The sequence below is a fragment of the Microbacterium sp. AC145 genome (assembly GCF_979258505.1).
Map to the genome: position 1 here is coordinate 2,942,110 of NZ_OZ409859.1, position 57,671 is coordinate 2,999,780.

Here is a 57,671-nt window from a genome sequence, read left to right on the forward strand (position 1 = left end):
GCATCCTCCCCGATGGCCGGAAGGTGATCGGGGCAGTACGGGCGGAATCCCGAGTACGTGCGCTGCACGCCCACGTCGCGCAGCGCCGGGAACAGGCCGAGCCCGCTCGCGGCGATGCGGGCGACCGCCTCGGCCGAGAACGCTCTGTCGAAGCCGACGCGTTCGCGGCTGGCGCCGAGCAGGATCGTGCCACTCGGGGTGCCCTCGACCACCGGTGAGACCTGCAGCCCGGCATCCGAGCTCGCGACGTCGCCGACGTATTCGGCGGCGTATACCTTGTGGTGCACCGTGATCGGCACCGGCTCGGTGACCAGCACGAACCCGCGCCGCGGCAGCACGGGCAGGTGCACGCCGGCGAGCGCTGCGACCTCGCCGCTCCAGGGTCCTGCGCAGTTCACCACGGCGCCAGCCGAGATCCGCCCCAGAGAGGTGTCGACGCCGACGGCACGACCGTGGTCGGTGAGGATGCCGTGCACCGAGGTTCTGGTGTGCAGCTCGGCGCCGTGCTCGATGGCGAGACGCAGCAGATGGTGGGTGGCCAGCAGCGGCTGCACCTGTGCATCGTCGGGGTAGAACGCGCCGCCGACGAGGGCGGGGTTGATGTAGGGCTCGGCCTCGCGGAGTCCGGCGTTGTCGTCGATGATCTCGGCGCGGATGCCCAGCTCACGCTGATGCGCGACGAGTTCTGCCAGGCCCGCCATGCTGCCCGCGCTGCCGGCGACGACGAGACCGCCCTTGGATTCGAACTCCCACAGGGCCGCGTGCTCGGCGAGGTCCTCGCGCCACACGCGCTGCGAGTACAGCGACAGCTCGAGTTCGGGGCCGACCTCCTTGTCGGAGACGAGGATGTTGCCCTCGCACCGGCTGCTCGTGCCCGAGGCGATCGATCCGCGCTCGATCACGACGGTTCGAAGGCCGGATGCCGCGGCGAAATACGCCGTCGCGGCACCGACGACCCCCGCCCCGACGATCACGACGTCGGCGCGTGCTGTCGATGAAGCCACTAGCCGTTCGCCTCCGCGGGGTGGGGTTCGCCCACCGTGTGACCCGACCAGTCGCCCTTCACGTGCTCGATGTGCGAGAAGACGAGGTCGCGAGCCTTCACCGCGTCGCGCGCCTCGATGGCATCCATGATCGTGTGGTGCTCCTTGGCGGAGGCGGTCAGGTGGCCGCGCTCGAACAGCTCGGCGAGACCGAACAGGCGAGTCTGCGACCGCAGCGACTGGATGAGCTGGGTGAGCCGGGCGTTGCCCGCGTACTGCAGGATCGCCAGGTGGAAGTCGCTGTCGGCGCTCAGGTACTCGACGAGATCGCCGCGCTGCGCCGCCGCGACGATGTCGTCGGCCTTGCTGCGCAGGTCCGCGAACGCGCTCTCGGGGATCAGCGGGGTGGCCTTCTCGACCGCGGGCGGCTCGAGGAAGAGTCGTAGCTCGGTGACCTCGGCCAGGTCGTGCGACGACACCTCGGTCACGCGGAAGCCACGGTTGGGCATCGCGACGACGAGGCCTTCGCGCACCAGATCGAGCATCGCCTCGCGGATGGGCGTCGCCGACGTGCCGAACTCCTCGCCGAGACTCGGCGCCGAATAGACGCGGCCGGGCTGCATCTCGCCGCTGATGATGGCCGAGCGCAGGGCACGAGTGACCGTGTCGCGGACGCTGGGCTGCTTGCTGAGCCGCACGAGGCTGCGCGTGTCAGTTCCGGACATCTGTGTTCCCCCTCTGAGGCGATGCATCAGCGCGCTGCGCCGATCTCAGGATCCGCGCCACCACGGCGAGATCCTCCCAGCTCATCCCGACGCCCGTATAGACGGCCGGCCGAGCCTCACGGCGCACGAACGCACCCGCGACCAACTCTCGCAGATTCGTCACCGACTGCGCACCCGCCTGCCAGTCGGCGAGGTCGCGGGCCTGCAGCAGGTTGCCGTTCTCGCGCAAGGCCGAGGCCCTCGCCTCGACGACCAGATCGGCATCCGTCACCAGATCGCCGGCGAGCTCGCGATGCTCGGTGCCGTGCGAGCCGACGGCCGCGACGACGGCGTGATCCCCGACGTCTGCCCGGCTCAGCACCGGCGTGCTCGACGACGTCGCCGTGATGACGACGTCGGCGGCACCGACCTCGGCGACCGTCGCGGATGCCGCGCGGATGCCGCTCTTCCGAAGCCGCTCGACGAGTTCGGCCGTGCGGTCGGGGTGGCGACCGACGATGCTCACGGCGCCCACGGGCATGAGGTCGGAGAGCGTGCGCACGTGCGCCTCTGCCTGCGGACCCGACCCGATCACGGCGAGCGAGTCGATGCTCTCCCGTGCTCCACGAGGGGCGGCCTGCAGCATCCCTCGGATCGCGACGGCGGTGACCGCGGGCGTGCGCAGGATCGTGAGGTGGGCTCCCTCGAGGATCGCGAGCGGGCTCAGCGTCGCCGCATCGAAGACGAGGTACCAGGCCTGGATCTTGGGCAGCCCGAGTTCGGTGTTGTGCGGGGCGATCGTGACGACCTTGATGCCCGCGTGTTCGGGTGACTGGGTCGGCATGAGCAAGAACTCGCCGCTGTCGAGCGGGCTGAACAGGCGCGGCGCGTCGGATTCGATGTCGACGCCCTCGCGCAGCGCGGCCTCGATGGCCTCGACCGCACCACGGCGGTCGATCGCCGCATCGATCTCGTCGACGCCGATGACAGGAACAGACGTCACAGCACGAACCCCTGCGGGAACGGATCGCTCGGGTCGAGCATGTACTGCGCGGTGCCGGTCACCCATGCCCGGCCGGTGATGGTCGGGATGACCGCGGGGATGCCGGCGACCTCGGTCGTCTCGACGAGGCGGCCGGTGAAGCTGGTGCCGATGAACGACTCGTTGACGAAGTCCTGGTCGAGCGGCAGCTCGCCCCGCGCGTGCAGCTGCGCCATGCGGGCGCTCGTGCCGGTGCCGCATGGCGACCGGTCGAACCAGCCGGGGTAGATCGCCATGGCGTGCCGCGAGTGCTGTGCGGTCGATCCCGGCGCCTTCAGGTAGACGTGGTGGCAGCCGCGGATGGTCGGGTCGATCGGATGCACCGGCTCGCCCTTCGCCTCGATGGCCTCCATGATGCGGAGGCCGGCCGCGAGCAACTCGTCTTTGTGCGCGCGGTCGAACGGCAGCCCGATCTGCTCGAGCGAGACGATCGCATAGAAGTTGCCGCCGAACGCCAGGTCGTACTCGACGGCGCCGAGCCCCGGCACGTCGACGACCTGGTCGAGGGCGACGACGAACGAGGGCACGTTGCGCAGGGTGACGCTGTCGACGTGCCCGTCGGAGACCTGCACCTCGGCGATCACGAGACCTGCGGGGGTGTCGAGGCGGATCGTGGTGACCGGCTCGACGACCGGGACCATGCCCGTCTCGACGAGCACGGTCGCCACACCGATCGTGCCGTGCCCGCACATGGGCAGGCATCCGGAGACCTCGATGTAGAGCACGCCGAAGTCGGCATCCGGTCGCGTCGGCGGCTGCAGGATCGCACCGCTCATGGCGCTGTGGCCACGGGGTTCGTTCATCAGCAGCAGACGCAGGTCATCGCTGTTCGCCATGAACCAATGCCGGCGCTCTTCCATCGTCGACCCCGGCATCACGCCGACGCCGCCGACGATCACACGCGTCGGCATCCCCTCGGTGTGGGAGTCGACGGCGTGGAAGACGCGTTGTGCTCGCATGAGATGTGTCTCCGGATCAGCGGTAGCCCTTGGCCAGAACGGCCTCGGTGTCGGCGATGATACGCGTGCGCACCTCGTCGGGAAGCGGCAGGCGCGGCGGGCGGGTCGTGATGCCGGCGGGCGCGACTCCCGCGACCTCCTGCGACAGCTTGATCGCCTGCACGAACCAGGTCTTCGAGTCCCAGCGCAGCAGCGGGTGCAGGTCGCGGTACATCTCGTGCGCCTTGGCCCAGCTGGCGGGGTCGCCCGAGGTCGACAGGTTGTAGAGCTCGACGGTGGATGCCGGGATGGCGTTGGGGTAGCCGGCCACCCAGCCGACGGCGCCGTTGATGCCGAGCTCGAGCACGACGTCGTCGGAGCCGATCGAGATGTCGAGACCCGGTGCGAGCTCGCGGATCGCGTAGGCGTTGCGCACGTCGCCCGAGAACTCCTTGACCGAGACGATGAGGTTCTCGTCGAACAGGCGCGCGAGCAGCTCGGGGCGCAGGTCGATCTTCGTGTCGATGGGGTTGTTGTACGCGAGGATCGGGAGCCCCACAGCGGCGACGCGGCGGTAGTGGTCGACGACCTCGTCATCGCTCGCCCGGTAGGCGTTCGGGGGCAGCAGCATGACGGCGGGTGCGCCGTGCTCGGCGGCATGCTCGGTGAAGCGCACGCTCTCCATCGCGCCGTAGGCACCGACACCGGGGATCACGGCCACACCCTCGGGCGACGCCTCGACGGCGGTGAGGTAGACCTGCTTGCGCTCCTCTTCGGTGAGCGTCTGGTACTCACCGAGCGAGCCGTTGGGGATGATGCCCGTCACGCCGTTGTCGGTCGTGAAGCGGATGTGCTCGGCGTAGGCGTCGTAGTTGACGGAGAAGTCCGGATTGATCGGCAGGGTCGTGGCGAGATTGACGCCGTGCCAGGGCTTCTTTTCGGTCATGAGTCAGAACTCCAGTGCTTACGGCGCCCCTCGGCACCAGGGTGAGTGGTGAGTACAATTGCAATGTTAGTGGTCGGGGCGAGTCCTGTCCACGACCCGCGTCGATTCATCATGAGGCGTCTCCCCGAGCCGGCAGAATCAGCCGCTGACGAGCCTCTTCGTTGCCCGCTCGATCGGTCGCCGCGAACTCGACGATCTGCTCCTCGTCGCTGAGCGCGCGCACGAATGCCTCCTGGAACGTCGCCCAGAACGTGCCGGGCCCCTCCCACTGGATGCGCTCGACCCCCGACACCTCGTCGGTCGCCGTCAGCGTGATCTCGACGCTCGATCCGAGTCGGCGCACGGTCGCCTGCGACACCGGCGCACCCGTGTCGACGGCCACCTCGCGCGATGCATGGCCCATCGCCCCCGAGTCATCCGTCGCTCGCGCGCGCACCCGGTGCTCGCCGTCGCCGGGCAGCGGGAACGGCGCCGTGTACGGCATCCAGTCCCCCTCGCCCAGCGACACCTCGACGTGCAGACCGGAGGCACCGGCGGCCCCGGCGAGATCGTCGGCGGCCACGGTGATCATCGGGATCTCGGTGAACCAGCCCGAGGGTGCGGGCAGCACTCCGGTCGTGATCGCGACGGCCGGCGCGATCGCCGCCGCGGCGAGCGCGCGCGGCACGAGCCAGTCGACGACGCGGATGCCGTCGGCGCCTGTGCTCTCACGCCAGGTCACGGTGTCGGTCGAGGTCGCGGTGTCGGTCGAGGTCGCCGCGCCTGCCTCCGCGCCACTCTCGCGCACGGCGCCACCGGGACGCACCCCGAGGCCGTCGACGTCGGCCGTGACGGCGGCGCGGAGCACTTCGACGAGCTCGCCCTGCGAGAGCAGCCCATCGCGGCGAGCCGTGGTGGCGGTCGCGGCGACCCGGTCGAGGAACTCGGCGCGCGTCTGGGGCAGGGGCTCGCGCCACACGTCGTCGAGCAGCGAGGTTCCGTCGTGCCGCACGCGCACCGGCACGTCGGTCTCGGCGCCGACGAACCCGATGCGGGCTCCTGCCGCGCGCACGTACATGTGGTACCGCTCGTCACTGCCCGTCCAGATCGGCTCGAACCGCACGCCGTCGATGTGCACGGCGCCGTCGGCGCGCAGCGCGGCCTCGACCGCATCCGCCGACTCGATGCCGGACGGTACGAGAGCGACATCGGCGCGCACCGAGCCGTCGAGTCGGCGCCGCTGGGCGAGGGGAAGGTCGAGAGCGGTCGTCGCCGCCGATCGCGCGACCAGCACCGAGGGTCCGAACTCGATCGACTGCAGGGTCGGGTCGTCGGGCGTCGACACGGCCCGCAGTGCGGCGCGCGTCTCGATGCGCAGCACGTCGCCTGACGACCACGGCCGGCGCACCACCAGGTAGCCGTCGTCGAGCGCGGCGGAGATCGTCTCGTCGCCGACCCTCAGGCTCGGCGTGCCGACGGTCCACTCGGGAACACGGATGCGGAGCGTCAGCGGGGAGCCGTCGACGAAGTCGCCGTCGCCGTCGATGCGCAGCTCGGTCACCCCGCCGAGGGGCTGCGTGGTCTGCATCCGCACCGTCGCGTGCTGCTCGCGCCAGTCGAGCGTCGCGGGCACGAAGAACGAGACCCACAGCTCGGCATCCGCATCGGCATCCGCAGACGTGAAGAAGATCGTGTCCTGGTACTTGACGTGGTTCTCGAGTCCGGTGCCGCCGCAGCAGGTGCCGATGTTGTCGAATTCGGCGACCGTGCCCGGGTTCACCGGGAACATGTAGGCGACCTCGGGACTCGTGTCGGAGTCGACGTCGCGCCGCGAGGCGAGGATGTGATTCAGCACCCCGCGCTCGTAGTAGGCCATGAACCGCGCCTCGCGGGTGAGGGCGAAGAGGTGCCGCGCGATCTTGAGCAGGTTGTAGGTGGCGCAGGTCTCGGCGTTGCGGTGACCGATGTCGCCCGCGACCGTGTTCGGCGGCCCCCACAGCTCGCTCTCGCCGGTGCCGCCGTGCGCGAAGGTGCGACCGGGCACGATCTGATCCCAGAGGCCCAGCACCGCATCGAGGTAGCGGCGGTCGCCGGTGAGGTCGTATTCGTGCAGGTATCCGATCAGCTGCGGCAGGTGCTGGTTCGCGTGCATGTCGGTGAGCACGTCACGACGCTCGGCGCCGGCTGTGAGCAGGTCGTCCTGGTCGAAGAGCCGCGCGACCTCGAGGAAGAGCGGCTCGTCGGCCACGACGCTCAGACGCGCCATCGTCTCGTTCATGCCGCCGTACTCGCCGGCGATGTACAGCGACCACATGCGCTGGATGCGTTCGTGATCGAGCCGCGTCAGTCGGTGCGCCACCCAGTGGCCCATCGATACGGCGATCTCGCGCGCCTCGATGTTGCCGGTCAGCTCGTAGGCGTCGAGCAGCCCGGCCATGATCTTGTGCGTCGTGTAATACGGCGCCCAGATCTCGCCGTAGGGGGCGTAGTCCTCGAGACGCGAGAACTGCCATTCACCGTAGGCGGCGAGAAAACCGGGGTGCGAGTAGCGCCCGGTCGCGGCGAGCGCACGCTGCACCTCGCCGAGTCCTGCGACGAACTCGTCGACCTTGGCGCGCAGCGTCTCATCGCGTTCCCCCGCGTAGGCGAGCGACAGCATCGACAGGAAGTGGCCGGCGTAGTGCCCGCGCAGCAGGTTCGCCGTCTGCGCACTCTCACGCCCGGGATAGTCGTGCTCGCCCCAGGCCTGCTCGCGCGGGTGCCCGAAATCCTCCCAGTTGCCGGGCGCCAGCGCGCCACGGGTGTCGAGCCCGGCGTTGGCGCGGAAGACGGCCAGCAGCCGATCGACCGGATACACGCGCGCCAGGTGCAGCATCTGGTTCTTCGCCCGCGCGAAGACGCTGTCGTCATCGATGCGCACGCGATCGAGTGGGAAGGGGCGCAGCACTGCAGACGAGAGGATGCCGGATGCCGTCGCCGCCCCCTCGACGCGGTCGGCCGCCGCACCCCAGGCCATCGCGTTGCCCCGGTTCATCGCGCCTCGCCCGGGGTCGTCGCCCACTGCCGCTTGGTCCACTCCTCGATGCCGGTGGCGTCGATGGGTAGGCCGTCGGAGAGCACGTCGGATCCGGTCGGCGTGACGAGGATGTCGTCTTCGAGCCGCACGCCGATGCCACGCAGCTCGGGCGGCAGCGTGAGGTCGTGGGCGTGGAAGTAGAGTCCGGGCTCGACCGTCATCACGACGCCCGGCTCGAGATCGGCACCCATGTAGTCCTCGTAGTGCGCCTGACTGCAGTCGTGCACGTCGAGGCCGAGGTGGTGGCCGATGCCGCACGCCAGGTAGCGGCGATGCTGCTGCCCCTCGGGCGACAGCGCCTCGTCGACCGAAACGGGCAGCAGACCCCAGTCGTGCAGGCCCTGGGCGACGACCTGCATCGAGGCGAAGTGGAAGTCGAGGTAGGGCGTGCCGGGGCGGATCTGCGCGAGACCCGCGCGGTGCGCCTTCTCGACCAGGTCGTGCACCTCGCGCTGCGCGGCGCTGAACGTGCCCTCGGCGGGCACCGTGCGCGTGACGTCGGCGGTGTAGAGCGAGCGGGCCTCGACACCCATGTCGAGCAGCAGCGCCTGGTCGGGGTGGATCGGACCGTCGCAGCGCACCCAGTGCAGGATCGGCGCGTGCGAGCCCGAGCCGACGATCGTCGAGTATCCGGGGCCGTTGCCGTGCGTGCGCGCGTGCCGGTCGAACGTGCCCTGCAGCCAGCGCTCACCCAGGCCGTCAGAGATCGCGCGCGGGATCTCGGCGGCCACGGCGGCGAAGCCCGCGACGGTCGCGTCGATCGCCAGGCGCAGCTGGCCGATCTCCCACTCGTCCTTGATCATGCGCAGGCGCGAGAGGGTGCGCTCGAGATCGGCCGAGACCTCGAGGCCGTGTTCGGCCGCCAGCGTCGCGGCCGAGCGGGCGGCGAGCGCACCGCGCAGGTCGGCGGCGCGGGCGGGCAATGCCTCGAGGGGCTCGACCGTCACCTGCAGCTCGTCGGCCCATTCGGCAAGTCCGGCCGAGGGGCCGACCCAGAGCTCGCCGTGCAGCGCGTTGCTGAAGAAGCCGTCGTCGCCGGGGCGGAACGGCGCGGGCATGTAGAGCACGGCGTCGTGGCCGCCGGGGCGCGCCCACATCACGAGGGTCGCGTCTTCGGTCTGGCATCCGGTCGCCCAGACGAAGCTGCTGTCGGCGCGGAAGCCGTACGACGAGTCGTCGTTGCGCACCGGGGCGATGCCCGAGCTCAGCACCAGGGTCGTACCCGGCATCGCCGCGCTCAGTCGCTCTCGATGCGCGGCCGCGGCCTGCGCGGTGCCGGCCGGCAGGTCGGGACGCGTCGGCACGTCATCCCACCCCTGTGCGATGAACTCACGGAAGGCGGGGATCTGCGCCAGCCTCGGGTAGCGGGTGCCCGCATACGGCGGGCGTGTTCCGGTGGTCGTGTCGCTCATGCGCGCTCTCCTCCGCGGTCTCTGACGAGTTCTCGCAGGCGCGTCAGCGTGCGGCCCGATCCGATCCCGTCGTGTTCGTATTCGTTGGTCACCCAGTACTGCGAGTTGCCGACGCCCTTGAGCGTCTGCAATTGCAGACCGGAGTCGACGTACATGTCGTCGAAGTAGACGACCGCAGCCACCGGCACCTCGTTGCTCTGCAGAGCCGCGGCGTCGTAGAGCGGCGACCAGTCGGTCTTGGCGGCGAGCTGATCGACGGCAGTGCGGAAGCCGCGCAGCAGTCGCACCTCGTCGAACATCCACGGGAAGGCCATCTCGCCGGTGAACAGCAGCGGTCGGCGGGCCTCGTCGAACTGCGGGCGCCGCTCGCGCTCGGCCTGCGCCGCCCACGCGGTCGCGCCGCTCTGCTCGTCGCCGTAGATGGATTCCTGCAGGGTCCAGAACAGGGGGTTGCCGGCGCTCGACGACAGCGTCATGACGTCCTGAAGAAAGCCCGTCGACAGCTCGCCGGGTCGCACGAACGCCTTCTCGACGAGCCAGTGCAGACGCTCGAAGCCCGGCTTCATGCCGAAGTCGATGCCCAGCGACTGCCAGCGCTTGACCGTCAGCAGGTCGCCGTCGGGCAGGAGCACATCGCCCGCAGCCAGCCGGTCGGCGATGCGCGCGACCGCGGCCTCGTCGTCGGGGAAGCGCCGGTAGAACTCGGCCGTCTTGGCCTCGACGCGGTCGAACGTGCGGCGATAGACCTCGCTCGCGCGCGGCGGCATGCCGGGCACTCCGCCGCAGATGTAGCTCGCCGTCAGCCCCTCGGGGGCGAACGACAGGTAGGTCATCGTGATCCAGCCGCCGAAGCTCTGCGCCAGGGTCGCCCAGCGACGCCCGTCGTAGAGAGAGGTGCGCACGTGCTCGAGGTCGCGCACGATCGAGTCGGCGCGGAAGCACGCGAGGTACTCGCCGCCCGCATCGCCGCGCTCGGCGACGATCGCGGCATCCACCGGCGTGCTCCGCCCCGTGCCGCGCTGGTCGACGAGCACGACGCGGTAGTCGCGCAGCGCCTCGTCGATCCAGCCGTCACGTCCGAGCGGACGCGGGTTCGCACCGCCGGGTCCGCCCTGCAGGTAGGTCAGCAGCGGACGTTCGGCGGTGTCGGATGCCGGGTCTACCAGCTCGCGCACGAAGAGCTCGATGGTCTCGCCGTCGGGGGCGTTCCAGTCGAGCGGTGCCGTCGTGCGGTACTCACGCACGCGGATGCCGGGCAGCATGTACTGCGCGGTCGGGGTCGCGGTCGTCGTGCGGGTCATCGGGTCTCCTCCGTGCTCGACGCGGCGGGCGTCGTCTCGGGCGCAGCGGCCGCAGCGGCATCCTGCACGGCATCCGCACTGCCCGCACGCGCGGCCTCGGCCTTGCGGCGCCGAGCATCCCACTCGGGGTTGATGCGCGGCACGGCCTGCAGCAGCGTCTTCGTGTACTCGTGCTCCGGTCGCTCGAAGATCTCGTCGCGCATGCCCGTCTCGACGATCGCACCCTGCGACATCACGGCCACGCGGGTCGCGATCTGTCGCACCACGGCGAGGTCGTGGGCGATGAAGAGGTAGCCGAAGCCCTCGTCGGACTGCAGATCGCGCAGCAGGTTGATGACCTGCGCCTGCACCGACACGTCGAGGGCCGACACGGCCTCGTCGCAGATGACGAGCTTGGGCCCCACCGCCAGCGCACGGGCGATGCCGATGCGCTGCGCCTGTCCACCCGAGAACTGCGAGGCGTAGCGCTCGGAGTGCATCGGGTTGAGGCCCACGCGCTCCATGAGCTCGCGGGTGAAGGCGCGGGCCCCGCCGGGAATCTTGCGCCCCTGATACACGAGCGGTGCCGTCACCAGGCGCTCGACGGTGTGCTTGGGGTTCAGCGACGAATACGGATCTTGGAAGATCACCTGCACCGCCCCACGGAACTCCCGCAGCTCCGAGCCCTTCGCGCGGGTCACGTCGGCGCCCTCGAACTCGAGCGTGCCGCTCGTGGCATCCATCAACCGGGCGACGAGTCGCGCGGTGGTCGACTTGCCCGAGCCCGACTCGCCGACCACGGCGAGCGTCTCGCCGCGGTGCACCTCGAGAGAGACGTTGTCGACAGCGCGGAAGGTCTTCGACTTTCCGAGCGGCCCGGCAGAGCCGGTGGCGAACTCCTTCACCAGGTCGGTGCCGCGGAACAGGGGTGTCGTGGTGTTCGTCATGCGCTTCTCCCGTCCTGCACGGTGATCTCGGTGGTGCGCAGCACCCCGATCTCGTCGTCGATGCGCGGCACCGCGTCGAGCAGACGCCGGGTGTAGTCGGCCTGCGGATCGCTGAAGACCTGCTCGACCGCGCCGCGTTCGATGGTCTCACCCGCGCGCATCACGACGATCTGGTCGGTGACCTCGCTCACGACGGCGAGGTCGTGGGTGATGAGGATGAGTCCCGCGCCGGTCTCGCCGCGGATCTCGTCGAGCAGGTCGAGGATCTGCGCCTGCACCGTCACGTCGAGCGCGGTGGTCGGCTCGTCGGCGATGATCAGGTCGGGCTCCATGCTCAGCGCCATGGCGATCATGATGCGCTGGCGCATGCCGCCCGAGAACTGGTGCGGGTAGTGGTCGACGCGGCGGGCGGCGTCGCGGATGTGCACCCGCTCCATCGCCTCGATCGCGACTGCGCGCGCCTGCTTGCGCGAGACTCCGCTGCGGTGCGACAGATACGCCTCGGCGATCTGCGTGCCGACCTTGTAATAGGGGTTCAGCGACGACAGCGGGTCTTGGAAGATCATCGCGATGCGGTCGCCGCGGATGCGCCGCTTCTCGCGCTCCGGCATGCCGATCAGTTCCGAGCCGTCGAACCGCACCGACCCGGTGGCCGTGCCGCCCTTGGGCAGCAGGCCCATGATCGCGAGGCTCGTCATCGACTTGCCCGATCCCGATTCGCCGACGATGCCGAGCGCGCCGCCCCGCGGCACGTCGAACTCGAGGTTCTTCACGACGTTGACGGGGCCCTGCGCGGTGCGGAACGAGACGGTGAGGTCTCGCACCGACAGCAGCGGGCTCGCGTCGGGCATCCCGTTCCGGATGCTGTTCTCGGTGCCGGTGTTCTCGGTGCCGCTCATGCGGTGGCCCCCGTTCTGACTCGCGGATCGATCGCGGTGTACAGCAGGTCGACGACCATGTTGCCGATGATCACGAAGAACGCCGACAGCAGGGTGACGGCCATGATGACGGGCTGGTCGTTGGCGGTGATCGAGTCGGCGGTGAGCTTGCCGACGCCGTTGAGGCCGAACACGGTCTCGGTGATCACGGCGCCGCCGAGCAGTCCCGCGACATCCATTCCGAAGATCGTGACGATCGGGGTCAGTGCCGGGCGCAGCGCGTGCCGACGCCAGACGAGACCCTGCTGCAGACCCTTCGCCCGCGCGGTGCGCACGAAGTTCTCCTGCAGGGTGTCGATCACGTTCGCGCGGGTGAGGCGCGTGTAGACCGCCGCGTAGCCGACCGCCAAGACGATCCACGGGAGGATGAAGTTGAGGAACCACTGCACCGGGTCATCCGAGAACTTCACGGCCTGCGGGAACGGCAGCCAGCCGAGCGCCACCACGAAGATGAACTGCAGCGCGAGCGCGAGCACGTAGTTCGGGATCGACATCGAGCCGAGCGTCAGACCGGCGAAGAACCGATCGAGGAACTTGCCCTCCTTGACAGCGCTGAGCACACCGGCCACGACACCGCCGAGCAGCCACAGGATGGCCGCGCCGATCGCGATGGTCGCGGTGATGGGCAGGCGCTGCACGATCATGTCGCCCACCAGCTGGCTGGTCTGGAACGAGTAGCCCAGGCACGGAGCCGCGCACTCGACGGCGGCACCGGCGACCATGAAGGTGCGGCCGGTGAACAGTCCGCCGACGTAGCCCCAGAACTGGGTCCAGAAGGGCTGGTCGAGGCCGAGGTTCAGGCGGATCTGCTCGATGCGCTCTGGCGTGCAGTTCTTGCCGCAGATCTGCACGGCAGGATCCGCCGACAGCAGGAAGAAGATCGCGTAGGTGAACAGCGTGACCAGGAACAGCACGACGAGCATGCCGAGCAGGCGTGAGCCGACGATGCGGATCATGAGCGGGCCTCCCCACTGGTGGCGATGGTGCGGATGCGGTCGCCGAGGGTCGTGAACGACAGCACCAGGAGGAAGAGGAACGCGCCGGGGATCACGAAGTACATCGGGTCGACGGCGTACCAGGGAGTCGCGGCGGCGATCATCTGGCCCCAGCTCGGAGTGGGCGGAACCACTCCGACGCCGAGGAACGAGAGCCCCGCTTCGGTGCCGATGTAGCCGGGCACCGCGAGGGTCGCCATGACGATGATCGTCGACTGCAGGTTGGGCAGGATCTCGCGGAAGATGATGCGCACGCTGGTCGCTCCGGATGCCTTCGCGGCCTCGACGAACTCGCGCTCCTTGAGCGAGAGGGTCTGCGAGCGCACGATGCGGGCGAGGTACGGCCAGCCGAAGAGCGAGATGACGACCACGAGCAGGAAGACGCGGTTGTCGGCGGGGAGTGCCGAGAGGATCGCGATCATGAAGATGAGGGCGGGGAACGCCATCAGGAACTCCATGACGCGGGAGATCACGAGGTCGATGAGTCCGCCGAAGTAGCCGGCGAGCAGGCCCATCACGGTGCCGATCACCGTGGTGAGGAGCGTCGCCGAGAGGGCGACCGTCATCGAGACGCGGGCACCGTAGGCGATGCGGGCGAAGATGTCGCGACCGCTGCCGGGCTCGACGCCGAACCAGTGCTCGGCGCTGATGCCGCCGAAGGGTCCGATCGGGATGGCACCGAGGTTCGGGTCGATGGCCGACTGGTCGAACTGGTACGGACCCCATCCGCTCAGCATCGTCAGCAGCGGCGCGAAGATCGCCATCAGGATGATGAGCAGGATGTAGGCGCTGGAGAGCATGGCTCCCCAGTCGGTCAGGAACGCGCGAAGCAGCCGCCGGCCAGAGGCCGGGGGTGACTCCAGTGTCGTTTCGAGACTGGAGTCACCCGCCGGCGTGGCTTCGGACTCGAGCGATGTCGAGCTGAAGGTCATGCTCAGCCCTTCGAGGGGTCCTTGAGACCGATGATCGTCAGGTCCGTCAGGCTGGTGCTCGGGTAGTAGCCGGCGATGTTCTCACCCGGCAGGAAGATGGCCTTGCTGAACACGAGCGGAGCGATGGGCGAGAGACCCATGATCTGCTCGTCGAGGTCGCCCCACGCGGTCTTCGCCTCGTCGACGTCGGTCATCGCGGTGATCTCGTCGATGCGGTCGTTGATGGCCGGGTCGTTGATCTGGGCGAGGTTGGAGTTGCCCTTCTCGTAGATGTTCCGGCCGTCGAACAGCGGCGGGATGATCGTGCTGGCGCTCGAGGCCCAGTCGGGGCACCATCCGGTGATCGCGGCATCGTTCTGCTGCGCCGGGGTGCCGATCGTCTCGTAGTAGATCGAGGTGTCGATCACGTTGAGGTTGACCGTGATGCCGAGCGGCTCGAGAGCCTGCTGAATCGCCTCGGCCTGCCCCTGCATGAGCGGCTGCGAACGGATGTCGAGGGTGAACTCGAATCCGTCGGAGAGGCCGGCTGCGTCGAGCAGCTCCTGCGCCTTCTCGGTGTCGCCCTTGTCGCCCTCGGACTCCCACAGGTTGAAGTCCTTGAAGCTCGAGACCACCGGGGGGATGATCGTGTACGCCGGGTCGGCGAGCTGCGTGCCGCCACTCGCGTTCACGAGAGCAGAGCGGTCGATGGCCCAGTTGACGGCGTCGCGCACGTTCACGTCGTCGAACGGCGCCTTGGTGGTGTTCATCGACATGTACGTCGTGCAGAAGGCATCCGCGGTGATCGCACGGTCCTTCAGCTGCGGGGTCTGCAGGCGAGGAAGAGTGGCCGCACTGACGGTGCCCGAGATCGCGTTCTGGTCGTCGCTCTGGCCGGCGATCATGCGCTCGTCGATCGTGGCGGGGTCGATGCCGATCTCGAACTCCCAGTTGTCGGGATAGGCCTTGCGCACGTCATCGGTCGAGTCGTCCCAGTACTCGTTGCGCTCGAGCACGATCGAGCTGCCGGGGGTGTATTCGGCGAGCGTGTACGGCCCCGAGGCGATCACATCTTTGATGAACTCGTCGCCGGCGCCGGTGCCCTCGGGGAACGGCACGGCGTTGGGCTGCGCGAGCACGTTGTCGAACTCGGGGAACGGCTTCTTCAGGTGGAAGACGATGGTCTTGTCGTCGGGCGTCTCGATCGTGGGCAGGTCACCCGAGACGTAGGGGCCCTGGTAGTCCTCGGGGGCGTCGATGACCTGACGCAGGTAGGGCGAGCCGATGCCGACCTGGGGGTCCCACGAGCGCGAGATGCCGAACTTCATGGCCTCGGAGGTGATGGGCGTGCCGTCGTCAAAGAAGATGTCGTCCTTGAGCGTGTAGGTCCACGTCAGGCCGTCTTCCGACGCCTCGCCGAGCTTCTCGGCCAGGTCGGGGACGATCTTGTTCGGGTCGTCGGCGTCACCGGCGGCCTGCATGGTGAGACCGCGGTAGATCAGGCGGTAGAACGCGTTGACTCCACCGTCGAACCCGCGGGACGGGTCGAGGTACGAGAAGTCGGCGTTCTGCAGCATGTGCACCGTGCCACCGGTCTGGGGCGTGCCGTCGGTGCCTGGCTGGGAGGCGTCGGGTGCGCCCCCGCCGGCCGAACAACCGGTAATGAGCAGAGCGGATGCGGCAGCCGCGGCGATGAATGCGGGGAGCCTCTGAGATGCGGTCACGAGACCAGACCTTTCTGTCGATTGCGCCATTGCGAATGGTTTCCATAGAACCCCATGACAGTGCAATGTACAACTGTACTGGTGAGACTTTTCTAGTCGAGGATCGTGCGGAGAGGCGGTTTTGTAACAGGATCGTCATGCGGGATGCCTCGGCGATCCACTGCGGATTTAACCTCTGATCAGCGACACTCTGATCCCCGGTCGTTGAGCGAAGCGAACCGCGCCACCCCGACCCCGCGGTCGTTGAGCGAGCACGGCGCAGCCGAGCGAGACGAAACGCGCCACCCTCCCAAGATCGACCCACCACGTTTCGTCTCAGTCGACTTCGTCGCCTTCGCTCAACGACCGACACCTCTACCGGTCGTTGAGCGAGCACGGCGAAGCCGAGCGAGACGAAACGCCCCTCCCGGTGTTCACCCCGCGCTCCCCCACAGTTCATCTCCGCCGCCTATCTTGGGTGCGGTCGCGCGAACGCGGCTAAGAATTAGACAGATCATTGTACGGAAACCACAACACCGAGGTAAAGTCAGTCTCAGACTCACCTCGATGACGAGAAAGGCGACCATGGTCGACATCCGAAAGAAGCGCTGGTCTCTCCTGGGTATCGCGGCCGTGGCGGCCGTGACCCTCACCGGATGCGCGGGCGGAAGCACCGAATCCGACGGCGGCGGCAGCAGCGAGGGCGGGTCGGATGCGACCCTCATCGTCTACACGAACTCGAACAGCGACGGCCGTGGCGAGTGGATCACCGAGCAGGCCTCCGAGGCCGGCATCGACATCGAGATCGTGGGCCTCGGCGGGGCCGACCTCACCAACCGCATCATCGCGGAGAAGAACAACCCGGTCGGCGATGTGGTCTTCGGTCTGAACAACATGTTCTTCGAGCAGCTCAAGGCCGAAGAGGCGATCACCGCCTACGAGCCCGAGTGGAGCGGCGAGGTTCCCGCCGACGCGGGCGACCCGGCCGACGGTGCATTCTGGCCGCTCGTCGAGCAGGCGATCGTCACGGTGTACGACGAGAACACCATCACGGACGCTCCCTCCGACGAGGAAGACCTCTGGACCGAGGAGTACGCGGGCCGCTACGAGGTCAACCCCGCACTCGGCCAGGCCACGCCGCAGCTGGTGCTCGCCAGCATCCTGTCGCGTCACCTCGATGAAGACGGCGACCTGGGTGTCAGCGACGAGGGCTGGGACGTGGTGAAGTCGTACTACGAGAACGGCTCGCCCGCGGTCGAGGGCACCGACCTCTACGCCCGCATCACGCGTGACGAGGTCGACTACGGCGTGCTGCCCTCGAGCGGCATCGCGGCTCGCGACGAGGAGTACGGCACGAAGACCGGCATGATCGTTCCGGACTACGGAGTGCCGTACGTCACCGAGCAGATCGCGCAGATCAACGGCACCGGCAATGAAGACAAGGCACAGGAGTTCATCGACTGGTTCGGCAGCGCCGAGGTGCAGGGCGAGTTCGCGGCCGAGTTCAACGCGATGCCCGTCAACGAGGGCGCAGTCGAGCAGGCCAACCCCGAGGTCGTCGAGCTCATGGGCACCCTCGACCGTCAGGACATCGACTTCGGCTTCGTGAGCGAGAACCTCGGCGCCTGGGTCGAGAAGGTCACGCTCGAGTACATCGGCTGATCGAACCGAACCCCGCTCCACCAACCAGCCGGAAAGACAGCATGATCCGTTTCGAAGATGTCGAGGTCGCGTTCGGCGATCACCGCGCGGTCTCGCACCTCGATCTGGAGATCCAGGAGGGTGAGTTCTTCACCCTCCTGGGTCCGTCCGGATGCGGCAAGACCACGGCCCTCCGTGCCCTGGCCGGGTTCGTCGAGCCGACCGGCGGGCGCATCCACATCAACGGCCGCGACGTGACGCGCGTGCCGAGCGAGAAGCGCGGCGTGGGCATGGTGTTCCAGAACTACGCGCTCTTCCCGAGCATGAACGTGCGCGAGAACATCGCTTTCGGCCTCTCTGTTCAGAAGACGTCGAAAGCCGAGCAGCGTCGCCGCGTCGACGAGATCGCCGACCGCACCGGGCTCGCGCTCTCGCAGCTCGAGAAGAACGTGTCGGAGCTCTCGGGCGGGCAGCAGCAGCGCGTGGCGATCGCGCGCGCACTCGCCCTGACCCCCAGCATCCTGCTGCTCGACGAGCCCCTGTCGAACCTCGACGCCAAGCTGCGCGTGCAGCTGCGCGAGCAGCTGAAAGACCTGCAACACGAGGTCGGCGTGACCACGGTCTACGTCACGCACGATCAAGAAGAGGCACTCACTCTCAGCGACCGCATCGCCGTGCTCGACGCCGGCACCCTGCAGCAGGTCGGCACTCCCGAGGAGATCTACGACCGCAGCGCGACGCCGTTCGTCTGCCGGTTCATCGGCGAGAACAACCGCCTCAGCCCCTCGCAGATCACGAGCCTGGGCGCAGGGCTCGATGCCACGGCCGAGAGCTACGTGCGCCCCGAGAAGCTGCACCTCGCCGAAGCGGGAGGCAGCTCCACGGCATCCGCTTCGCTCGATGGCACCATCGTCGATCGCACGTACCACGGCAGCCACAGCGTCTACACGGTGAAGGCCGAGGATGCTGCGCTGCGCGTCAGCGTGCCTGCCGCGGCGAGCGCCCGCCAGTGGAATCCGGGCGATGCGGTGCGCGTCGACGTCGACCCACGCTGGATTCTGCAGTACCCGGCGGCGTGACATGTCGGATGCGCAGAAGCCCCAGAAACCCTCAAGCCCCGCGGTCCCGCCGTCAGCGGCCGTGACCGGAGAAGCCGGCTCCTTGACGACCGAAGCTGTCGTCGAGGGTCAGACGGCGGGACCGCGGATCCGCAAGAGAGGGCGCCCCGGCAGCGTGAAGGCGATGCTGCGCTCGCCGCTCGCCTGGATCACGGGCATCATCGTGATCTGGTTCGCCGCCGCCTTCCTCGTGCTGCCGAACGCCGCCCTGCTCGGCGTCACCTTCTTCCCCGACGGGCAGTTCAGCATCCGCGCCGTCGAGAAGCTGTTCGGCAGCGAGCGCGCGCTGAAGACGCTCGGCAACAGCTTCCTGCTGGCGGTCACGCTGTCGATCACGGTCAACGTGGTCGGTGTGTTCATCGTGCTGGTGACGAAGTACTTCCAGGTGCGCGGCGCGAAGATCCTCTGGCTCGGCTATGCCACCACCCTGATCTACGGCGGCATCGTGCTGGCCGCCGGTTACAACTTCATCTACGGCCGGTTCGGGTTCTTCACGAACATGATGGTCAACGTGTGGCCCGACATGGACCGCGATTGGTTCTCGGGCTACTTCGCCGTCGTCTTCGTGATGACCTTCGCGACCACGACGAACCACATGCTGTTCCTCTCGTCCTCCCTCGGCAAAGTCGACTACGCGTCGATCGAGGCGGCGAAGCTGATGGGCGCCTCGACCTGGACGATCCTGCGCCGCATCGTGCTGCCGGTGATGAAGCCGATGCTGTTCGCCGTGACGGTACTGACGTTCCTCATCGGGCTCGGCGCGCTGACTGCTCCGCTCGTGCTCGGCGGGCCTGACTTCCAGACCGTCGCGCCGCTGATCATCGATCTCTCGCGCAGCCCGATCACGCGTGACATCGCGGCCCTGCTGGCGATCGTGCTCGGCATCGCGACGATCATCCTGCTCGCGATCATGAACCGCTTCGAGAAGTCGGGCGTGTACTTCTCGGTCGCGAAGGTGGCGACGCCGATCCAGAAGCAGAAGATCCGCAACCCGTTCGCGAACGTCGTCGTGCACGTCATCGCCTACCTGCTGTGGGTGATCTATCTGATCCCTGTCGTGCTGATCGTGATCTTCTCGTTCGTCGATGCGCGCAGCATCCTCGCCGGTTCCATCACCCTCGACAGCTTCACGCTCGACAACTACATCACCGTGTTCTCGAGCGCCGAGGCGATCCGTCCGTTCATCGTCAGCGTCGTCTACAGCGCCGTGGCGTCGCTCGTCGTGGTCGGCGGCCTGCTGTTCGTGGCGCGGATGCTGCAGAAGCACCGCAACCTGCTCACCACTGCGATCGAGTACGTGCTGCACATCCCGTGGATCCTGCCGATCGTGCTGATCGCGCTGGCCCTCGTGACCGCCTTCGACGAGCCGCGGGCGATCGTGGGCGGGTTCGTGCTCACCGGCACGCCGATCCTGCTGCTCATCGCCTACATCTGCGTGAAGATCCCGTTCACGCTGCGCCTGCTCAAGGCTGGGTTCGCGTCGGTGCCCGATTCGCTCGAAGACGCCTCACGCATCCTCGGGGCGAAGTCGCTCACGACGTTTCGCAAGGTGCTGGTGCCGCTCGTGCTGCCGACGGCCGCGGCGATCACCGCGCTGAACTTCAACAGCCTGCTCGACGACTACGACGCGGCGATCTTCCTCTACCACCCGCTGTTCAAGCCGCTGGGTGTGGCGATTCAAGAGAGCACGCGCGGCGAGAACAATCTCGACGCGATGCCGATCACGTTCGTCTACACAGTGCTGCTGATGATCATCATGGGTGTCACCATGTATCTCGTGTATGGACGAGGTTCGCGCGCAGGAGCGCCCCGCAAGGCCAAGAAGGCGCGCGCGTGAGTTCGTCGGAGCCCGGCGGGCCGGGGCTGCGCGTCACGGTCAGCGATGTGGCCGCGGCTGCAGGAGTCTCGCGGGCGACCGCGACCAGGGCGCTGAAGGGAGAGGGGCGCTTCGCTCCTGAGACCCAGGAGCGGATCCTCGCCGAGGCCGAGCGCCTCGGATACGTGCGCAACACGATGGCCGCCGAGCTTGCCGCCGGCCGCACCGGCACCGTCGGGCTGATGCTGCGCGATGCGAGCAACCCGGCCTACGGTCTGCTGTTCTCGCGGCTGCAGGATGAAGCGCACAGGCGTGGCCTCGACCTGGTGACCGTGACGATCGGCGCCGACGTGCAGGGAGCCGAGCAGGTCAACGCGCTGCACCGGCTGCTCGGCATGCGCGTCGCCGGACTGATCGTCGCGACGGGTGGCATCACGGCCGCACAGCTCGAGCCGTTCGCCGACCAGGTGCCGATCGTGCGCGCGGGGCGGGTCGAGACGGCCGAGCGGATTCACACCGCGCACTATGACGATCCGGAGCACGGGCGTCTCTTGGCCTCGCACGTTCTGTCGCTGGGGCACCGGCGGGTGGTGGTGCTCTCTGGCGCGGAGGATGTCTCCTTCGCTGAGCATCTGCGGGCGTCGGCGATGGAGTCGACGTTGATCGCCGGTGGGGCTTCGGTGACTCGGGTGTCTGCGGGGGCTGCGCCGACCGATGGAGTGGATGAGGCGCTGGATGCCGTGCGCAATGGGGCCACGGCAGTGATGTGCGCGTCGGACTATCGGCAGCTCGCGGTCATGCGCGGGTTGCGTGCTGCGAGGCTGTCTGTGCCCGGGGATGTGAGCGTGACGGGGTGCGACGGCATCCTCCCCGGTGCCGACCTGCTGGGGCTGACGACGCTGCGGATTCCGGTCGAGGCCGTTGCGGCCGCGGCTGTCGAGACGATGCAGCGGCTGCTGAGTTCTGATGCTGACCCGGATTCCTCCGAGACCGTGCGGCAGCCGTTCGTCGGAACCCTCGTGCCCGGGTCGACTGCCGCGGCCATCTGACTTCTGTCCTGTACTTGTTCGTCGTCTCACTGGAAGAGAAATGATCCTCACCGAACACTCTCGCCCATCGCACACCTTCGTGCACATCTCCGATACGCACCTTCCCGGTGAACGCTCGCCGCTGTATGGCAGCGGGGCGGATGCCGATGCGAACCTGGCTTCTGTGTTGTCGCGGTTGGTGTCTTCGGGGCTTCGCCCTGATGCTCTGCTGTTCACGGGGGATCTGGCTGACCGGGGGGATGCTTCGTCGTATCGGCGGTTGCGGAAGTTGGTGTCGCCGGCGGTGGATGCGCTGGGGTGTGAAGTCGTGTGGGCCATGGGCAACCACGACGAGCGGGGGGCGATGCGGGCGGAGTTGGGGCTTGCCGGCGGCTCTTCGGATGCTGTGGTCGAGGTGCGGTGGTTCGGGGGGATACGGGTGATCGTGCTGGATTCGACGGTTCCCGGGCACCACTGGGGGCGGGTCGATGAGGCGCAGCTCTCGTGGTTGGCAGCCGAGCTGTCTGTGCCAGCGCCGGAGGGTTCGCTGCTGCTGATCCATCACCCGCCGCTACCGACGGTGCTCGACCTCGCGGTCACGGTCGAGCTGCGTGAGCAGGCTTCGCTGGCGGCGGTGCTGGCTGGCTCGGATGTGCGGGGAATCCTGTCGGGGCATGTGCATCACCCATCGTTCGGCACGTTCGCGGGCATCCCCGTGTCGGCCGCGTCATCGAGCGCGTACGGTCAGGATCTGGCTCAGCCGGTCGGAGCCACCCGCGGGCATGATGCGTCGCAGGGGTACAACCTCGTGCACGTGTACGACGGGACGATCGTCCACTCGGTCGTCGGGCTCGAGGTCGGTGCGGATGTCGGCGAGCCGGTGGCGGCGGACGAGGCCGGGCGGCGGATCGTGGGGCGCGGGATCTCTTGGCGGGAGCGCTCCACCGTCCCCTGAGCGGGTCAGATGCGTCGCGGGACGCGACGCGGTCTGAGTGGTTGAGCTGAAAGTCAAGTTCGCGTATGACGCACGCGAGCTTTGCTATGATCGCGCTGTGCATGAGACCAGCGTCTACGTCTGGACGCCTTCGGACGTGTTCGGCGGCCTTCAGCTGGCCGTGGCGATTCTCGGTTTCGGGATTGCTATTTGGCAGCTCGTGAGGACCGCCAATGCCACGTCTCAGTCCGCTCGCGCCCTTGGGCGGCGTTTAATCTCTAACGATCTCCTGGTCCTTCTCCCGGATCTAGAGCGCCTCGAAGACGCTCTCGACGCGGCAGTAAAGACGACCAAGCCGGACAAGGTCGGGATCGCCCTCGCGGACTACTCGCGCAAGGCACAAAGGATTCACGGACACCTCAAAGCATCGCCGACCCTCAGCGGAGCCGCACTGGTGGACTTGATCGAGGCGAGCGTGGGCGAGGCGAGAACCGCAAAGGAGGCGCTCTACGAGGGAGGCGCTGTGGACGTTGTCAGCGTTTCACGCGCAGCAAGGCAGAGCATCGGTAAGGTCATTTTGGAGGCAGCCAGTTTTTCTGCCTCACTTCAGAAGGGGTCCGAAAGTGGCACTCAGCAAAAGCGAACTTGGTTCCGTCCTCGACAAGCTCCTGGCCAGAACTGACGCGGGTGATCTTCAGTGGACTGAGTCGAGCGAGCCCACGGAGTACAAGGCCGAGACAGAGAAGTTTCGGTACTACATCAAGACTCGCGATGAAGACGGCATTCCGCCGTTCAGGTTCCAGGTCTATAGAAAAAGGCCCGCGGGCTCGCTCAAACTAGCCGAGGAGTTCTCGGTCGAAGAAAATCACGCGCTCTTGGAAAAATTCGAAGCGCTCCACGCGCGAGCCTTCCGATCCATTGCTGGACTTACTCGCGAGTTGAGCGAGGAGATCTTGGCGGACCTTGACGACATCGAACCGTTCTGAGGGTTCATCGCGTAGACCGTGTGAAGGAGATCGCAGGATCCTTCGCAGGCCTCGCGGGGCGCACGTTCAGGCGTCGCGGTTCGAAGGACGAGCCCCACGAGTGAGCGACACCCCTGCAGCCACCAACGGTGACGCTATCGCCATCACGTATTTCGGCCAGTTCGCCATGCCGAAGCCAGTGCGCATCACCGGACGCAGTTCGAGCATCACGAACTCGTTCGTGAACGGCGTCATTCCCGTCGTGGTTCCGACGGAGGCCGAAGTGCGGGAAGCCCTGAAGATTCTCGGGATGCTCGAACGCGTGACCTGCTCCTACTGCGGCGACACGAGTACGGAGTGGGATCACCTCCGCCCACTCGTGGAGCGCCAGCGGCCCACGGGGTACATCTCTGAGATCCACAATCTTGTGCCCGCGTGCGGAAAGTGTAACCAGAGCAAGGGCAACAAGCATTGGCTCACCTGGATGCGCAGCACCGCTCGGCTATCGCCTACGGCTCGGGGCGTCGCTGACATCGAGGAGCGGATAGCGCGACTGCAGGAGTACGAGGACCGCGGCGTTCCGACAAAGATCGACTTCGAAGCGGCCGCTGGCGCCGAGCTGTGGGAGAAGCATTGGGCCCACCACAAGAAGCTCTTGGAACTCATGCGCGTAGCCGACGAGGAAAGCTCAGGAGATCCGAGTGCGGGTCCGAGCGGCCTACGCCGAGCAGCGTGCTGCGCTCGACTGACACAGCTGGTCGCGGCGTGGCCCCGGATACGCGAACACTGCCGGCCGGGGCCAATGTGGCGATCGAAGTGCCGATCGTTACGGGACGACGATGACCTTGCCCGCGATCGGCCCTTCAGCTGCTTCCGCATGCAGCGCCGGAAGCTCGGTCAGCGGGATGCGCCGCGTGACCTCCAGGGCGAGCAGCCCGCTGTCGACCAGCGACACGAGCTCAGCAAGCTTCTCCGCATCACTCCGAACGAACACAACCACGGACTTCGCACCACGGCCAGCGTCATCCGGCGCCGGCATCCAAGCAGTGGTGCTCACCACGACTCCACCGTCGCGCACAAGTCGCACCAGAGCGGTGAACTCGTCCGGCTCGATGGGCGCAAGGTTGAGCAGGAGGTCTACCTGCTCGGTGACGGCATCCAGGATCTCGGTCTCGGTGTGGTCGATGATCTCGTCGGCACCCGCTGCACGCACGGCATCCGCACTCCGCGGGCTGGCCGTCGCGATGACGTAGGCGCCCGCACGCTTCGCCCGGGCGATCGCGTACTTGCCGACGACTCCGCCGGCACCCACGATGAGCACTCGCTGCCCCGCCTCGAGGCCGCCGTCGTCGAACAGCGCCTGACGTGCGGTCAGCGCGACCGAGGGGAACCCTGCGGCATCCGCGAGCGGCACGCTGCTCGGCGCGGCGACGAGCGCATCCGCCGGGGCGACGACGTACTCAGCCGCTCCGCCGTCGGTCGCCATCGGCAGGAACGCGATCACCGCGTCACCCACGGCGAAGCCGTCAACTCCGTCGCCCACGGCGTCGATCGTTCCTGACACGTCGTAGCCAGGGATGTGCGGGAGCACTACCGGGATCGGCAGGAATCCCGCACGCATGCCGTTGTCGGCGGGACTGAAAGCGGATGCTGCGACGCGCAGCCGCACCTGGCCGGCGCCCGGGACGGGCTGGGCGACCTCCTCGTACTGCAGAACCTCGGGGCCGCCCACTTCGTGGAACCGTACTGCCTTCATGATCTTTCCTCTCGTCAAGTGCTTCGAATTCGAAGTAACAAGTTGAAGGTAGCACTGCTTCGAATTCGAAGCAACACATATACTGGATCCATGAGCACACGACCCCCTCAGCTGTCCCCGACAGAGCTCGCGGCCTACTTCGCCTTCACCGAGGTGAGCAGCCTGCTGCGGCATGCGGTCGAGAAGCAGCTGCGCGACGTCGGCAAGCTCAGCTACGTGCAGTTCCAGCTGCTCGCGCGGCTCGGCGATGCGCCGGATGGTTCACAGCGGATGACGGACCTTGCGGATGGCGTCGTGTACAGCCGAAGTGGGCTGACCTATCAGGCGCAGTCTTTAGAGGAGCGCGGGCTCGTCACGCGCGGGCCGTCACCGGAAGATGAGCGCAGCACCATCGTCGCGATCACGGACGAAGGGCGGGATCTGTTGGCGAAGGTGTTCCCGGGGCACATCGAGGCCGTGAAAGTGCATCTGTTCGAGTCCCTTAGTGCGGGGGATGTGGAGATGCTCGCGCGGGTGATGACGCAGGTCAGCGGGCATCTGCGGGCGGAACCGCCAAGGAGCGCTACCCCGCGGCGGCAGAGAAGAGCCTAGGCAAATAGTCTCGTCCAGCGCACAACACGCGCATCGAGACGCGCCCGCGCCTCGCTCGTAACCGCCTCACGGAGGAAAGATATGGTGAACGACGAACGAGCATGTGACGGGCAACTGCGGGGGACCGATGGTGAACGAACTCAGAACTGCGGAACGAATCCGAGTCGCGATGGAGGTGCTCGCGGAGCGCGCACCCGACGGTGACTATGTGTCGATCAACGATCTTTGGGATACCTCGCTCGCACGGGTGCCTCTTACGCCGCACGAAGCTGAGCTCAACACGAAGGGGCTAGCACGCGGTGACACGAACTGGCGGTTCGCGAGCTCGGAGTTCATCGCACCAGGCTGGCTGAGGAAGAATCCGTCGCTCGCTGGCGAGTGGGCGATCACCAAGTCGGGCATCGCGGCGCTCGATGAGTATCCCGGCGACGACCTCTTCGTTGAGGCTCAGCGGATCAGCGGTACCGAGCGCGTGCGTGTGCGAGACGAGACAACCAGGTCTTTGCGAGAGAACTGGCTCCCTACCGACAAGTCGCAGCGGCGGCTACTTGCCGCCGCGGACGTCATCGTCCAAGAGGGTCTCCGACAAGGGCTCTCTGCGTTCGCGCCGGGGCGGGAGGTTTGGTCAGCGCAGAATATCCACGACGTCCACGCACTTTGGGCCTCAGCCGAGCGAACCGATGGGCAGAACTTCATCGGCAACCTTCAGCTGCAGTTTGCCGAAGCAACGGATGATCAGCGCCTGCTTATGGCAGAGGTGATCGCTCTCCAGGTTCTGCCCATCGGTTGGATCATCGGACACGCGAAGAAGCGTGAGCGTGTGCAGACGATACTTGACCTCATGGATCACCCGGTACAGATCCCGCGTGTGTTCGACGAAGCCTTTAGCGGTGGCGCCTTCAATCCAGGGCAGGGGATGCAGACGCATATCAACCGTGCCATTACTGTCATCCTCGACGTTTTACTCGCCTGGACCAGGCTCGATGATGACGCACAAGCGGACGCGCTCAGCAACCCCAACGCGTGGCGAGATGTCGTCATGACCACAGGCGACGCCTTCCCGACGCAGCGATATGCCCTCCTCTATTTGGTGCATCCGGGATTCTTCGGGCCCATCGTCGCTCCTGACCACCGCTCGCGTATTCGCTCGGCCTTCATCGGCGAGATCGGCGGAGCATTCTCCGACGACCCTGACGCCGATCTGCAGCAGATCCTCATCGCGCTGCAGACGAAGGAGGGCAAGCCTGTAAATCTGTACGACGAGCCTTTGCGCAGTTCTTGGCAATCGGAGGATGCAGCGGTCATCGAGCCGCTGCATGAAGAACCGACGGCATCCAGCGGCACCGACGCGCGATCACACCCCCGCGGCTTCTTTCCGAGCGAAGTCGACACGACCGCGCTCGCCGCCGCGACTCATCTGCATGAGGAGTGGCTTGTTAAGGCCACGAAAGCGCTGCACCGTCGGGGACAGGTAATTCTTTATGGCCCGCCCGGAACCGGCAAGACTTACGTCGCCCGGGCCCTCGCGGACCGCCTCGGTAAACCGGGGAGCGTCGTGAAGCGCATCCAGTTCCACCCCTCGTACACGTACGAGGACTTCTTCGCCGGATATCGGCCAGTGACCGATACTGCGGGCCAGTTGTCGTTCTCGCTGACGCGGGGTCCGCTGCGCGAGATCGCTGACGAGGCGCGCAAGAACCCCGATGTGCCGCACGTGCTGATGATCGACGAGATCAACCGTGCGAACATTAGCAAGGTCTTCGGTGAGCTGTACTACCTGCTCGAATACCGCGATGACGCCATCGACGTGCTGTATGCGGGCTCGGGTGATGACGGGGGCAAGTCGTTCACGCTCCCGGCAAACGTGCTGATCATCGGCACGATGAACACCGCGGATCGCTCGATCGCCCTTCTCGACTCGGCCATGCGCCGCCGCTTCTCGTTCTTCGAGCTGCACCCCGATGTCGCGCCGGTGAAGGACATCCTCGTTCGCTGGGCCACACACCACCCGCAGAGTCTTCCTGTGGCTGAGCTGTTCGAGCGCCTCAACTCAAGCATCCGCGATCGCGAAGACCGCGTGGGCCCAAGCCATCTGTTGCGACCGGACGATCTGAGCGTGGACGACCTGCACGCGGTGTGGGAAGAGAGCATCCTGCCGTTGCTCGAAGAGCGGCACATCGGAACCGGCGTCGATGTGCACGCGAAGTACGGGCTGAAGGCGCTGCTTGACGGTCTGGGACCTTCTGATGCCGCGGTGGCAGCGTCTGGGACATGAGATCGACGACGTTCGGCGTTCGCGTCGAGGAGATCGCTGAGAAGGGCGAGTCATTCGTCGCGCTGAGCACGTCGCAGGCAGTCCGTCTACAGGAGCTGAAGTTCTGCCGAGTGTCTCCGACCAGAGATGCGGGAATCTGGCGCATCACCGACGTCACGCGAGTGGGCGTCGTTGGTCTAGACGAAGTTCGGCTGGTCGTGCGGCCGAAGACGCCGCTGCGGAGCCTGATCTTCATGGCGTCGTACTCGGGCGTGCAGGCCGACCTGAGCCACGCGACGTTCGCATTCGAGGCCGATCAGGACCTACCCTCGGCCCTGGCATCGGCGTTGATCCAGGGGGTCAACGCGGCGACAGGGCGAGGACTGTTGAAGGGATACGTGTCGGTCGAGGAGACGGGCACGGTGATCCGCGGGCGATGGGATGTCGCGCGGCAACTCAAGGCGCGGCCGGGCATCCCGGTGCCGGTAGAGCTGACGTACGACGACTACACCGAGGACGTCGCAGAGAATCGAATCGTCAAGGCCGCGCTGCGCGCGCTGGTGCGGCTTGAGCAGCTGGCCCCTCACGTCGTCGATGAACTCGGCCCTCTGCTGGGGATGTTCTCCGAGATCTCTGATCTGCGGGCTGGCGGTCGGGTGACCTTGCCGGCGGAGACCCGGCTGAACGGGCATTACCAGCCGGCGCTTCGCCTCGCGCAATGGATCCTCGAAGCGACATCGTGGGCGCACACAGAGGGCGCGAGTTCCGGCTCGGCGTTCTTGCTCAACGTCGCGAAGGTGTACGAGGACTTCGTCGGGTCGGTGCTCCGGGCGACGCTGAAGCCCGAAGGGTTCGAGGTCGATCTGCAGGTGTCGGAGTGGCGGTTAGACACCGGCGGGAAAGTGCGAATGCGGCCGGACATCGTTATCTCGCGCGGCGGCCGGGTTGTCACTGTGGCGGACACGAAGTACAAGGTGTGGGGCGAGAGCGACGGCTCTCCGCCGAACGCCGACGTCTACCAAGGACTGGCGTACGCGGTCACGGCACACGTGTCTGAGGTGCATCTGCTTTACGTGTCAGGAGATGTGGAGCCGCGGCGGTACGAGATCGCGGCCACCGGGACTGTGGTGGTGGCCCACGCTGTCGACGTGAGCGGGGGGCCGGAGGAGGTCGTGGGGCGGGTCGCAGATCTGGGACGCGTGCTCGTTCGCCCGGCTGGCGTCGGCGCAACTTGAGGCGTCAGCTGCGTGCCGCTTCAAGAACAGTCAATCAACAACTGGCACCGCTGAGTCGTGACTGAGCGCCGGCTCGATGCGACGTCCGCGGCGAGGTCCAGAGCCCAACCTCCCGGACGAATGATCGGTGGGGTAATCCGACCACCCGCCGACCGCCTTCTTCAGCGCGAGGACCGCTGAGCAACCCATGCCAACGGGTACTACCGCCGATACACTGGAATTATGAAGGACGATGTCACCGCAGCGATCCGATCCGGCATAACCGCTAGGCGAGAGATTCTGCGGCCGCTCAAGATCGACCAGCGCGTGAAGCTATTGGAGCAACTGTTCATCGATCTGTTTGGTCGCGCGCATGTAACTCTTCAGAAGTGGGCAGCTCTGACAGGGCAATCCGCACAGGTCGATTCAGGTTATATCGCACAATTCGTCGCTTCAATTGTGCTGGGCGAGCCCGGTCAAGGGTTCCGCGGCAAGGGAGACGACCTTGCTGACGGTAGCGAAGTGAAGAGCGCCGCAAATATTTCGGGCGTCGACCGACCCCGATGGAACCACAATATGGGGAAGCTTGCTGACGACGTGAAGCGTCGCGCACGGGGCATGGCGACCAACTCGGAGGTCTATCTCAGCTCGCCCCACCTGTTCTATCTTCTTGTCGACAGACCCCTCGGCGAGGCAACCGGGGATACGGTGCCATTCCGGATACGCGCCTGGTGCCTGGACGCACAACAAGACTCTGCATGGCGAGATCTCATCCAGCGCTACGTCGCTCAACGTTCTGGAGACCAGTACAATCTTCAGCTTCACCCGCCCGTGGGATACGACGACGACATTGTCGTCAATACCCTTGGCAATTTGGACTTCGCTGACGTGCTATTGTTCGATGCTCGACTGAGCCTAGACGACCGCGAGCACCCTCGGGTGACGTGGCACAAGCCGCTTGTGGAGGGCTATTTGCCTGTGGCGGGGAGAACAAAGGCAAAAAAGTGGGGCGATCCTAAGCGCCCGAGCAACCTAACTGATGCGGGGGACCTTGTAGCCGACGCAAGAGTCATCCATCAGTTGTTCCCTGAGCTAGGCGCTTCGAACGTCAGCGACATCGTCAGCGCCACCGAGCAGGAGATCGAACACGCGACCGATAGCGAAAATTCAGATCGCTAGATCGAATCATATAGCCCAGTTAGGCTGGTGCGACCCGCCTCTATCGCCCTTACATGCGATCCTACGCGGTCACCCAAGATGACCAACTCATTGGGCGAGAGGGCCGGAACAATCAGGTCCAATACGTCTTGAGCCACAATTCGTCGGCGAGAACTTGAAGTCCCACTGCCGAGCGGACGTAATTGTGCGCGGACACGTGGGTTGTATAGCAAGCCAAGGATTGCGTAAGGATTGTGTACGGTATGGAAGACACCGAACTCAGCCGAACATTCCACCAGTTCGGCCTCAGGGCTTACCACCCCAGCTCGAAGCTTGCTCGGGTTGAGTAGCGATACGAGGATATCCCCAGCCCATGCAGATTGGCCGGACGTCACGGGACGGTAGTTGTTTGCCTCGTCCCAGTCGATCGCCCCATGAGCGTCGACATGGAGGACAGAAACGAAAGGGACGCGCTCGCTTCTCTTGACTCGGCGCTTACTCACCGTGGTCAAGTACCTCCCGAGGGGAACACCGCCTGCCGCCAAGAGTTCGTGACGAGATCGAACGGACTCTGGATCCAGGCGGTTTGGGTCAACACTCATTAGCCCATTCGATGGCACAGATGCAACAAGCGGATGACTCGAGAGGTTCTCAATACCGTCTCCGACGAAGGCTGATCGGAGCCCCTTCAACAGGCCAGCGGTCATCGCCTGGATCTCGCTGCCCTGCGGGTCGGAAACAGCCTTGCCCCCCTGTTTCAGGAATCCCACGTGATCAACGCGCGCGAGCAGCGTTCGGGCTCCGCGGGGAACTTTTCGAATAAAGACAGCGCTGGTTTTCGCGACCGTGCCGCTCAGCGCGAAGGTAACCGTGGGCAGGCTGACCGCGGCGACAACGTGGAACTCGGGGTTCGCGAGGATGTCCTTGAACTGCCGTCCGTTTACAACACCCTCAGGTAGAACGATGCCAAGGACGCCTCCCGGTCCAAGGAGATCAAGCGAGAGTGCCAGACCGGCGATCGCGGGGTCAATCGACGTTCCGAGGCGCACGCTTGGAAAGAGCGTTTGGGTTTGTCGGATGCCAGCTGGGTCGTCATATTTGCCCCCCCCAAACGGAGGATTAGTCAGCACCGCCGCAAGGGTTCCGCGTAGTGCTGCGAGACCCGGATCGGTCATCGAGTCTCCCACAACGTAGATGGCTGGCCGAAGCGCCCCGTACAGGAAAAGATTCAGCCCCGATTTTGCGACGGCGGTGGTTGACTGGTCAGCCCCAATAATTCCCCCGTTGAGGAGCCCGCCCAGGTCAGCGCCTCGGGCGGATTCCTCAGCGGCGTCGAACGCAGCGACGAGGAATCGGCCCGTTCCACAAAACGGGTCCGCAATCATCGGAGATGTCACTTCTTGCAAAGCCTCACTGGGCAGCAGTTCGAGCACGACCTCGGCCATCATGCGAGCCACCGAGCTCGGAGTAAGGAACGTCCCCAGACCACCCGAATGGTCGTATCGACCACTCAGGAACGCGTCAAAAGCAGTACCCAGAGGATCCGCAACTCGCGTCCCGCTCGCCAGGATGTCGTCAACCAGCGTTAGCGCCGTTTGCAGCACCACGGGCTCGGAGAGCCGGAAGGGTTCGTCATAGGGCCAGAGAGGGCGCTTCGACCCGTCCGCTGCACGAAGAGACATTTGGTCCTCATGAAGCACGCGCGTGAACGCCTCTTTCGTAGATTTGACCACATCCGCGTTCGGGACCAGTCCATTAAACAAGGAACGAAGACGCACACCTCCAACGGAGGCTTCCTCATCTCTGCTGAGCCAGAGCCGGAGCAGGAGCAGCTTGCCAACCTCTTCGATTGCAGCGTTTGTGGGTCGAACACCGCCGCGCACATATAGCAGTTGGTGCAGTTCGTCGAAGCGCGCCGCGAGTGCGAGTTCGCTGTCCGTAGCGTTGCCCGCAGATCCCAGCAACGGAGGTGAGACGTCTTCGGGAAGCGAGGCTGAGGCAGTTTCGATCGTCACAGTGTTCGATTCTACTTCGGGGCCCCGACACCATAGTCACCAGGAAACGATCTTGAGGCATCAGCGCAGCCGGGCCGTCTCCACGATCGCGACCGTCCTCAGTATTGACGCTGCTCGAGCTCGGCCATACCACGTCGACGGTAGCATCTGTCCCCCAGTTCCCCTGGGCAGGTGAGGAAGCGGGCGAGATGGATGCCTTTGTTTGCGACGGTTGCTCGCCCTCGATGCAGCTTGAGGCAAGGCTTGCGTGTTCGGGAGTTGTGCCAGCCCGGTTCGGCCTCAGGGCCACAACTCGGGTTCTCGAGTCACCAAGCGTGCGATGCATCGTTGTGTTTCACGCGGAGCACAAATGTCTCGTTCCCGATGGAGGCGTATACTGTCCGATAAGTAGACGCACCGTTGCGAAACCCAGCCTCAAGGAGCTCGACCATGGCCCTCACCGCACACTCCACCATCGGCGACTGGCTGAACGACCCGACCGGCGGGCCACTCATCCGCGCACTCTTCGAGCAGACGGGCGCCGACCCCGAGCTCCTCACCCCCGTTCTCGGGCTGCCGCTACAGCAGCTCGTCGCGATGAGCCAGGGCGCACTCCCGCAGTCGGTCGTCGATGACCTCGTGCGCGCAGCCAACGGTGGCGAGATCCCCGAGGCCGACGAGCCCGAGGGCTGGACAGAGAAGCCCACCGCCGGGCGTTTCGCCGGCAAGACCGTGATCGTCACGGGCGCAGCATCCGGAATCGGCAAGGCCACCGCATCGCGCATCGCCCGCGAAGGCGGACGCGTCATCGCCTCTGACATCGCCGCCGACAAGCTTGACGCCCTGAAGGCCGAGCTGCCGGATGCCGACATCACCACCGTCGCCGGTGACCTCACCAAGCAGGACGCGATCGACGCCGTCATCGCCGCCGCGGGCGACCGCATCGACGCTCTCGCGAACGTCGCCGGCATCAACGACGACTTCTCCCCCGCGGGCGAGACCACGGATGCCGTCTGGGATCGCGTCATCGCCATCAACCTCACCGCCCCGTTCAAGCTCATGCGCGCGGTGCTGCCGATCATGGAGAAGGCCGGCCGCGGCTCGATCCTCAACGTCTCCAGCGAAGCGGGCCTGCGCGGCAACTCGTCGGGCAACGCCTACACGGCCAGCAAGCACGGCATCATCGGCGTCACGAAGTCTGCTGCGTTCATGTACGGACCGAAGGGCATCCGCGTGAACTCCGTCGCACCGGGCGGCGTCGCCACCGGCATCCCCATGCCTCCGAACATGTCGGAGTACGGCTCCGGTCGCCTGGCCCCGTTCCAGCAGTCGATCCCAACGGTCGCGACCGCCGAGCACCTCGCCGCGTCGATCACGTTCCTGCTGTCGGACGACGCCGTGAACATCAACGGTGCTGTGCTGGCATCGGACGGTGGATGGTCGGTGCAGTAAGCACCCCGATGACCACGCCCCTGCCGACCCGAACGGCAGGGGCGTTCTTCCTTTGATTTGTGTGCTGAACACGCCGTAGGCGACCATCCGCCGCGTTTGATGAGCTCGTCGATAAGTTCGATGCGTGCACATAGACCGAGTAGACGTCGAGCGATTCCTGGGCTTCGAGAAGCTCAGCCTGGAGATCGACCCCAACCTTCAGCTGATCGCCGGCCCGAACAACGCTGGAAAGTCCTCACTGCTCCGTTTGCTCGAAACATTCTTCAGCGATCCGGCGAAGAAAGATCTGCAGCGGCTCAAGCCATTGCACGACTATTACACCCATGGTGGACCTCGAATGATGTCTAGCATCCAGGTGCAGTTCTCCGGCCTCACTGACGACGAGGCTGACTTCTTCGATGACGCGATCACCCGGGGAGCTTCTGGATCAAGATCTCCTGCTCACGTACCGGCAGCATCAGCTACCACGCAAGTCGACGTTCGACGCGGGCGCGCGAACTCTATGATCGCGTCCTTGAATCGTTCAGCTTCGTCAAGATCCCATCGGTGCGTGTTAGCGAGACTGGCGAGGGCGAGAGCGACCAGTCGATGCTGCGCCTGTACGAAACTCTCGAGGGCGTCCTCGTGCGAACGGGAAGTTCTCGCAAGACCCAACTTCAGAGAGACTTTGAAGAGGCGATCCAGCCCGTCGAGGAGCTCGTACACAAGGTTCTCACAGAGTCGGTGGACGCGGTGGCAGCGGAACTGCCATTCCGCGAACGCGACCTTGGCATCAAGCTCCCCGACTCGAGGCATGCTCTGCGCGGCATGCTCCAGCAGGCGGTCATCACGAGCAAGGACGAGATCGAGGTGTCCATCGCCGAGCGCGGTACCGGATTTCAGTCGGCGATGGTGCTCGGGATCCTTCGCTACGTCGCCTCTCGCAGCAAGCAGACAGCAGGCAATGTCGTGTTTGTTATCGAGGAGCCTGAGGCTTTCCTTCATCCGCAGACGCAGCGCGCGATGGCGAAGATCCTGCGCGAGATATCTGCCGATGCGCAACTTCTCGTCACGACCCACAGCCCAGTCCTCGTGGACTCGTTCTCGGTGAGCCGCATTGTCAGACTCCCGCTCAGCCCTGGCGGGGTGACCTACACGGCGAAGCGGCAGGACTTCACCGAAGCCGACGAGGGTCGCCTCACGAGGTACTGCGACGCCGCAAACAGCGAGCTGGTCTTCGCGAACGCCGTCATCATCGTCGAGGGGTATGGCGACAAACTGGTCGTGGACTACATGCTCGAGCGGATCACCGGAGGAGCCGGCGGACACTACGCGATGGGCATCGCCGTCATCGAAGCCTCAAGTATCGACACTATCCCCCACCTTCTGAACCTCGCTCAGGTCTTCGATGTCCGCGCTTACGTGATCACGGATAAGGACGGTGTGCACAAGGCCGGCGGTACCGGTAGGCGCAAGCTGTTCGAGATCCTCAAGGTAAAGGATCGACGGTTCACGCAGGACGAACAGCGAGTTCTGCACGAGATCGCGGACAGGGAGATCACCAACCTTAAAGCGGCGCTTGAGCAGCAGGCCGAGCTAAACGAGAAGCTCGCGGAGTGGGACGCCTTCGTCCTCGCCTCCGATCTAGAGGGACTTTTACTCGACGCCGTTGGCCAATCGGGGCTGGCAAGGTTGCTCGGCCCCGATGTTAGCAATCAGGTCGATCGCGCAACGGCGGAACGCTACGCGCAGGGCGCCGCCGGCTACGAGGAGATGGCTTCCTGGCTCGGGTCCAAGGGGTGGAACTCAACACGGAGGTCCTCATCTAAAGCGAAGCCACACCTGCCGTCCGCACTCCTGCGAGAGCACCTCGGTGCAACTAAGAACCTCCCTCGTGCTGTGAAGCCGCTCGATCTCGGACTCCGCAAGATTGTCGACGACCATGAACGTTCGCCGCTCTGAGTGCAGCCTCACCGAGACAACGATCCCGGTCGCATTGGTCCGATTTCTGTCCTAGCCCCATCCGCGGCGCATCAGCCGAATCCGGACTACTTGAATGTGGGCCTGGAAGTTCCTTTACCCGAAACCCTGAATGCCATCGCGCCCTCGTGTACCGCAGAACCATAGCTAGGCCAGCAATAGCCCTCACATCTCCTCTCGCTACCCTGACTCCCATGAAGAAGCTCCCCGCGCTCGCGTCGCTCGCCGTCGGCATCCTCCTCCTCTCCGGATGCTCGCAGGCGTCGACCCTCGCAGCCTGCGGTCAGGTAGCAGGTCAGGCCGTGCAGGTTGCCGGCGTGCTCGAGAGCTTCAGCTCACCCACTCCCAAAGCCGCGCAGGCGGCGCTCGGTGAGGTCAGAGCGGTAGCCGAGAAGATCCGCGGTATCGACGGTCCCGCGGAGTTCGTCATGCTCCGCGACGAGTGGACGACGAGCATCGACGCGTACGCCACCGAGGCCGAGAAGGCCGTCACGGGCGACGTCAGCGGCATGGATGCGGCAGCCGCCCAGCTGCGCACGGCGACCGACGCGATGGTCGCCCACTGCACCCCGAGCTGAGCCCCGTCAGTCGTTCGGCTGAACCTTCATCGCGACCTCGAAGCAGTCAGCGATCACGCGCCCGCCGTCGAACACAGGCTCTTCATCGAGCGTCTCGGTCACGCGTGGATCTCGCGTCGCGGCAGCGGCGCCTCGGTCACGCACCTCGCGTGACGGCCAGGTCGTCACTGTAACCACGATGGACTCCTCAGCGCTCGCCCCCGCGAGGTCGGTGATGCTCTTCAACTGGCCCGATTCGAATGACGCTCCGTCTGCGTGAAAGTCGGACTGGTCGGCTGACTCGCTCGACTGCCAGTAGTCGACGACGCTGGTCGCCCCATGATCGCGATACACCTGGGCCATGCGCTTCGAGAAGTCCAGGTAGGCGGCCTTGCGCTCCGTCGGCACCGGAACGACCGTGATGTCAGCGAATGTCATGCTCAGCTCCCGTCCTCGGTGTCGAGTACAGGGCAAGGGTATCCAGCGCCGGCCTCACCCGACCAGACGTTCCTTACCGCGCGATCCCCCGCAGCAGCCGCGTGACCGTCTCTTCGACCCGCTCCGCGCTCAACGGCTGACCGATCAGTGCCGCGTACGACGCCATGGCGATGACCTGGTCGGCGATCGCGTCGGCATCCACGTCCGCCCGCACGTGCCCGCGGGCGGTCCGACCAGTGCCCAAGGAACGGATAAGAACCGCGAGCAGCTCGGTCAACGAAGGTCCGATTTCGTCTTCGGCGGCGGTCACGTCGAGGGCAGACGGGCGGCGAAGGCCTCTACCGAGCAGCACCTCTACGAGGTCCATCACCTTCGAGGGCCGCCAGTGGCACGACGTCTACTTCGCGACGGCAGCAGATTCTACGGCTCGTTCTAACATCAACGCATTGGAGGTTCGGGCGTCGATGGCTGCGCGAACGCTCTCGAGTACGCACTGCCACGCGGCTTCATTCCAGCATTCCGATGCGGCTTCACCGGTGTCACGCCGGTACGACGTTCGATTGCCGGTGACGCGAACTTCGTTGCACGCAAAGATGCTGTCTTTCGATTGGCGCGCAGGAGTGGAGTCCCCCCAACGGGCGAACCATCGATCGGGAACGGATAATAAAAGGCCAGCCGCTGAGGATTGGACCCCCAGCGGCTGGCATTTCGTTCCTGCGGGGCGAGCCCGTTAGTTCGCATCAATGTGCACGGGCTTGATCGCCTGGCTTCCCTTTGTGGTTCACTCAGCTTTGGACGCTAAGCAAGAATCCGAAGAACTAAAGATCATGATCTCTGTCGCAGACGTTACCACAGAATCGGCTCATTCACAACAGTCGCACCGGATGTACGGTCCTGTTGACGGGATACTCCGCGAGTTTTGCCTCAGCCCTAAGGCATCCCCGACGGCTCCGCGACCGGCACATCAAGTCGTCGCATACGTAGCGTCGCTCTCTCACAAATCTTTGCCGTCTTTGCTTAAATTCTCTCGGAACGAAGCGATCAAAAGCCTTAGCAATTCTCCGTCGGGCAATGAAGTGGTACCACCTTGAGTAATCGCAGCATCTCCCCGCGCGCCTTCCTCGATTTCGAGAGCTGCGACATCGTTCGAGCTCGGCCCAGCCCATGCTTCAGGCTGTCGGTACCTTTTCGCGAGGCGATAGACATTGCGCCTGAGTCGTCGATGAGTGTTGAAGTCTAGGGATTCTTCGACGCGAACAGTCAGTACACCCCGCTCCATCAGTTCAGTGAGACCTCGCTTGCGGCTTGAACGAGAAATCCCGTAACGCTCGTCGAAGTGGGCTCCAGCGATGAAGAACTCAGGGTCATCAGTCCGCGTCAACGCCAAAGAGCACAAGTACATAGCGACCCCAGCACCTGAGAGCTCGCCCGCAAGACCACTTACCCAAAAGGATCGGGGAACTGGGATGTACTGCTCAAGACCGTAAGGTGCAAGGTAAGGAATAGGTTCTCCACTTTCACCCTCTGGCCGAGATTCGTTGCAGAGCGCGATCTCTAACCTGGACCCCGCACTACGCAGCTGGATCAACCCTCGATCAGCGAGGTCGTGGAGCGCATCGCGGATTGCGCGCGCCCCTGTGCCGCCAGGATCCTCTCGGCCGAGCAACTCCGCCCAATAGGGAGCCACCCGATTGGTAACATACGGTGGTCGCGCTGTCACCCAAATCAAGGACATTAGAAGCGTAATCCGCAAACCGCCACCTTTTCCGCCGGTCTGCCCTGCGGTGCGAAGCAGAGTTGCTAGTGGCGTGAGGTCGGTACTCCCTTCCGGGCGCTCAACGAATGAACGCCGGAGAGGACACGAGTCTCGCTTCACTGCCTGCGCTAGCGGGTTTACCATGGCCCACTTCCTTAATCTTTGCCTTCGAGGAACGGGAGGGTATAAGCTTTCGTCAGGAACTGATGCGATCTGATGGAAGGTACCTCTATAGGGGTCCCGTTAAGGCTATATTACATCTTCCGTAGAGGTACAGACAAGGGCCCCGTTCCCAGATCCTCCGACTATCCGTCCTACCGCGCGATCCCCCGCAGCAGCCGCGTCACCGTCTCCTCCACCCGCTCCGCACTCAACGGCTGACCGATCAGTGCGGCATACGACGCCATGGCGATGAGCTGGTCGGCGATCGCGTCGGCATCCACGTCGGCCCGCACCTGCCCGTCGACCTGACCACGCGCGATCCGTTCAGCGACCCACGCCCGGATCGGCGCCGCGAGCCGCTCATTGAGTGCGAGCCCGAGTTCATGGTCTGTGGCGGTCACCGCGATCAGAGCCCGCGCGAGTGCCACACCCTCGGGTCTCGCGATCCCGGCAGACATCGCGGAGAACCAGGAGTGCAGGTCGGCCCGGAGGTCGTCGCTCGTCGCGACGGATGCCTCCGCGAGAGGTATCTCTCCCTCGAGCAGCGCCTCTCCGAGGATCGCCGCCTTCGACGGCCACCAGCGGTAGATCGTCTGCTTCGAGACTGCCGCGGATTCCGCGAGTCCCTCGATCGTCACGGCCTCGTAGGAACCACCCACGACGGCGGCGCGCATCGCCTCGAGCACGGACTGGCGCGCGGCTTCACTTCGGGGGCGGGGCACCTGACAAGGCTACTCAGGTGCGGGGCCGCTGCTCTCCGCGATGGTGCCGTCGCCGCGGAGGATAGAGTCGCCGCATGGGGGAATCCGTGGCAGCCGAGACATCCGCACAGCGCGTTCCGACGCTCGCACTCACCGTCTTCGGGTTCGTGCTCTTTCCAGTTGTGATGGCGGCCGTGCAGGCGGCGATGATGATCCCTCACCTGCCCGACTCGCAAGCCGGTCTCGGATGGATCCTCTTTCTCATGATGATTCCGTCGGTCATCACGGGGATCGTCTCGGGTCTGACCGCTGCGCTCGGCGCATACATCGGCAGGCGCATGTCGACGAACGCGGCGGGCGGATCCGTCGGGTGGAAGGTCAACGCCGGAGCGGGCCTCGGAGGAGCGCTGGGCAGCGTGCCATTCCTGCTCTATGTGGCCTGGTGGTACCAGAACGGGCCCGGGCCATGGATCCTCGTGCTGGGGTACATCGCGATCTTCGGTGCATACGCGGGGTTCACCGCGCTCTGGATGAAGCGCAGACGCCGGACCGTGTGACTCACGTCGATGCCCTGGAGGTTGCTTCGAGCCTCGCGCGGATCTGACGTTTCGCGCTCGACAGACGAGATCGAGCGGTCGACGGCTTGATCCGCAGCACGGCCGCTGCTTCATGCGAACGCAAGCCATCCCAGTAGACGAGCCGCACGAGCTCCGCGTCATCGGCGCTGAGCGACTCGATCGCTTCCCTGACCTCCGCTGACAGGCCGTCGCTGTCGGAGGTCGGATGCATCGAGCGCGCATCCTCGACGAACCGCTGGACGGCCGCTGAGCGCCGGGCAAGCGAGCGTCGCGAGTTCAGCAGCACGTTCCGCGCGGTGGCGAAGAGCCACATCCGGGCATCGAGCTCATCGGCCGGCATCTTGCGCCTGATCTTCCACGCGGTGAGAAGCAACTCCCCATAGGCCTCAGCGGCGTCGGCTGAGTTCAGCATCCGTCGCTGAAAGTAGCGAGACAGATCCTCGCCGTTCCGGCGGATGAGGGCATCGAACCGGGCGGCTGATTCACCGCCGCCCATCAACGGCACTCCGTCGACTGCGAGTAGAGGCTGACCTCGTGTCCTGGCGACATCTCATGTCCGCGAGCTTCGAGTTCCGCGAACAGCGTCTCGGCGACGACGCGGTTGACGGCGTCGCGCGTCACCTCGGTATCGCTGGCCTCGATCGGACTCCGCTCACCGTCTTCGTCGACGGCATTCGCGTAGTCGTCGCGCACCGCAGCCTCTGCTGCCGTGAGGTCGAGGGCTTCGAGGTCCATCGTGCCGACGATCGTCTTCGCGTCTTGCACGATCGGGTCGTCCTCGGCCAGGCCTTCCCATTTGACCAGGAATCCTTGGAAACATGCCGAGCCGTTGGTGCTCTCGATATTGAAGACGTTGTCGGCGACCCATCCCCACGGCGTCTCGTTGCCGCCACCTGCCATCGCGACCGAACCCCCGCCGATGGCCACGATGCCGGCGACCGCTCCGACCACCCAGCGCATGCCACGCCCTCGACGCTGCCTGGCCTCTCGCAGGATTCGAGTGCTGTGAGCGTCGAGGTCGGCGGGCGTCGTGACCTGCGGTGCGGCATCGCGCAGTAGCGTTCCGAGCTCGTTGTCGTTCATCGATGCAAGCCTCTCTCGCGGACGTCTTTTGTGCAGTACATGTCCGCAGGGCTGCGTATTGTCCGAGCTGTCAGAAACTCGCCGGACTTCTGCCGCCGGCACGCTCACAGACGCGGCCGATAGCTCTGCATCCCCGCCCCCGACACGAACTCCGAATGATCGTGGTCGCGAAGGCCGCGATCCGGGTTAAGCCGACGATCCGGCGAGGAAGACCGCGCGGAGTTCCGACGAGGCGATGACTCTCGGGAGCCCCAAGAACGCCTCCAGCGGTTGGTCCTAGATCACAGAATCTAGGACTCGACCTCTGGAGGTTGCGTCACGACCCCTCTCTCAACGAAGAACGCGCGACGCCGCTCAAATCTCGCAGGCGGTCGAGGAAGGTCTGACAGCGGAGGCAGCCCCGTCTCCGATAGACCTTTTCGATAGTCCCAGTAGTCCTCGGGGCTTCGCTCGGCGTGGTCTAGCGCAGAGACGATATCCGGGATAGCGCCGGCGGGATCGATAGCCCAGAGGCGAATCAACGAGAGCACCCGCACCCTCCGATACGGCGTTACCCCCTCGAGCAATTTGCTGCGGGCGTAGATGTCGCCAGAGACGCGGCGGTCCGGCATGTACATCTCGTCAGGTACGTAGTCGTAGAGGTGATCGACTTCCAGCTCGACCAGTTCAAGGAGTTCGTCCGCCCCTGGCACAAGGCTTTGCTCCAGCAACACACGCGCCTCTGCTTCGAGCGTCGGGCCATGCACAGATTCGCTCACCTTGTCTAGCTCGGCGCGCCTCCAACGATGGGTCTTCGCTGCAGCGTTCACCCAGCGCGTCAACGCTCGCGCTTCCGTCACCGCCATGTCCTGCATGCGCTCTTCGCTTGCCCGGCGATCGCGGGTGTGTTCAGCCGCTACTCGTTGCTCCTCAACCTGATTGGCGAGGAGAGTTGCGCGATGTGAGATGACCAGTGCGACGACGGACACAAATACTGTGACGAGGCCTAGAGCGGTGGGAATCCAGATCTCGGCGAACCACTGGAAGAGGTCATGGTCTAGTGCGGCAGGCACCGGGCTCGCTTGTTCGATCAATGGGTTCCTTCGTGTGGTGAGATTTCACGGCGTGTTCGATAGCTCAAAAATAAGCAAAAGCCGCATTTGGTGCACGATCGAACGTAGATGGTGGACAAGTCCGCCGAGACCGAAGCCCCGGCCCTCACGCAGAGAACACCGGGGCTTCGATGTGCCGGGATCAGCGGTTAGAAGGGTGGATGCTTGCGGCATCAATCGCACGGAGTTCTTCAACCGTCAGGTGGTAGGCATCGACATCGAAACGACGCTCACGCGGCTTCATGATCCTCCGGAACTCGGTGAGCATCCGCATGTAGGCCTCAAGCATGCGCATGTGCGAGTTCCCGTTGTCTGCCGCCTCGGCCTGAGGCTGGAGCTCGGACCACCGGTTCTTATCACGCATCTGGTACCGGACGTACCGCGCCATGTGTCCTTCGAGCGCGTTGTTGTGGTCGAAACCGCGAAAGCGCAGTCCATAAAGCAGCCCCTCGTCGAGCTTCTCCCCCTTCTTCTGGAGGCGCTCGACGCTGAAGGTGATGATCCGGAACATCTCGAGGATGTCGACCACCCGCCTGCAATCCTGCAGCGAAAGCTCGGTTTCAAAGCCTGCCACCTCGAGCCAGTACTCGCCAGCGAAGCCGGACTCGAGGATCGCTGCCCTCTGAAGCTGGTCCTCCAATTTGCCTTCCTCCCCGTTCGCGTCCTCGGGGAGTACACGACCCAGAATCCTGTGCAACAACGACAGGACGAGGCGGTCCCTCGTTGAGAACGACTCCGGTGCCGGCTCGTCGCCGTGCTCCACCGAGACCGGGACTACAAACTCGAGCAGACGGTCGCGGACGAACTCACTGATGGAAGCGCCTTCGGCCTCCGCGAGGTGCCTCAGCCTCTCGTAAACGTCGTCGTCCAGTCGGACGTTCAATACTGCCATGATCTTCCTTTCGCGTATGACGTGTTTGTCATCTTGTCATACTAGATTACATTCGCATGTCGCAGAGGGCAAGAGGCCCGAGTCGAGGCGAACGACCATGGCGATCTCCGAATACCAGAAGGCCGAAGTCCTCGCGCTCCACGCCGCGGGACACGCACACGACGAAATCGCTCGCCGTATCGACATCAGCGCCGGATCCGTCACCAACATCTGCCACCACGCCGGTCTGACCTTTGACCGGTCAGAGACGAAACACGCAACCGAGGCGCGTGCCGTGAATCTCGCGGCGGGTAGCCGCGGACATATACCGCGGTGAGACTCCGGATGAGGCTTGACGAGATCGAGCGGTCCGCGTCTCGCGCGCAGATCCACTACACGTCCGGCGCACTCTCAGCCCGCATCCTGAGGCGTGAGGTCATGTCATCGGTGCACACAACGCCGAGGCCGTCGGACGCATCCAGGGTTCGACGGTGGCGCTCGCGTGCGTCGATGAGGCGGCGCTGCTGCCCGAGGCGTTCTGGAACATACTCGTCTCGCGACTCCGTATCGAGGGTGCACGTCTTCTCGCGACGATGAACCCGGCGTCCCGGAACCACTGGATCGTCCCGGGCGCGGCGATGAACCTCATCTCGTTCCACTTCACGAAAAAGGACAACCCGAACGTGCCGGCCGAGTACATCGACGACATGGCACGGTCCTTCGCCGGGGTCTTTTACGACCAGATGATCAAAGGCGAGTGGACGAACGCCGAGGGCGCCGTCTACCCGATGCGAGCGCCGGCCCGTCACGTCATCCCGTTCGAGCAGATGCCGCGGCTCCGCGATGTCATGGGGATCGGGATGGTCTACGGCACGACGAACACGACCGCAGCGCTCATGCTCGGCGTCACCGACGATCAGAAGGTCGACCGGTACGGGCCGCCTCGAGCGGCATCTCGGCGGTCCGGGGGCGCATCAGCTCGTCGTCGTCGAAGCCGCCCCGGGCCCTGACCGGGTGGGAAGACCCAGAAGGTGGAATCGTTACGGTGGAGCCATGAGTAACGACGTTCACAATGTGCTGGCGGCTTTGTCCACCATCTCGGACCCATGGCAGCCCCACCGTCTGACCAGCATCAACGATTACGACGTGAAGGTCGTCAAGCTTCACGGCGAGTTCGTGTGGCACACGCATCCCGACACAGACGAGCTCTTCCTCGTCGTGAGCGGCGAGTTGACGATTCAGCTCCGTGACCGCGACGTCGTTCTCGGGCCCCAGGACATCTTCGTCGTCCCCAAGGGTGTCGAGCACTGCCCCAAGGCCGAGAACGAGGTTCAGGCGCTGCTGTTCGAACCGCACGGAACGGTCAACACCGGCGACGCCGGAGGGGATATGACCTCGCCCCTTCGCGAACTGGGCGACGATGACCGATCCGATCGGGAGTGAGAGATGTTGATTCGACACCGCGACCTCGAACCGTCGGTCGATCCGGAGGCGTACGTGGCTTCGTCAGCCATGCTCGTCGGTGACGTCAGAGTTGCTGCCGGTGCTCGCGTGCTCCACGGTGCGGTCCTCAGCGGTGAAGACGGGTTCGTGTCCATCGGCGAAGACACCGTCATCATGGAGCACGCCCTCGTGCGGGGCAGGGCCACACACCCCGCAGTGGTGGGAGCCGCCGTCATGGTCGGCCCCCACACGCACATCAACGGCAGCACCATCGAAGACGAGGCGTTCATCGCCACCGGGGCATCGCTGTTCCCAGCGAGTGTGATCGGTGCAGGTGCCGAGGTGCGAATCAACGGCGTCGTCCAGGTGAACACCACCGTCGATCCTGGGATGGTCGTGCCGATCGGCTGGGTCGCCGTGGGGAACCCGGCCCACATTCTGCCGGCTGACCGTCACGATGAGATCTGGGAAATCCAACGGAAGTTGGACTTTGTCGGCACCGTCTATGGGGTCGGCAACGACGCGTCGATGCGTGACGTGATGCGCAGCCAATCGCAGTTCTACGGGCACCACCGCGATGACGTCGCTCTCGACCAGAGCTGACGGCCATTCTCGGACGCCATGACCAGTTGATCGGGGCGTCGAGCCCCGACTCGCGGTAGCGGGTGAGCCCTTGTCCCAGAGTGATCAAGCACCGCCCATAGACCGGTACCGCTGCATCACCGCTCCCGACCCGAACTCCCGCCGCTCCACCAGTTCGAGTCGCACCCGCTCACTCAATCCGTCGAGCAACCGCGGCCCATGCCCCGCGAGCACCGGATGCACGACGAACGTGTACTCGTCGATGAGTCCGAGTTCGGCCAGCGCCAACGGAAGCGTCACGCCACCGACCGACAGCCCGTCACCCGGCTGCGCCTTGAGCAAGCGCACCGCCTGTCCGAGGTCGCCGCGCACCAGCTCGGCGTTCCAGTCGACCGCATCGAGCGTGCTCGACACGACGTGCTTCGGCATCCGGTCTAGGGCATCCGCGAACGGATGCTCCCATGACTCCATCCAGTCGGGCCACACTCCGGATGCCGGGCGACGCCAGGCCGACTGCATCATCTCGTAGGTCACACGGCCATAGAGCACGGCATCCGCCCGCTGCATCTCGGCGGTCCAGAAGCCCATCAGCTCTTCATCGGGCGCGACGCCCGCCTCGTGGTGCACGCAGCCGTCGAGCGTGACGTTGATCGCGTAGCGCAGCGGTCTCATCTCGCCGATCTCCTTCGATGCGGGCATGTTCCCGGCCCCACAGCTGAGACCGGGATGCCTCAGGCTAGCCACGCGGCACCACCAGCCACCACAGAACCGGTGTATCAGAGCTTTGTTGTGCGCTCCAACTAAAGCGTTATAGTCTGGACAGCAACCTCCGACGAAGAAGGGCCCCGATGCACGACCACCTCCGCGATACCTTCGAGCGTCTCACGCGAGTGCGACGTGACCGAATCGCGCCGCTCATCCATCAGCACGTCGCCGACGTCGACGTGTCGTCCTGGCTCGTCGCCGACGACGGCGAGCCCGTCACGGCGCGGCATGCCCTCGGCCTGGGCGACGACGCGGGGCGCGCACCGGCGTCGTACTCGCCCTTCGAGGTCGGCAGCCCGTGGGGCCAGGCCTGGGCGACGCGCTGGTTCCACGTCGAGGGGCGGATTCCCGCCGACGTGTCGGGCGAGGTCGAACTCTTGTTCGACCTCGGCTGGTTCGACCACTCGGTGGGTGGCCACGCCGAGGCACTCGTGCACTCGCGCGACGGCGTGCCGGTGAAGGGCTTGCACCCCAAGCAGCGCTGGGTGCGCGTGCACGGCACGAACACGCATCCGGCCATCGCGAGCGACGACGACGGTTCGGTCGACCTCTACATCGAGGCCGCCGCAAACCCGCTGCTTCTGGGCCTTCCTCCCTTCGTCGTCACCGAGCACGGCGAGAAGGGCGCTCCCGACTTCGAGGAGTTCATTCTGCGCACGGCCGAGCTGGCCGTGTTCCGCCGCGAGGTCTACGAGTTCGCCGTCGACCTCGACGTGTGCGGCGAACTCGTCAAGACGCTCACTCCCGACTCCCCCCGCTACTGGCGACTGCTGCGCGGCATCGAAGAGGCGCTCGACATCTACGACGAGCGCGACGCCGTGGCATCCGCCGTCACCGCCCGCGCGGTGCTGGAACCGCTGCTGGCACGGCCCGCCCACGCGAGCACCCTCGAGGTCACCGCGGTGGGGCACGCGCACATGGACTCGGCCTGGCTGTGGCCGCTGCGCGAGACAGTGCGCAAGCTCGGTCGCACCGTCTCGAACGCGCTCGCCCTGCTCGACAGCGACCCGACCCTGATCTACACGATGACGTCTGCCCAGCACTTCCACTGGCTCGAGACGCACTACCCCGACCTGTTCGAGCGCGTCTCGCGCTATGTGGCCGAAGGCCGCTTCGTGCCGGTCGGCGGCATGTGGGTCGAAGTCGACGGTGTGATCCCGGCCGGCGAATCGTTCGTGCGGCAGATCGTGCTCGGCAAGGCGTACTTCGCCGACCGCTTCGGCCTCGACAGCCGCGAGGTGTGGCTGCCCGACTCGTTCGGCTACAGCGGCGCCCTGCCGCAGATCGCACGGCGCTCGGGGTCGGATGTCTTCCTCACCCAGAAGATCTCGTGGAACGACACGACTGTCTTCCCGCACCACAGCTTCTGGTGGGAGGGCATCGACGGCACCCGCGTCTTCACGCACTTCCCCCCGGCCGACACCTACGCCGCGAGCGTCACGGCCGATGAGCTGGCGCACACGGTCTCGAACTTCAAGGACAAGGCCATCGCGACCCACGCCCTGCTGGCCTACGGCTATGGCGACGGCGGTGGCGGACCCACCCGCGAGATGGCCTCGCGTCTGCAGCGGTTCGCCGACCTCGAAGGCGCACCCCGGGTGACCTCGCGCTCGCCTGAGGACTTCTTCCGCGACGCCGAGCAGGAGCTGCGCGACCTGCCCTCGACGTCGGCCATCTCGCCCGTATGGCACGGCGAGCTCTACCTCGAACTGCACCGCGGGTCGCTCACCTCGCAGCAGGCGATGAAGCGCGGCAACCGTCGCTCCGAGGCACTGCTGCGCGAGGTCGAGCAGGCCTCGGCCGCCGCCTCGATCCTCACCGGCGCCACCTATCCCGCGGCCGAGCTGCAGGAGATCTGGCAGGGCGTGCTGCTGCACCAGTTCCACGACATCCTGCCCGGCACCTCCATCGCCTGGGTGCACCGCGAGGCCCGCGACTTCTATGCCGAGACCGAGGCGCGCCTCGAAGAGCTGCTCGAGCGCGCCACCTCGCGACTGCAGGATGCCGGGGCGTTCGCCCCGGCATCCGAGAACCTCTCCACGGCCACCGAGGTCGTGGAGGATGCCGAGCGCACCGTCCTCGATAACGGCATCCTGCGCGTCGAGTTCGACGAGACCGGACACGCGACCTCGCTGCGCACCGCGAACGGCACCGAGTACATCACCCGCGGCGCTCGCCTGAACGAGTTCGTGCTGTTCCGCGACGAGCCCGTGCGCTGGGACGCGTGGGACCTCGACCGGCACGTGCTGCGCCACCCCCGCCCCGTGCACGACGTCACCGAGATCGAGACAGTGCGCGACGGCGACGATGTGGGTGTGCGCGTGGTCCGCTCGTTCGGAGACTCGCACCTCACCGCGACCACCTGGTTGCGCGCGGGCGCCGAACAGCTCGAGACCGAGGCCGAGATCGACTGGCGCGAACGCGAGCAGCTGCTCAAGGTCGCCGTGCCCTTCGCTATTCGCGGTCGCACGGCGAGCTTCGAGGCCCAGTACGGCAACTCCGAGCGCCCGCTGCACGCCAACGACGCGGGCGACGAGGCGATGTTCGAGGGCGCGCTGCAGCGGTACGTGCACGTCGCAGAAGGCACACGTGGTGCGGCGGTGCTCGCCTCGACGATCGCCGGCGCCGACGCACGCACCGACGAGTCGGGCATCGGCACCACCGTGCGGCTGTCGCTGCTTCGCGGGGCACGCTTTCCTGACCCCGACGCCGATCTCGGCATCCACCGGTTCGCGTGGGCCGTGCGCCCCGACGCCTCGCTGCCCGACGCGGCCGAGGCGGCTCGGCACTTCGCCCGCCCGGAATCGGCGCACCCGGGCCTGCCGACACTGGCATCGCTCGACCTGCTCGGCGGGCACGCAGTGATCGACTGGATCAAGCTCGCCGAGGACGGCTCGGGCGACGTGATCGTGCGGCTCTACGAGACGCAGGGTGCCCGCGCCTCGGCACGCCTCTCGGTGCATCCTGCGCTGGGCGACCGCACTGTCGCCGAGACGGATCTACTCGAGCGCCCGGCTCCGGCAGACGGCCCGCGGCTCGCGCTGCAGACGGATGCCCGCGCGACCGCCGCCTCCGGCGCGCTGCTCGATCTCGCTCCGTACCAGCTCTGCACTCTCCGCCTGACCTCCGCGCGATGACCGCGCGGACCTTCGAAAGGAAACCTTCAATGACGATGAGAAGACCTCTTGCCCTGACCGCCGCAGTCGGGGTCGGCGCGCTCGTGCTCGCCGGATGCGCCGGCGCCACGCCGGGTGCCGATGGCGACACCGCGGGCGAGATCACGTTCCAGACCTGGAACCTCAAGAACGACAAGTTCACCCCGTACTTCGAAGACCTCATCGCGGCCTTCGAAGACGAGAACCCCGACGCGAAGATCAAGTGGGTCGACGCGCCGGCCGAGGGATATCAGGACAAGCTGTCGGCGGATGCTGCAGCCGGCAACCTGCCCGACGTGGTCGATATGGGCCCCGAAGCCGCGTACACGCTGGCCCAGGCCGGCGTGCTCGACGACATCGCCGCGAGCGACGCCGAGGCCGAGGACCTCTATCTCGACAAGGCATGGGAGGCCATGACGTTCGAGGGCCTCGGCGGCGGCACCTACGGCTACCCGTGGTACCTCAACACCGGTCCGTCGTTCTTCAACACCGCGCTGTTCACCGAGTGCGGCCTCGACCCCGCGACGCTGCCCACCGGCTACGACGAGCTGTTCACACAGGCCGAGACCCTGACGGCGACGTGCCCGCAGGCGTCGATGATCGCGCGCATGCCGGCCATCGAGAACTTCGGCGAATACGGCGTCGACCTCATGAACGACGAGGGCACCGAGTTCACCTACAACAGCGACAAGGGCGTCGAGTTCGTGCAGCGCTTCGTCGACCTGTACGCCGGGGCCGGCCTCACCGAAGAGTCGCTCAACAACCTGCAGACCGCCGAGGTCGACGACTTCAAGGCCGGTCGCCTCGCCTACCTGCCCGGCAGCTCGTACACCTACAACGACCTGAAGGAATCGGCTCCCGACGTCTTCGACTCGCTCGGCATCGGCCCGCGCATCAACGACTCGAGCCCCAACATGTACATCGAGTCGCTCGTCGTGAACGCAGGCAGCGAGAACGTCGAGCTCGCCCGCGAGTTCGCCAAGTACGTGACGAACTCCGAGAACCAGCTCGCCTTCGCGCAGGCCGCATCGGTCTTCCCCTCGTCGGAGGGCACGCTCGACGACCCGTACTACACCGAGGATGACGGCGACGGTGCGACGGCCGTGCGCCTCGAAGCCGCAGCGCAGGTGCGCGAAGCGGTGGTCTGGTGGCCGGCAGCCTTCTCGGGTGGACCGGATGCCGCGACGCTCCGCGAGGAGATCGCCCTCGCCGTGCTCGGCGAGAAGACCGCCAAGGAAGCTCTCGACGCATCCGTGGAGTACTCGAACAACCGGCTGGCCGCGACACGATGACGTCAGCAATCGACGCTCCGACCCGGCGGGAGGCCCCAGCCTCCCGCCGGCCGGGGCGGCGCGCGAGCACCCGTCGGTCGCGCGCCCTCGACACGCACCGCTGGGGGCCGACGCCCTGGCTGTTCCTCGCCCCGGCGCTGCTCGTGATCATCTGCTTCATCGTCGGACCGTTCGTGTCGACGGTGCAGCTCGCCTTCACCGACTCGCTGCTGCTGCGCGCCGGAGAGTTCGTCGGCCTCGACAACTTCGTGCGCCTGTTCGGCGATCCCCGCTTCGGCACCGCACTGCTCAACTCCACGCTCTACATGCTCGTGGTCGTGCCGTTCATGGTGGTGCTGCCCCTCGTGCTCGCGACCCTGGTGGCCGGCGCCGGGCGCTTCCTCGGCTTCTTCCGCACGGCCGCCTACCTGCCCGTCATCATGTCGCCCGTCATCGTCGGTCTCATCTGGACGAACCTGCTCGACCGCCAGGGCCTCGTCAACGAGCTCTTCGCGACCCTCTCGGTGATCTCCGAACCCATCCCGTTCCTCACCGACCGGTGGCTGCTCATCTTCTCCGCCATGTTCGTGACCATCTGGATGGGCATGGGCTACTACATGGTCATCTACCTCGCGGCGCTCGCGAACATCGACCCCTCGCTCTACGACGCCGCCGCGATGGACGGCGCCGGCCGCATCCGCACCTTCTTCAGCGTCACGATGCCCGGAGTCCGCAACACGATGGGCCTGATCGGCATCCTCTCGTCGGTCGCCGCGTTCCGTGTGTTCGGGGAGGTCTACGTGCTCACCGGCGGCACCGGTGGCGTCGGCGGATCGGCCCTCACCATGACCATGCTGATCCAGCGCGAGGGCACCGGCCTGCAGGCGCAGACCGGATACGCCGCCGCGATCAGCCTCGTGATGTTCGTCGTGCTGGGCGCTCTGCTGCTGCTCCAGCTCGTCTTCCAGCAGAAGCAGGCCAACCGATGAGCGACCTCCTCTTCGCCGGACGCCGCACCGGAGCCACCGAACCCCCCACGCCTCCCACGTTGCCACCGCGTGCTCCCTCGCAGCGCCGCCGCAAGAAGCGCGGCCTCTCGGCATCCGTCTCGCGCTACATCGCCCTGACGATCATGGTGATCGTGCTCGCCGGCCCGCTGGTGTGGCAGCTGTCGCTGTCGTTCAAGGGCGAGGGCGACGACCTGTACGCCCGCCCGCCGCAGCTGCTGCCGTCGGACCCGACTCTCGACAACTACACCGACGTGCTCGCTCGCGTGCCGGTGCTGCACTACGTGGCGAACTCCGCGATCGTCGCCGTGATGGCCATCGTCGGCAACGTCGTCGGTGCCACGCTCGCCGGCTACGCCCTGGCCCGCCTGCGGTTCCGCGGTCGCGGCGTCGCACTCGGACTCATCATCGCCGCGCTGCTGATCCCCATCGAGACGGTGCTCATCTCGCAGTTCCTCGTGATCCGCGGCATGGGCCTCACCAACTCCCTGATCGGGGTCGTGCTGCCCACCGTCGTGTCGGCGCTGAACGTGCTGCTCATGCGCAACGCCTTCATGAGCCTGCCCGAAGAGCTCGATCAGGCCGCTCTCGTCGACGGCGCCAACGCGTGGCAGCGGTTCTTCCACATCGCGGTGCCGCAGGTGAAGGGCGTGATCACGGTGGTCGCGATCTTCGCGTTCGTCGGCTCGTGGAACGACTTCCTCTGGCCGCTCATTGTGCTCTCCGACGAATCGAACTTCACCCTGACCGTGGGCCTCAACAGACTGCGCGGCACGTTCACCGACGACCCGCAGCTGATCGCCGCCGGCACGATCATCGCGCTGCTGCCGATCATCGTGTTCTTCGCGGCGCTGCAGCGGTACTTCTTCAAGGGTCTCGAAGCCGGAGGGCTCAAGGGATGACGTCACCAGACACCTCGGCACGCGTCGAGCAGGCGCTCTCGCGCCTCGACTTCACGCAGCGAGTCGGGCAGCTGAACCAGCGCCTGCTCGGCTGGCGTGCGGTCGAACGCACCGCGAGCGGATTCCGGATCACCGACGAAGGGCGCCGCGAGATCGATCGGTGGGGCGGCCTCGGTTCGCTCTACGGCCTGTTCCGAGCGGATGCCTGGTCGGGGCGCCGCTGGCAGAACGGCATCCTGCCCGAGGACCGCGCCGAGGTGGCCGCGCTCGTGCAGGACGAGGTGCGTCGTGCAGGAGGACTCGGCGTGCTGCTGAGCGAAGAGGCCCCGCACGGCCACCAGGCACTCGGCGGCACGATCATGCCCGTGCCGCTCGCCTCGGCCGCGACCTTCGACCCCGACCTGATCCGCGAGGCCTCGGCCGCGGTCGCCGCGCAGCTCGCCGCGAGCGGCGTGCACCTGGCTCTCGTCTCGACACTCGACCTGCTGCGCGACCCGCGCTGGGGTCGCAGCGAAGAGTGCTTCGGCGAAGACCCGCTGCTGGCATCGCTCATGACGACCGCAGTCGTCGACGGGATGCAGGGCGCGGGGCGCGAGGCCGTCGGCGGTGCCGGCGTCGCCGTGGTGCTCAAGCACCTCGCCGCGCAGGGCGAGTCGATGGGCGGACGCAACGGGCAGTCGTCGGTCATCGGCGAGCGCGATCTCGCCGAGCTGCACCTGCCGATGGTGCGAGCCGGCGTCGACGCCGGAGCCCTCGGGTTCATGGCCGCGTACAACGACATCGACGGCATCCCCTGCTGCGCGAACCCGGCACTGCTGCGCGACCTGCTTCGTGATGACTACGGCTTCGACGGCATCGTCATGGCCGACGGATTCGCCGTCGACCGCCTCGAGGCACTGACCGGCGACCTGCCCGCGGCGGGGCGCCTCGCCCTGCTCTCGGGCGTCGACCTCTCGCTCTGGGACGAGGGATTCAGCAGCCTCGACCGGTTCGCCGACGACCCCGAGGTGCGGGCCGCGGTCGACACCGCGTGCCGGCGCGTGCTCGAACTCAAGGACCGGTTCGGACTGCTCGAACCGGTGGCACCTGCGCCCTCGGCTGATGCGCTGCGCGAGTCGATCGAGCTCGGTGAGCGGCTCTCACGTCGTGTGGCCGATGCCTCGCTGGTGCTGCTGGAGAGGGCCTCCCTGCCGTGGTCTGCCGACGGCATCGGCGACATCCTCGTCGCCGGCCCGTTCGCCGACGATCACACCGCTCTGCTCGGAGACTACGTCGCACCGCTGCGCGACGGCGCACCGAGCATCGCCGACTCCCTGCGGCGAGCGCTGCCCGACGCCACCGTGCACGTCACGAACGATCTCGACGAGGCCGAGTCGCGGGCCCGAGACGCGGATGCCGTGGTGCTGGTCGTCGGCGGCACGAGCCACCGCTCGTACGACGACGACTTCGCCGACAACGGCGCGCTGGCCTCCGTCGCGGCTGCCACGAGCGGCGAGGGCGTCGACCTGGCAGACCTCGACCTGCCACCCGAGCAGCGCGCGCTGATCAGCCGGGTGGCCGCGGCGACCTCCGCCCCCATCGCGGCGATCGTGGTGGCGGGGCGTCCGCACGTGCTCACCCCTCTGGTCGATGCCGGTACCGCGATCGCCTGGGCGGGCTTCCCCGGCCCGCACGGCGGCGACGCGGTGGCCGACGTGCTGCTCGGCGTGCGCTCGCCCACCGGGCGCCTCCCCTTCACGGCTCCGCGATCGAGCGGTGTCGTGCCCGTGCACCACAACGACCGTCACGACGCCTCGTCGGTGTACCGCGACGTGCCCGACCCCGTTCTCTTCCCGTTCGCTGCGGGCACCGGATACGCCGAGCCGCAGGCATCCGATCTGTCGGTCGAGGCCCACAGCGACGGTCTGGCCGTCTCGGTCACCGTGACGAATCCGCACGACACCGCCGTGACCGCGGTGCTGCCCGTCTTCGTGCACCGACGGGGCGGCATCGTGCTGCCGCGTCGGCAGGAGCTCGTCGGAGTGATGCGCGAGCAGATTCCTGCGCGAGGCGACCTGCGACTGCGCCTCGACCTTGCGGCATCCGCCGTGCGGGCACCCGCGGTGCGCGCGTCTGACGTGCCGGAATCGTGGGTGCGCATCACCGTCGGCGATCTCACCCGCGAGATCCGTCTCGACTCGGCACGGGGAGGTCCCGTCACGATCCACTGATCGCCCTCACTCGCACAGGTGCCCAGGAACCCCGCTCGCACACGACCCCATCGACACGCTCAACGAGGAGAACCGTCATGACCCCACCCCGCACCCCGTCGCGCACCGCCCGCTTTCGCCGCTGCGCGCTCGCGACCACCGGCGCATCCGTCGCCCTGACTCTCGTGGCCACCGGCGCCTATGCCTCCGACACCCTGCCCTGGGAGGGCGAGAGCGCGGTCGGCGCCAACCAGCCCTATCAGCACGGGTACACCGCACCCGATGTGCTCGACTGGGACCCGGCATCCGACCCCTACGCCGAGATGCTGCGATCGCATGTGCCGCTGCAGCAGCGCAACGACCCGAACGCCGAGTCGCAGCGCAACCCCGAGCTGTCGGCCGACACCCAGATGCTCACCCTCGCCGGCGACTACGGCAACGCGTTCTTCGAGAGCCACCAGCAGACCAACGAGTTCAGCCAGTACCTCTTCAACTTCTGGCAGTACACCGACATCTACGCGCCGTGGCACGGTATGGCCAGCGCCGGCACGCCGCCCGAGCTCTACGACCCCTCACTGGAGTGGACGCAGAAGTGGTTCGAGTTCGGGATGCTCAACCTGCCGAACCCCGCCTACACGAACGCCGCCCACGCCAACGGCGCACTCTCGCTCGGCTGCATCTTCTTCTCCACCAACGACCGCGGTGACCAGAGTTACCGCGAGCTGCTCGTGCGCGACGCCGACGGCGGCTTCCCCGTGGCCGACAAGCTCATCGAGATGGCGGAGTACTTCGGCTTCGACGGGTACTTCATCAACCAGGAGGAGTCGGCCGGGGTCGCCGCGGCCGATGTGCCCGTGTACAAGGAGTTCATCAAGGCGCTCCGCGCCGGCGGCGTGTACGTGCAGTGGTACGACTCGACCGACAGCCCCTCGGGCGAGCTGCGGTACCAGAACGAGTTCAACGCCGTGAACAGCCCCTGGGTGCAGGATGCCGAGCAGGGCCGGGTCTCCGACTCGATGTTCCTCAACTACTGGTGGAACGCCGACATGCTCACGGCGTCGCGCGATCACGCGGTGTCGCTCGGGCTCGACCCGTACGAGACCGTGTACACGGGCGTCGAAGCAGGCGGCGACCAGTTCGACCAGGAATACGACCTCGACCAGATCTTCGACGAGACCGGCGTCCCGAAGACGTCGATCGCGACGCTCGGCGCCGACTTCGTCTCGTCGGACTACGCGAACAAGACCGACGACGCGATGCAGTGGGAGGTCTTCGACCGCGAGCGGCGCTGGTGGACGGGCTCGTCGACCGGATCGACCACCCCCGAAGAGGGATGGGACGGCGTCTCGAAGTACATCGCCGAGCGGTCGGTCATCGACGGCACGACCTTCGCCACATCGTTCAACACCGGCCACGGGCTGGCGAACTGGACCGAGGGCGCGCTCACGAGCGAGGCCGAGTGGGGTGACATCAACCGCCAGGACATTCCGACGACCTGGCAGTGGTGGATCGACTCGGCGAGCGCGACGCCCCTAGTCGCCGACTTCGACTACGGCCCCGAGTACGTCCCGGCCGAGCGGTTCTCGTACCAGCCGGTCGGTGGTTACACCGGCGGCAACTCGCTCGTGCTGAGCGGCGCGCTCGATGCGGATGCCACGGTGCGGCTGTTCCAGACCGACCTCGACGTCACCTCGACGTCGACCGTCGAGCTCACCTACACGAAGCCCCGCACCGACGACTCGGAGCTGCGGGTCGCGGCAGTGTTCGCCTCGGCACCCGATGAGGTCGTCGAGCTGCCGGTCGCCGACAGCGGCCGGGCGACCGACGGATGGACCACCGCCAGCGTCGACCTCGGCGCCCACGAGGGCGACCGCATCATCACGCTGGGTCTGACCGCGGGTGCCGGAGCCGCGCCGATCGCCGACTACCAGGTGAACGTGGGCGCGCTGCGCGTGCTCGACGGCACCTCGCAGACGCCGGATGCACCGAGCGGACTGGCCGTCGACGAATACCTGCCCGACACCGGTGAGGCGTATGTCTCGTGGGATCTCGAGTCGTATGACGACGTGCGTCGGTACGAGCTGTTCCTCGACGACGAGTTCCTGGTGGGCGGCTACGACGAGCGCATGTACGTGAAGAACATGCCGGCCCGCAGCGGTGAGCTGCGCCTCGTCGCCGTGTCTCCCGACGGCACTCGCAGCGACGCGGCGACGCAGCGCTTCGACGTGACCAAGGCCGTCACCGGCATCACCGCCGAGCAGACCGGCGACGAGCTGACCGTCTCGTGGACCGCGGCCGAGCGAGGCCGCAGCGCGGCCGACATCACCGTGCGTTCGACCTCGGGCGAGACCCTCGCCACGACGGGCGTGAAACCGAACCGCACCACGGCGACCCTGACGGGCCTGCCGCAGGACGGCACGGAGTACGTGATCGAGATCGCGACGAAGGGCAACCACGTCGCGGCGACGCTGCGCGGCGCACTCGTCGACACCACGATCGAGGCGTACCCGGCCGAGGCGGTGACCTTCGGCGATCGCAGCATGGTGATCACCCGACCGACAGCATCGGACTGGAGCACGCTCACGATTCTCGAGGACGGGCAGCCGCTGAACTTCGCGACGACGTACAGCCAGGGGCCGCGACCGTACATCATCCGGGGTCGCACGACCCTCGCGGCGATGAGCCCGCAGCTCGCCTCGAACACCAGCCGCGTCGTGGCGGTGCTCGAGGACTACTCCGGCAACACCGTCGAGACGGTGCTTCGCGAAGGCGAGTAGACCGCACCCCCGGTCGTTGAGCGAAGCCGACGTCGACCGCACCCCCGGTCGTTGAGCGAAGACGACGAAGTCGCCTGAGACGAAACGTCGCGAGCCGACCTCGCAAAGTCACCACGTTCCGTCTCGCTCGGCTCCGCCGGGCTCGCTCAACGACCGGGGGTCCGCCCCACGGGCCTCGCTCCACGGACCGAAAGGTCCCGGTCGTTGAGCGAAGACGACGAAGTCGACTGAGACGAAACGTCGCGAGCCGACCTCGCAAAGTCACCACGTTTCGCCCCTCGGGTTGACCTTGCCCCTGCGTCAGTGTTTACGCTCGATCGACATGACCCTCACCCTGATCGACAGCGCGACAGCGACCGCCCGCATCCTCGACGCACCCTCGGAGTCACGCGAAGACCTCGTCCGCGAGATGTGGGAGCCGATGGCCGGCATGTACCACTTCATCCCCGGCGGACCCGACCTGGCGTCCGTGCACCGACAGAACTTCGGCTTCGAGACGGACGGCGACGCCGACGGCCGGACCGGTCAGTTGCGCGAAGGGCTGGATGCTCTCATCGCAGCCGATGCCTGGCCACGGATAGAGGCGGCGCTGCACAACGGGATCGCCGC

49 protein-coding genes and 2 pseudogenes (2 of these 51 only partly in view) are annotated in these 57,671 nt (G+C 66.3%); 28 read left to right on the top strand and 23 right to left on the bottom strand.

Annotation, left to right across the window (positions count from 1 at the left end):
* The 13 genes from ACZZZN_RS14140 to ACZZZN_RS14200 form a co-directional block, all read right to left on the bottom strand.
* Nucleotides 1-1,004 carry the 5' portion of an NAD(P)/FAD-dependent oxidoreductase gene (locus ACZZZN_RS14140; RefSeq protein ID WP_463505772.1) on the bottom strand. The gene continues 163 nt to the left of window position 1, outside the view, so 1,004 of the gene's 1,167 nt are visible here — the first part of the coding sequence; its start codon is at nucleotides 1,002-1,004; its stop codon lies beyond the left edge, outside the window.
* Nucleotides 1,004-1,708 carry a GntR family transcriptional regulator gene (locus ACZZZN_RS14145; protein ID WP_463505773.1) on the bottom strand — a complete coding sequence of 235 codons (705 nt, stop codon included), beginning with the start codon at nucleotides 1,706-1,708 and terminating at the stop codon, nucleotides 1,004-1,006. The genes ACZZZN_RS14140 and ACZZZN_RS14145 overlap by 1 nt, the downstream gene beginning before the upstream one ends.
* Nucleotides 1,695-2,690 carry an ornithine cyclodeaminase family protein gene (locus ACZZZN_RS14150; protein WP_463505774.1) on the bottom strand — a complete coding sequence of 332 codons (996 nt, stop codon included), beginning with the start codon at nucleotides 2,688-2,690 and terminating at the stop codon, nucleotides 1,695-1,697. The genes ACZZZN_RS14145 and ACZZZN_RS14150 overlap by 14 nt, the downstream gene beginning before the upstream one ends.
* Nucleotides 2,687-3,688 (bottom strand): proline racemase family protein, encoded by a 1,002-nt coding sequence (locus ACZZZN_RS14155; RefSeq protein WP_463505775.1) that lies wholly within the window; start codon nucleotides 3,686-3,688, stop codon nucleotides 2,687-2,689. Before ACZZZN_RS14155 ends, ACZZZN_RS14150 begins: the two co-directional genes overlap by 4 nt.
* A gap of 16 nt (nucleotides 3,689-3,704) precedes the next feature.
* A complete protein-coding gene (locus ACZZZN_RS14160) occupies nucleotides 3,705-4,613 on the bottom strand; it encodes a dihydrodipicolinate synthase family protein (protein WP_463505776.1) in 909 nt (302 codons plus the stop codon).
* 109 nt (nucleotides 4,614-4,722) lie between these two features.
* Complete coding sequence (locus ACZZZN_RS14165) at nucleotides 4,723-7,653, bottom strand: beta-L-arabinofuranosidase domain-containing protein (RefSeq protein ID WP_463505777.1); 2,931 nt, start codon at nucleotides 7,651-7,653, stop codon at nucleotides 4,723-4,725.
* Nucleotides 7,623-9,080 (bottom strand): aminopeptidase P family protein, encoded by a 1,458-nt coding sequence (locus tag ACZZZN_RS14170; protein ID WP_463505778.1) that lies wholly within the window; start codon nucleotides 9,078-9,080, stop codon nucleotides 7,623-7,625. Before ACZZZN_RS14170 ends, ACZZZN_RS14165 begins: the two co-directional genes overlap by 31 nt.
* Nucleotides 9,077-10,381, bottom strand: coding sequence for an alpha/beta fold hydrolase (locus tag ACZZZN_RS14175; RefSeq protein WP_463505779.1), 1,305 nt, complete (start codon nucleotides 10,379-10,381; stop codon nucleotides 9,077-9,079). The genes ACZZZN_RS14170 and ACZZZN_RS14175 overlap by 4 nt, the downstream gene beginning before the upstream one ends.
* Nucleotides 10,378-11,307 carry an ATP-binding cassette domain-containing protein gene (locus ACZZZN_RS14180; RefSeq protein WP_463505780.1) on the bottom strand — a complete coding sequence of 310 codons (930 nt, stop codon included), beginning with the start codon at nucleotides 11,305-11,307 and terminating at the stop codon, nucleotides 10,378-10,380. Before ACZZZN_RS14180 ends, ACZZZN_RS14175 begins: the two co-directional genes overlap by 4 nt.
* Nucleotides 11,304-12,206 (bottom strand): ABC transporter ATP-binding protein, encoded by a 903-nt coding sequence (locus ACZZZN_RS14185; protein WP_463505781.1) that lies wholly within the window; start codon nucleotides 12,204-12,206, stop codon nucleotides 11,304-11,306. Before ACZZZN_RS14185 ends, ACZZZN_RS14180 begins: the two co-directional genes overlap by 4 nt.
* On the bottom strand, nucleotides 12,203-13,201 hold the full coding sequence (locus tag ACZZZN_RS14190) for an ABC transporter permease (RefSeq protein ID WP_463505782.1): 999 nt from the start codon (nucleotides 13,199-13,201) through the stop codon (nucleotides 12,203-12,205). The genes ACZZZN_RS14185 and ACZZZN_RS14190 overlap by 4 nt, the downstream gene beginning before the upstream one ends.
* Nucleotides 13,198-14,172: an ABC transporter permease gene (locus tag ACZZZN_RS14195; RefSeq protein ID WP_463505783.1), complete on the bottom strand. Its 975-nt coding sequence runs from the start codon at nucleotides 14,170-14,172 to the stop codon at nucleotides 13,198-13,200. The genes ACZZZN_RS14190 and ACZZZN_RS14195 overlap by 4 nt, the downstream gene beginning before the upstream one ends.
* 2 nt (nucleotides 14,173-14,174) lie before the next feature.
* Nucleotides 14,175-15,875 carry an ABC transporter substrate-binding protein gene (locus tag ACZZZN_RS14200; protein ID WP_463505784.1) on the bottom strand — a complete coding sequence of 567 codons (1,701 nt, stop codon included), beginning with the start codon at nucleotides 15,873-15,875 and terminating at the stop codon, nucleotides 14,175-14,177.
* A 546-nt stretch (nucleotides 15,876-16,421) separates the two neighbouring features.
* Here ACZZZN_RS14200 and ACZZZN_RS14205 point away from each other — a divergent pair.
* From ACZZZN_RS14205 to ACZZZN_RS14240, 8 genes and pseudogenes are all read left to right on the top strand, one after another.
* The gene (locus ACZZZN_RS14205) at nucleotides 16,422-17,516 is read left to right on the top strand and encodes an extracellular solute-binding protein (RefSeq protein WP_463505785.1); all 1,095 of its coding nucleotides are present in this window, start codon (nucleotides 16,422-16,424) and stop codon (nucleotides 17,514-17,516) included.
* Between the two features lie 41 nt (nucleotides 17,517-17,557).
* Nucleotides 17,558-18,574 (top strand): ABC transporter ATP-binding protein, encoded by a 1,017-nt coding sequence (locus ACZZZN_RS14210; protein ID WP_463505786.1) that lies wholly within the window; start codon nucleotides 17,558-17,560, stop codon nucleotides 18,572-18,574.
* Nucleotides 18,575-18,656: 82 nt separating this feature from the next.
* Nucleotides 18,657-20,450 (top strand): ABC transporter permease, encoded by a 1,794-nt coding sequence (locus tag ACZZZN_RS14215; protein WP_463505787.1) that lies wholly within the window; start codon nucleotides 18,657-18,659, stop codon nucleotides 20,448-20,450.
* Nucleotides 20,447-21,478 (top strand): LacI family DNA-binding transcriptional regulator, encoded by a 1,032-nt coding sequence (locus ACZZZN_RS14220; protein WP_463505788.1) that lies wholly within the window; start codon nucleotides 20,447-20,449, stop codon nucleotides 21,476-21,478. Before ACZZZN_RS14215 ends, ACZZZN_RS14220 begins: the two co-directional genes overlap by 4 nt.
* Before the next feature lie 40 nt (nucleotides 21,479-21,518).
* Complete coding sequence (locus ACZZZN_RS14225) at nucleotides 21,519-22,412, top strand: metallophosphoesterase (protein WP_463505789.1); 894 nt, start codon at nucleotides 21,519-21,521, stop codon at nucleotides 22,410-22,412.
* 97 nt (nucleotides 22,413-22,509) lie between these two features.
* Nucleotides 22,510-23,073: a hypothetical protein gene (locus tag ACZZZN_RS14230; protein ID WP_463505790.1), complete on the top strand. Its 564-nt coding sequence runs from the start codon at nucleotides 22,510-22,512 to the stop codon at nucleotides 23,071-23,073.
* Complete coding sequence (locus ACZZZN_RS14235; protein ID WP_463505791.1) at nucleotides 23,015-23,377, top strand: hypothetical protein; 363 nt, start codon at nucleotides 23,015-23,017, stop codon at nucleotides 23,375-23,377. The genes ACZZZN_RS14230 and ACZZZN_RS14235 overlap by 59 nt, the downstream gene beginning before the upstream one ends.
* A 289-nt stretch (nucleotides 23,378-23,666) precedes the next feature.
* A pseudogene (locus ACZZZN_RS14240) lies at nucleotides 23,667-23,813 on the top strand (HNH endonuclease signature motif containing protein); the annotation flags it as partial.
* Nucleotides 23,814-24,182: 369 nt separating this feature from the next.
* On the opposite strand, the gene ACZZZN_RS14245 reads toward ACZZZN_RS14240, so the two are convergent.
* A complete protein-coding gene (locus ACZZZN_RS14245; RefSeq protein ID WP_463505792.1) occupies nucleotides 24,183-25,112 on the bottom strand; it encodes an NADP-dependent oxidoreductase in 930 nt (309 codons plus the stop codon).
* Nucleotides 25,113-25,202: 90 nt separating this feature from the next.
* Here ACZZZN_RS14245 and ACZZZN_RS14250 point away from each other — a divergent pair, with 90 nt between their 5' ends.
* The 4 genes from ACZZZN_RS14250 (at nucleotide 25,203) to ACZZZN_RS14265 (ending at nucleotide 30,350) form a co-directional block, all read left to right on the top strand.
* Nucleotides 25,203-25,703 carry a MarR family winged helix-turn-helix transcriptional regulator gene (locus tag ACZZZN_RS14250; protein ID WP_463505793.1) on the top strand — a complete coding sequence of 167 codons (501 nt, stop codon included), beginning with the start codon at nucleotides 25,203-25,205 and terminating at the stop codon, nucleotides 25,701-25,703.
* Nucleotides 25,704-25,830: 127 nt separating this feature from the next.
* Nucleotides 25,831-27,978, top strand: coding sequence for an McrB family protein (locus ACZZZN_RS14255; protein WP_463505794.1), 2,148 nt, complete (start codon nucleotides 25,831-25,833; stop codon nucleotides 27,976-27,978).
* Entirely contained in the window at nucleotides 27,975-29,192 is a 1,218-nt protein-coding gene (locus ACZZZN_RS14260) for an McrC family protein (protein WP_463505795.1), read from the top strand. Before ACZZZN_RS14255 ends, ACZZZN_RS14260 begins: the two co-directional genes overlap by 4 nt.
* 222 nt (nucleotides 29,193-29,414) lie before the next feature.
* Entirely contained in the window at nucleotides 29,415-30,350 is a 936-nt protein-coding gene (locus ACZZZN_RS14265) for a MamI family restriction endonuclease (protein WP_463505796.1), read from the top strand.
* Here ACZZZN_RS14265 and ACZZZN_RS14270 read toward each other — a convergent pair.
* Nucleotides 30,347-32,344 carry an HsdM family class I SAM-dependent methyltransferase gene (locus tag ACZZZN_RS14270; RefSeq protein ID WP_463505797.1) on the bottom strand — a complete coding sequence of 666 codons (1,998 nt, stop codon included), beginning with the start codon at nucleotides 32,342-32,344 and terminating at the stop codon, nucleotides 30,347-30,349. The two genes, ACZZZN_RS14265 and ACZZZN_RS14270, sit on opposite strands and share 4 nt — an antisense overlap.
* A 429-nt stretch (nucleotides 32,345-32,773) precedes the next feature.
* Between ACZZZN_RS14270 and ACZZZN_RS14275 the strand changes: the two genes are divergently transcribed.
* The 4 genes and pseudogenes from ACZZZN_RS14275 (at nucleotide 32,774) to ACZZZN_RS14290 (ending at nucleotide 36,312) form a co-directional block, all read left to right on the top strand.
* Nucleotides 32,774-33,775 (top strand): SDR family NAD(P)-dependent oxidoreductase, encoded by a 1,002-nt coding sequence (locus tag ACZZZN_RS14275; RefSeq protein WP_463505798.1) that lies wholly within the window; start codon nucleotides 32,774-32,776, stop codon nucleotides 33,773-33,775.
* A 124-nt stretch (nucleotides 33,776-33,899) separates the two neighbouring features.
* Nucleotides 33,900-34,133, top strand: a pseudogene (locus ACZZZN_RS14280) (AAA family ATPase); the annotation flags it as partial.
* 188 nt (nucleotides 34,134-34,321) lie between these two features.
* Complete coding sequence (locus ACZZZN_RS14285) at nucleotides 34,322-35,716, top strand: ATP-dependent nuclease (RefSeq protein WP_463505799.1); 1,395 nt, start codon at nucleotides 34,322-34,324, stop codon at nucleotides 35,714-35,716.
* Between the two features lie 212 nt (nucleotides 35,717-35,928).
* A complete protein-coding gene (locus tag ACZZZN_RS14290; RefSeq protein WP_463505800.1) occupies nucleotides 35,929-36,312 on the top strand; it encodes a hypothetical protein in 384 nt (127 codons plus the stop codon).
* A 6-nt stretch (nucleotides 36,313-36,318) separates the two neighbouring features.
* On the opposite strand, the gene ACZZZN_RS14295 is transcribed toward ACZZZN_RS14290, so the two are convergent.
* From ACZZZN_RS14295 to ACZZZN_RS14305, 3 genes are all read right to left on the bottom strand, one after another.
* Nucleotides 36,319-36,729, bottom strand: coding sequence for a DUF1428 domain-containing protein (locus tag ACZZZN_RS14295; RefSeq protein WP_463505801.1), 411 nt, complete (start codon nucleotides 36,727-36,729; stop codon nucleotides 36,319-36,321).
* 73 nt (nucleotides 36,730-36,802) lie between these two features.
* Complete coding sequence (locus ACZZZN_RS14300) at nucleotides 36,803-37,039, bottom strand: hypothetical protein (protein ID WP_463505802.1); 237 nt, start codon at nucleotides 37,037-37,039, stop codon at nucleotides 36,803-36,805.
* Nucleotides 37,040-38,799: 1,760 nt separating this feature from the next.
* Nucleotides 38,800-39,369, bottom strand: coding sequence for a TetR/AcrR family transcriptional regulator (locus tag ACZZZN_RS14305; RefSeq protein WP_463505803.1), 570 nt, complete (start codon nucleotides 39,367-39,369; stop codon nucleotides 38,800-38,802).
* Nucleotides 39,370-39,443: 74 nt separating this feature from the next.
* Between ACZZZN_RS14305 and ACZZZN_RS14310 the strand changes: the two genes are divergently transcribed.
* Nucleotides 39,444-39,905: a hypothetical protein gene (locus ACZZZN_RS14310; protein ID WP_463505804.1), complete on the top strand. Its 462-nt coding sequence runs from the start codon at nucleotides 39,444-39,446 to the stop codon at nucleotides 39,903-39,905.
* A 1-nt stretch (nucleotide 39,906) separates the two neighbouring features.
* Here ACZZZN_RS14310 and ACZZZN_RS14315 read toward each other — a convergent pair whose 3' ends face one another.
* The 4 genes from ACZZZN_RS14315 to ACZZZN_RS14330 form a co-directional block, all read right to left on the bottom strand.
* Nucleotides 39,907-40,422: an RNA polymerase sigma factor gene (locus ACZZZN_RS14315; RefSeq protein ID WP_463505805.1), complete on the bottom strand. Its 516-nt coding sequence runs from the start codon at nucleotides 40,420-40,422 to the stop codon at nucleotides 39,907-39,909.
* Nucleotides 40,422-41,009, bottom strand: coding sequence for a hypothetical protein (locus tag ACZZZN_RS14320; RefSeq protein WP_463505806.1), 588 nt, complete (start codon nucleotides 41,007-41,009; stop codon nucleotides 40,422-40,424). Before ACZZZN_RS14320 ends, ACZZZN_RS14315 begins: the two co-directional genes overlap by 1 nt.
* A gap of 290 nt (nucleotides 41,010-41,299) precedes the next feature.
* Nucleotides 41,300-42,082 (bottom strand): hypothetical protein, encoded by a 783-nt coding sequence (locus ACZZZN_RS14325; protein WP_463505807.1) that lies wholly within the window; start codon nucleotides 42,080-42,082, stop codon nucleotides 41,300-41,302.
* Nucleotides 42,083-42,242: 160 nt separating this feature from the next.
* Nucleotides 42,243-42,992 carry a YfbU family protein gene (locus ACZZZN_RS14330; protein WP_463505808.1) on the bottom strand — a complete coding sequence of 250 codons (750 nt, stop codon included), beginning with the start codon at nucleotides 42,990-42,992 and terminating at the stop codon, nucleotides 42,243-42,245.
* 97 nt (nucleotides 42,993-43,089) lie between these two features.
* Between ACZZZN_RS14330 and ACZZZN_RS14335 the strand changes: the two genes are divergently transcribed.
* From ACZZZN_RS14335 to ACZZZN_RS14350, 4 genes are all read left to right on the top strand, one after another.
* Complete coding sequence (locus ACZZZN_RS14335; RefSeq protein ID WP_463505809.1) at nucleotides 43,090-43,308, top strand: hypothetical protein; 219 nt, start codon at nucleotides 43,090-43,092, stop codon at nucleotides 43,306-43,308.
* Nucleotides 43,309-43,462: 154 nt separating this feature from the next.
* Nucleotides 43,463-43,981 (top strand): hypothetical protein, encoded by a 519-nt coding sequence (locus ACZZZN_RS14340; RefSeq protein WP_463505810.1) that lies wholly within the window; start codon nucleotides 43,463-43,465, stop codon nucleotides 43,979-43,981.
* A 43-nt stretch (nucleotides 43,982-44,024) separates the two neighbouring features.
* Complete coding sequence (locus ACZZZN_RS14345; protein WP_463505811.1) at nucleotides 44,025-44,414, top strand: cupin domain-containing protein; 390 nt, start codon at nucleotides 44,025-44,027, stop codon at nucleotides 44,412-44,414.
* Between the two features lie 3 nt (nucleotides 44,415-44,417).
* Entirely contained in the window at nucleotides 44,418-45,017 is a 600-nt protein-coding gene (locus tag ACZZZN_RS14350) for a gamma carbonic anhydrase family protein (protein ID WP_463505812.1), read from the top strand.
* Nucleotides 45,018-45,101: 84 nt separating this feature from the next.
* On the opposite strand, the gene ACZZZN_RS14355 is transcribed toward ACZZZN_RS14350, so the two are convergent.
* Nucleotides 45,102-45,668: a dihydrofolate reductase family protein gene (locus tag ACZZZN_RS14355; RefSeq protein ID WP_463506602.1), complete on the bottom strand. Its 567-nt coding sequence runs from the start codon at nucleotides 45,666-45,668 to the stop codon at nucleotides 45,102-45,104.
* 176 nt (nucleotides 45,669-45,844) lie between these two features.
* On the opposite strand from ACZZZN_RS14355, the gene ACZZZN_RS14360 reads away from it, so the two are divergent.
* The 7 genes from ACZZZN_RS14360 to ACZZZN_RS14390 all read left to right on the top strand — a co-directional run.
* Nucleotides 45,845-48,898: an alpha-mannosidase gene (locus ACZZZN_RS14360; protein ID WP_463505813.1), complete on the top strand. Its 3,054-nt coding sequence runs from the start codon at nucleotides 45,845-45,847 to the stop codon at nucleotides 48,896-48,898.
* A 29-nt stretch (nucleotides 48,899-48,927) separates the two neighbouring features.
* A complete protein-coding gene (locus ACZZZN_RS14365) occupies nucleotides 48,928-50,208 on the top strand; it encodes an ABC transporter substrate-binding protein (RefSeq protein WP_463505814.1) in 1,281 nt (426 codons plus the stop codon).
* Nucleotides 50,205-51,176 carry a carbohydrate ABC transporter permease gene (locus tag ACZZZN_RS14370; protein WP_463505815.1) on the top strand — a complete coding sequence of 324 codons (972 nt, stop codon included), beginning with the start codon at nucleotides 50,205-50,207 and terminating at the stop codon, nucleotides 51,174-51,176. The genes ACZZZN_RS14365 and ACZZZN_RS14370 overlap by 4 nt, the downstream gene beginning before the upstream one ends.
* A complete protein-coding gene (locus ACZZZN_RS14375; protein WP_463505816.1) occupies nucleotides 51,173-52,096 on the top strand; it encodes a carbohydrate ABC transporter permease in 924 nt (307 codons plus the stop codon). The genes ACZZZN_RS14370 and ACZZZN_RS14375 overlap by 4 nt, the downstream gene beginning before the upstream one ends.
* Nucleotides 52,093-54,306, top strand: a complete 2,214-nt coding sequence (locus ACZZZN_RS14380) for a glycoside hydrolase family 3 N-terminal domain-containing protein (protein WP_463505817.1) — start codon at nucleotides 52,093-52,095, stop codon at nucleotides 54,304-54,306. Before ACZZZN_RS14375 ends, ACZZZN_RS14380 begins: the two co-directional genes overlap by 4 nt.
* A 77-nt stretch (nucleotides 54,307-54,383) precedes the next feature.
* Nucleotides 54,384-57,062, top strand: a complete 2,679-nt coding sequence (locus tag ACZZZN_RS14385; RefSeq protein WP_463505818.1) for an endo-beta-N-acetylglucosaminidase — start codon at nucleotides 54,384-54,386, stop codon at nucleotides 57,060-57,062.
* 322 nt (nucleotides 57,063-57,384) lie between these two features.
* Nucleotides 57,385-57,671, top strand: the beginning of a protein-coding gene (locus ACZZZN_RS14390; protein WP_463505819.1) for a DUF2268 domain-containing putative Zn-dependent protease. 640 nt of this gene lie beyond the right edge of the window; only the first 287 of its 927 coding nucleotides appear in the window; the start codon lies at nucleotides 57,385-57,387; its stop codon lies beyond the right edge, outside the window.

Bases quoted from the DNA above. Each gene is read 5' to 3' on its own strand.
- ACZZZN_RS14290 (WP_463505800.1), top strand. From the start codon at position 35,929: ATGAAGAAGCTCCCCGCGCTCGCGTCGCTCGCCGTCGGCATCCTCCTC.
- ACZZZN_RS14250 (WP_463505793.1), top strand. From the start codon at position 25,203: ATGAGCACACGACCCCCTCAGCTGTCCCCGACAGAGCTCGCGGCCTAC.
- ACZZZN_RS14380 (WP_463505817.1), top strand. From the start codon at position 52,093: ATGACGTCACCAGACACCTCGGCACGCGTCGAGCAGGCGCTCTCGCGC.
- ACZZZN_RS14160 (WP_463505776.1), bottom strand. From the start codon at position 4,613: ATGACCGAAAAGAAGCCCTGGCACGGCGTCAATCTCGCCACGACCCTG.
- ACZZZN_RS14195 (WP_463505783.1), bottom strand. From the start codon at position 14,172: ATGACCTTCAGCTCGACATCGCTCGAGTCCGAAGCCACGCCGGCGGGT.
- ACZZZN_RS14275 (WP_463505798.1), top strand. From the start codon at position 32,774: ATGGCCCTCACCGCACACTCCACCATCGGCGACTGGCTGAACGACCCG.
- ACZZZN_RS14330 (WP_463505808.1), bottom strand. From the start codon at position 42,992: ATGGCAGTATTGAACGTCCGACTGGACGACGACGTTTACGAGAGGCTG.
- ACZZZN_RS14295 (WP_463505801.1), bottom strand. From the start codon at position 36,729: ATGACATTCGCTGACATCACGGTCGTTCCGGTGCCGACGGAGCGCAAG.
- ACZZZN_RS14375 (WP_463505816.1), top strand. From the start codon at position 51,173: ATGAGCGACCTCCTCTTCGCCGGACGCCGCACCGGAGCCACCGAACCC.
- ACZZZN_RS14360 (WP_463505813.1), top strand. From the start codon at position 45,845: ATGCACGACCACCTCCGCGATACCTTCGAGCGTCTCACGCGAGTGCGA.
- ACZZZN_RS14350 (WP_463505812.1), top strand. From the start codon at position 44,418: ATGTTGATTCGACACCGCGACCTCGAACCGTCGGTCGATCCGGAGGCG.
- ACZZZN_RS14370 (WP_463505815.1), top strand. From the start codon at position 50,205: ATGACGTCAGCAATCGACGCTCCGACCCGGCGGGAGGCCCCAGCCTCC.
- ACZZZN_RS14260 (WP_463505795.1), top strand. From the start codon at position 27,975: ATGAGATCGACGACGTTCGGCGTTCGCGTCGAGGAGATCGCTGAGAAG.
- ACZZZN_RS14365 (WP_463505814.1), top strand. From the start codon at position 48,928: ATGACGATGAGAAGACCTCTTGCCCTGACCGCCGCAGTCGGGGTCGGC.
- ACZZZN_RS14385 (WP_463505818.1), top strand. From the start codon at position 54,384: ATGACCCCACCCCGCACCCCGTCGCGCACCGCCCGCTTTCGCCGCTGC.
- ACZZZN_RS14170 (WP_463505778.1), bottom strand. From the start codon at position 9,080: ATGAGCGACACGACCACCGGAACACGCCCGCCGTATGCGGGCACCCGC.
- ACZZZN_RS14310 (WP_463505804.1), top strand. From the start codon at position 39,444: ATGGGGGAATCCGTGGCAGCCGAGACATCCGCACAGCGCGTTCCGACG.
- ACZZZN_RS14225 (WP_463505789.1), top strand. From the start codon at position 21,519: ATGATCCTCACCGAACACTCTCGCCCATCGCACACCTTCGTGCACATC.
- ACZZZN_RS14155 (WP_463505775.1), bottom strand. From the start codon at position 3,688: ATGCGAGCACAACGCGTCTTCCACGCCGTCGACTCCCACACCGAGGGG.
- ACZZZN_RS14335 (WP_463505809.1), top strand. From the start codon at position 43,090: ATGGCGATCTCCGAATACCAGAAGGCCGAAGTCCTCGCGCTCCACGCC.
- ACZZZN_RS14210 (WP_463505786.1), top strand. From the start codon at position 17,558: ATGATCCGTTTCGAAGATGTCGAGGTCGCGTTCGGCGATCACCGCGCG.
- ACZZZN_RS14180 (WP_463505780.1), bottom strand. From the start codon at position 11,307: ATGACGAACACCACGACACCCCTGTTCCGCGGCACCGACCTGGTGAAG.
- ACZZZN_RS14315 (WP_463505805.1), bottom strand. From the start codon at position 40,422: ATGGGCGGCGGTGAATCAGCCGCCCGGTTCGATGCCCTCATCCGCCGG.
- ACZZZN_RS14145 (WP_463505773.1), bottom strand. From the start codon at position 1,708: ATGTCCGGAACTGACACGCGCAGCCTCGTGCGGCTCAGCAAGCAGCCC.
- ACZZZN_RS14255 (WP_463505794.1), top strand. From the start codon at position 25,831: ATGGTGAACGAACTCAGAACTGCGGAACGAATCCGAGTCGCGATGGAG.
- ACZZZN_RS14175 (WP_463505779.1), bottom strand. From the start codon at position 10,381: ATGACCCGCACGACGACCGCGACCCCGACCGCGCAGTACATGCTGCCC.
- ACZZZN_RS14185 (WP_463505781.1), bottom strand. From the start codon at position 12,206: ATGAGCGGCACCGAGAACACCGGCACCGAGAACAGCATCCGGAACGGG.
- ACZZZN_RS14245 (WP_463505792.1), bottom strand. From the start codon at position 25,112: ATGAAGGCAGTACGGTTCCACGAAGTGGGCGGCCCCGAGGTTCTGCAG.
- ACZZZN_RS14355 (WP_463506602.1), bottom strand. From the start codon at position 45,668: ATGAGACCGCTGCGCTACGCGATCAACGTCACGCTCGACGGCTGCGTG.
- ACZZZN_RS14265 (WP_463505796.1), top strand. From the start codon at position 29,415: ATGAAGGACGATGTCACCGCAGCGATCCGATCCGGCATAACCGCTAGG.
- ACZZZN_RS14205 (WP_463505785.1), top strand. From the start codon at position 16,422: ATGACGAGAAAGGCGACCATGGTCGACATCCGAAAGAAGCGCTGGTCT.
- ACZZZN_RS14190 (WP_463505782.1), bottom strand. From the start codon at position 13,201: ATGATCCGCATCGTCGGCTCACGCCTGCTCGGCATGCTCGTCGTGCTG.
- ACZZZN_RS14345 (WP_463505811.1), top strand. From the start codon at position 44,025: ATGAGTAACGACGTTCACAATGTGCTGGCGGCTTTGTCCACCATCTCG.
- ACZZZN_RS14320 (WP_463505806.1), bottom strand. From the start codon at position 41,009: ATGAACGACAACGAGCTCGGAACGCTACTGCGCGATGCCGCACCGCAG.